Below are 47,703 nucleotides of genomic sequence, written 5' to 3' on the forward strand. Positions count from 1 at the left end.
CGCCCACCCCCCGGCCCCCTCCCGCGAGCGGGAGGGGGAGAAGCAGCCAGGCTCAGCCATCCAGCTGCGCCAGCCGGTCCGCCTCGTCCTGCGACACCAGCGCGCCGATCAGCTCGGCCATGTCGCCCGCGACGATTTCCGGCAGCCGGTGCAGCGTCAGGTTGATGCGGTGATCGGTCACGCGGCCTTGCGGGAAATTATACGTCCGGATCCGCTCCGATCGATCGCCCGACCCGACCATCGATTTGCGCGCGCCCGCGCGCTCGGCATGCAGCCGGTCGCGCTCCGCCTCGTAGAGCCGCGTCCGCAGCACGCGCAAAGCCTTGGCCTTGTTCTTGTGCTGCGACTTCTCGTCCTGCTGGATCACCGTCAGCCCGGTCGGGATGTGCACGATCCGCACGGCAGAGTCGGTCGTGTTGACCGACTGGCCGCCCGGCCCCGACGAGCGATAGACGTCGATGCGCAGGTCCTTGTCGTCGATCTTGACGTCGACCTCCTCCGCCTCGGGCAGCACCGCGACGGTCGCCGCCGAGGTGTGGATCCGGCCGCCCGCCTCGGTCGCGGGCACGCGCTGGACGCGGTGGACGCCGCTTTCGAACTTCAGCTTCGCGAACACGCCCTGCCCCGTGACGCTGGCGACGACTTCCTTGAAGCCGCCCGCGTCCGACGACGATCCGGAGATCAGCTCGACCCGCCAGCCCTGCGATTCGGCATAACGCTGGTACATCCGGAACAGGTCGCCCGCGAACAGCGCCGCCTCGTCCCCACCTGTCCCCGCGCGCACCTCGAGCATCGCCGAGCGCTCGTCCGCGGAATCGCGCGGCAGCAGCGCGAGCGCGAGCTTGCGGTCCGCGGTCTCGAGCAGCGTGCGATTCTCGTGCAATTCCTCCGACGCCATCGCGCGCAGTTCGTCATCTGCATCCTCGGCCATGAAGGCGAGGCTCTCGGCCTCCTGCCGCAGCCGCCGCACTTCGGTCGCCGCCTGCGCGACGGGTTCGAGCTCGGCATATTCCTTCGACACCGCGACGAAACGATCCGACGGCAGGTCGCCGGTCGACATCAGCGCCTGCAACTCGTCCCGCCGCGCCTCGATCGCGCGAATCCGGTCCGGGGAGATCTGGGTCATGCGGACGCTCCCTCTTGCGTCATCCCCGCGAACGCTGGGATCCAGGGTGATCGGGCGCAGCCTTCATGGCGCTGGATCCCGGCCTGCGCCGGGATGACGGGGAGGCTCAACGCAGCGCCTCCGCCAGATCGGCGAACGCGACCTCGGTCTGCGTGCCGGTCGCGAGCGCTTTCACCGCGCCGACGCCCTTGGCGAGCTCGTCATCGCCGAGAATGATCGCAAACCGCGCGCCGAGCGCATCCGCCTTCGCCATCCGCGCCTTCATCTTGCCCTTATACGCCATCTCGACCGCCACGCCCGCACGCCGCAGGTCCGCAACGATGCCGGTCGCGCGCGCTTCGGCCGCGGCACCCATCGGCACGACCACCGCATCGATCCCCGCCGCCGCCGGCTCCTCCAGCAGCATCGCCAGCCGCTCGACCCCCGCCGCCCAGCCGACACCCGCCGTCTCGGGCCCGCCGAGCGACCCGATCAACCCGTCATAGCGCCCGCCGGCCAGCACGGTGCCCTGCGACCCCAGCCGATCGGTCACGAACTCGAACGCGGTGTGCCGGTAATAATCGAGCCCGCGGACCAGCCGTGCATTGCGCTCCCACGCGACACCCGCGGCATCGAGCCCGGCGGTCACCGCGTCGAAGAACGCGCGCGCCTCGGGCGTCAGATACGCGTCGATGTCGGGGGCGCTGTCCGCGATCGGGCGGTCCTTCGGATCCTTCGAATCGAGGATCCGCATCGGATTCTTCTCGAGCCGCGTCAGGCTGTCCTCGGACAGCTCGCCGCGATGCGCCTCGAAATGCGCGACCAGCGCCGCACGCCATGCCTCGCGCGTGTCGGCATCGCCCAAAGTGTTCAGCTGCAACGTCACGCCGTCGGCAATGCCGAGCTCGCGCAGCAGCTGGTCCGCCAGCACCAGCAGTTCGACGTCCGCCGCGGGCTCCGCCGCACCGATCACCTCGGCGTCGATCTGGTGGAACTGCCGGAACCGCCCCTTTTGCGGGCGTTCGTAGCGGAACACCGGGCCGCTCGTCGTGATCTTGAGCGGCGCGAACTGCTGCCACCCCTCGGTCAGATAGGCACGCGCGATCCCGGCGGTGAATTCGGGCCGCAGCGTCAGCGAATCCCCGCCGCGATCCTCGAACGTATACATCTCCTTCGACACGACGTCGGTCGTCTCGCCGAGCGAGCGCGCGAACACCGCGGTGGATTCGAACACCGGGATGTCGATCCGCTGAAAGCAATACAACGCACGCACGCGTTCGAAGGTGCTGAGAACATGCGCGAAACGGCGCTGCTCGTCGCCGAAGATGTCCTGAGTGCCGCGGATGCGACGCGGGGTTTCTGTTCTGGCCATGATGCGCGCGTATCTAGGCGACGTGCCCGCGAAGCGCTAGCGCCGTCACATGAGCAACGACGTCCGCTATTGGGGGCTCGGCCGGCGCATCGCCCCGCCGCGCTTCGTGCTGTTCGCATGCGTTTTCGCGATCGGCCTCGTCGCGCTGATCCCCCGACTGGGTCTGGGGCGCGGCACGATGGCAGCCTTCGATATCGCCGCAGTCCTGTTCCTTGCCACCGTCGCGACCTTGTTCGGCAACGCCACCGCGGAGCGGATGCGGCGCTATGCGGACGAAAACGACGCCAACCGCGCGGTGCTGCTCGCGTTCAGCGGGACGATCCTGATCGTCGTGCTCGTCGCGGTGGCGAAGGAATTGCAGGGCAAGACCGATCTCGTCGCGATCCTGATCTCGGTCGCGACCCTGGTGCTCGCCTGGCTGTTCTCGAACATGGTCTACACGCTGCATTATGCGCATCTGTTCTACAGCGACGCCGCGGATGGCAGCGATGCGGGCGGGCTGGATTTCCCCTCCTGCGCCGAGCCCGATTACTGGGACTTCGCCTATTTCGCCTTCACGCTCGGCATGACCTTCCAGACCTCCGACGTCGAGATCACGTCGCGGCGCGTGCGCAAGGTCGCGCTCGGCCAGTGCATGGCGGCGTTCGTCTTCAACATCGGCGTGCTCGCCTTCACCATCAACGTGCTCGGCAGCAGCTGACGCGGGTCCGTCGCTGTTTCGTCATCCTGACGAACGTCAGGACCCAGAGCCAGACACGCCACCGCCCGTAACCCTGGGTCCTGACGTTCGTCAGGATGACGGGAAGAGGTCATGGTGACCGGGTGAACTATACCTCCCGGCAAAGGGCTGGACGACTGCCCTTTCTGCCGCTTACACCTTGACCATCGTCTCTCTGCCGAAGGCCTTTTCCTTGATCCGCAAGCTTCTCGTCGCATCCCTGCTCGCGTCTGCACTTCCCGCGGTCGCTCAAGTCCCCGCCGGCAACACCGCACCACAGCCGGTGCCGTTCGTCGACACGATCCCCGCCGCGCAGGACACGCCCTATCCCGGCACGATCCTGCTCGACATCGACGCGACCGATACCGAGCGCGGCATCTTCCGCGTGAAGGAGACGATCCCCGTCGCGAAGTCGGGCAAGATGGCGCTGCTCTTCCCGAAATGGCTGCCCGGCAACCATGCGCCACGCGGCGAGATCGAGAAGCTCGCCGGGCTGGTGATCCGCGCGAACGGCCGGATCCTTCCCTGGACGCGCGATCCGGTCGACGTCTACGCCTTCCACATCGACGTCCCCGCGGGCACCAGACAGCTCGACGCGACCTTCCAGTTCATCTCCGCGACCAAGGCGGACCAGGGCCGTGTCGTCATGACCCCGACGATGATCAGCCTCCAGCCGAACTCGGTCAGCCTCTACCCCGCCGGTTATTATACGCGTCAGATCCCGGTGAAGATGACGGTCACCTATCCGACCGGCTGGACCGCCGCGGGTGCGGTCCCCGCCAAGGTCTCGGGCGCGACCTATGCCTATGACCGGACCAATTACGAGATCCTCGTCGATTCGCCGATCCTCGCGGGCAAATACGGCAAGGTCTGGCCTTTGAGCCCGAAGGTCGACCTCAACGTCTTCGCCGACACCCCCGACCAGCTCGCCGCCAAGCCCGAACAGATCGATGCGCATAAGCGGCTCGTCGACCAGGCCGCGCGCACCTTCGGCGCCGAGCATTATGATCATTACGAGTTCCTGCTTTCGATCACCGACCAGCTCGGCGGGATCGGGCTCGAACATCATCGCAGCTCGGAAAACGGCGTCCGCCCCGGCTATTTCACCGAATGGGAGACGGGCGCGTCGGCCCGTAACCTGCTGCCGCACGAATTCACGCACAGCTGGGACGGCAAGTTCCGCCGCGGCGCCGATCTGTGGACGCCCGATTTCCGCACGCCGATGCGCAACTCGCTGCTCTGGGTCTATGAGGGCCAGACGCAGTTCTGGGGCTATGTGCTCCAGGCGCGCTCGGGTCTGGTCAGCAAGCAGGACACGCTCGACGGCTATGCCTCGATTCTGGGCACCTACGACACCGCGCAGGGTCGCCAGTGGCGCCCGCTGATCGACACCACCAACGATCCGGTCATCTCGTCGCGTCGTCCCAAGGGCTGGACCAGCTGGCAGCGCTCGGAGGATTACTACAACGAAGGGCTGATGGTCTGGATGGAGGTCGACGCGATGCTCCGCCAGAAGTCGGGCGGCACCAAGTCGATCGACGATTTCGCGCGAGCCTTCTTCGGCATCCGTAACGGCGATTACGGCGAGGTCACCTACACGTTCGACGATGTGGCCAAGACACTGAACGGGATCCTGCCCTATGACTGGGCCGGCTTCTTCACCACGCGCCTGACCGAGACGGGCAAGCCCGCGCCGATCAACGGCTTTGCGATGAACGGCTACAAGCTGGTCTATGGCCCCGTGCAGAGCCCGTATCTGAAGCAGGCGGAGAAGACCCGCGGCACCGATGTCAGCTATTCGCTGGGGCTGGTGATGAACAAGGACGGCGTCGTGACTGCCTCGATCTGGGACAGCCCTGCGTTCCGCGCCGGGATCGACGTCGGTACAGAAATCGAGGCGGTCAACGGCGAATCCTACTCGTCGGACCGCATGAAAGCGGCAATTCTGGCGGCCCAGGGCACCAAGCTGCCGATCCGTCTGACTGTAAAAAACAACGAGCGATTCCGCGACGTCTCGCTCGATTACCATGACGGCCCGCGCTATCCGCGGCTCGAGAAGGTCGGTACAGGTGACGGCGGACTGGACAAGTTGCTGATGCCGCGCTGACAGTTTTGATATTTTTCCGGTGCCGGCCGCCTCCCCAAGGGGAAGCGGCCGGCACCGCCATTTCTGAAAGGACCGCCATGCGTATCGACCTCATCCCGACGGGTAAGAATCCGCCCGAAGACCTGAACGTCATCATCGAAGTCCCGACCGGCGGCGAGCCCGTGAAGTACGAGTTCGACAAGGCATCGGGCGCGCTGTTCGTCGACCGCATCCTGCACACGCCGATGCGCTACCCCGCCAATTACGGCTTCGTGCCGCACACGCTCAGCCCCGATGGCGACCCGCTCGACGCGCTCGTGATCGCGCGCTCGCCGTTCATCCCCGGCTGCGTCGTCCGCGCGCGCCCGATCGCGGTGCTCAACCTCGAGGACGAGGCCGGCGGCGACGAGAAGCTCGTCTGCGTCCCCGTCAACGACGTGTTCCCCTATTATTCGAACGTCGGCGGCCGTGCCGACGTGCCCGAGATCGTGTTCGAGCAGATCGAGCATTTCTTCACCCACTATAAGGACCTTGAGAAGAAGAAGTGGGTCCGCGTCGGCAAGTGGGGCGATGCCGAGGAAGCCAAGCGCATCACGATTGAGGCGATCGAGCGCTACGAAGAGGCCAAGAAGCAGGGCGACGAGCCGATGAACGCGGACGACGCCGCAGGCCGCTGATTACAAACGACCGAAGTCGAAGCGGCGCGCACCCGGCGCGCCCTTCGATTGCGCTCAGGGCGAACGGGGCCGCAAAACACCAAACCCCGTTCGTGCTGAGCGAAGTCGAAGCACCTGCCCCGCCCTCACCCAGCCGCCCCGCCCTTACGGCGCCGGCCGCTCCGCCTGTGCTTCCGCCAGGTACAGCGAGAACAACCCCGCCGGATCGGTCCATTCGCGGATCGGCGTCCACCCGCCCGACCGCAGCAGGATCCGCGCATCGCGCGACCCGTATTTGTGGCTGTTCTCGGTGTGGATCGTCTCGCCCGCGGCGATATCGAACGGCCGCCCCTCGATCGTGAACGCGGCGTCGCGCTGCGCCTCGAGATGCATCTCGATCCGCGCGCGGTCGTCGTTCCACACCGCCTTGTGCCGGAACGCCTCGACCGGCACGTCGGCGTCGAGCTCGCGGTTGATCCGTTCGAGCAGGTTCATGTTGAACGCCGCGGTCACGCCCTGCGCATCGTCATAGGCGGGGACCAGCACCGCCGGATCCTTGATCCGGTCCATCCCGATCAGCAGCATCGCGCCGATCCCGAGCGACGCGCGCATCGCCTTCAACAGGTCGACCGCCATCAGCGGGATCATGTTGCCGATCGTCGACCCCGGAAAGAAACCGAGCTTGGACGTGTCCGCGATCGTCTTCGGCAATGCCAGCGGCCGCATGAAATCCGCCTCGAACGGCAGGACCAGCAGCTCGGGGAACTGCGCCGCGAGCACCCGCGACGATTCGCGCAGGAAATCACCCGAGATATCAATCGGCACATAGACCGACGGCGCCACCGCGCTCAGCAGGATCGGCGTCTTGGTCGACGACCCCGACCCGAATTCGACCACCGCACGTCCCGCGCCGGCAATCTCGGCGACCTCGGGGCAGGCGGTCTCGAGAATCGAGCGCTCGGTCCGCGTCGGATAATATTCGGGCAGGTCGGTGATCGCCTCGAACAACTCCGACCCGCGCCGGTCGTAGAACCAGCGCGCCGGAATCGCGCGCGGCCGCCGTTCCAGCCCGGCGAGCACGTCCGCCCGGAAGGCGGGGTCGGCCAGGCTCTGCTCGCCGTCTTCGATTTCACGCTTCAACATCAGATATCCTTGGCAAGCCGGACGCCGGTGAACTGCCAGCGCTGGTGCGGGTAGAAGAAATTGCGGTAGCTCGCGCGCGCATGGCCGCGCGGCGTCGCGCAGCTCCCGCCGCGCAGCACGAACTGCCCGCTCATGAACTTGCCATTATACTCGCCGACCGCACCCTCGACCGCGCGGAAGCCGGGATAGGGGCGATAGGCGCTCCCCGTCCATTCCCAGACGTCGCCGAAAAAGGCCGGGTCGCCGGCGCGTGCCGGTCGCGGCTCGACCGGGCCCGCCGCATCCATCTGGTTGCCGCCATCGCCGGCATAGTCCGCCGCGACGGCCTCCCATTCGGCCTCGGTCGGCAGCCGCACGCCTGCCCAGCTGGCATAGGCGTCCGCCTCGTAGAAGCTGACATGCGTCACCGGCGCGGCGGGATCGATCGCGCGCCGCCCGTCGAGCCCGAACCGCGTCCAGCCCCCGTCGCGTTCTTCCCAGTACATCGGCGCGACGACGCCCTCCGCCTTCACCCAGGCCCAGCCATCGGCGAGCCAGTGGCGCGGCTCGCGGTATCCGCCATCGGCAATGAACGCCGCCCATTCGCCATTGGTCACCGTCCGGTCGGCGATCGCGTGGCGCGCGAGCAGCGTGTCGTGCCGCGGCGTCTCGCAATCGAACGCGAAGCCGTCACCGTCATGCCCCATCCGCGCGATCCCGGCGTCGCGCTCGATCCAGCCGATCGCGCCCGGCATCTCGACCGGCACCTTGCGCGGCGCGGCCCAGACCGCGGGCTCGAGGGGATTTTCCGAAAACAAATGGAGGATGTCGGTCACCAGCAATTCCTGGTGCTGCTCCTCGTGATGACAGCCCAGCGCCACCAGCTCGCGCGCCGCCTCGGGCAGGTCGGGCAGCGCCGCGATCAGCGCCGCATCGACATGCGCGCGGTACGCCCGCACCTCGTCGAGCGTCGGCCGCGTGATCATCCCGCGCCGGTCGCGGGCATGCCGCCGGCCTTCCGCCTCGTAATAGCTGTTGAACAGGAACGGGAAGCGTTCGTCGTGCAGCCGGTAGCCCGCGACATGATCGCGCAACACGAACGTCTCGAAGAACCAGCTGGTATGCGCCAGATGCCATTTGGTCGGCGACGCGTCGGGCATCGACTGCACCGTCGCATCCGCATCCGACAGCGGCGCAGCCAGCGCAATCGACAGGTCGCGCACGGCAGCGAACCGCGCACCGAGCGCGTCCGTGTCAGGCAGGGTCGCGGGATTATGGGTGGGGACGGGGTTCGGCATCGACTGTCCTCGTGCGGGCGATGCACGCGGCATGGCCCCTTATAAAAGGATGCAGCGATACGGAGCGCTATCCGCGCGTTGCCCCCGGTCGCCAAAGAACGTCGCTCGCCCCGTTTTGGTTCACCGCACGCGCGGCGACGAACAGGAAATCCGACAAGCGGTTAACATACGCTAATGCCAGCGGATTGATCGGGTCGTCGACCGCGACCACCGCGCGCTCGGCGCGCCGCGTGATCGCGCGCGCCAGATGCAGCGCCGCAGCGCCCGGCGATCCGCCCGGCAGGATGAAGCTGGTGAGCGGCGCCATCTGCGCGGTCATCGCGTCGATCTCGCCTTCGAGCCGCTCGACCTGCGAACCGATGATCCGCAGCGTCATTTCGGAAGGCGCGAAATCCTCGCCCGGCGTCGCGATGTCCGCGCCGAGATCGAACAGGTCGTTCTGGATCCGCTCGAGCGCTCGGCCAAGCGGATGATCGCCCAGCGCCACCGCGGCCACGCCGATCGCGCTGTTCGCCTCGTCGACATCGCCGATCGCCTGCATCCGCGGGCACGCCTTGGACACGCGCGACCCGTCGACCAGCCCCGTGGTCCCCGCGTCGCCGGTCCGCGTGTAAATTTTGTTCAGCTTCACCATGACGTTACGCCCTTCGGGCTCAGGTCCGGCCCGCGGCGAACAGGATCAGCACGACGATCAGGATCGCGATCGCCTGGAAGAAGATGCGCTGCTGCATCATCCGGTTCGATTTCAGCGACGCGGCGCTCGGCCCCCCGTCCTTCACCTGCGCCGACTGGTCCTGCAGGAACGTCACCACCCCGCGCACCAGAGCAACGAGCGTCGCGATCATCGCCGCGATTAGGAGGATGACGAGGAAGGTGTTCATGACGACAATCTAGGCATGCGCGCCCCGCCCCGCAATGGCCGTTCCGACGGTCGCCGGACAAGCCTCGAAACGGGCGGAATTCTACGCTGACAGCCCCGATCTTCCCGGCTAGCATCGTGACAAATGGGGGAATGAGTATGCGTAACGGACGGATCGGCGCCAGCCTGGCGATGCTGGCTATGTTGAGTGCGTGCGGCGGAGACTCCGGCGCGGTGTCGGGATCGACCGGCGGTACGCCCGGGGTGTCCACCCCGACCACCGGCACGACCACCCCGACGACCGTTGCCGGATGCAGCCTGCGCGAGCGCCAGGACTGGGTCGCAGGCCAGCTGCGCGAATGGTATCTGTTCCCCGAGACGCTGCCCGCCAGCCTCGACCCGACACCCTATACGACCGTCGACGCCTATATCGACGCGCTGACCGCGACCGCGCGCGGCCAGCGCCGCGACCGCTATTTCACCTATCTGACGTCGATCAAGGAGGAGGACGCCTATTATGAGGCGGGTTCCAATGCCGGCTTCGGCTTCCGTCTCGGCATCGATGGCAGCGGGCGGCGCGCTTATGTCATCGAATCCTTCGAAGGCGGCGCCGCGCTGGCGGCGCAGGTCGATCGCGGTGCGGAAATCGTCGCGATCGGGACCAACGCCAACACGCTGCGGACCGTCAGCGCGATCTTCGCCGCAGAGGGCAGCGCGGGCGTCTCGACCGCGCTCGGCCCGGACACGGTCGGCACCAGGCGCGTGCTGCAGATCCGCGATGCGCAGGGCACGCGCGACATCACGCTGACCAAGACCGATTTTGCGCTGCTCCCGGTCTCGAGCCGCTACGGCGCGAAGGTCATCGCCGATGGCGGGCGCAACTATGGCTATATCAACCTCCGGACGTTCATCTCGACCGCCGACCCCGCGCTGCGCGCCGCCTTTGCCAGCTTCCGCGCGCAGAACGTCACCGATATCGTCATCGACCTGCGCTATAATGGCGGCGGGCTGATCTCGATCGCAGAGCTGATGACCGACCTGCTCGGTCGCAACCGCGCGACGTCCGAAGTGTCGAGCTACACCACCTTCCGCACCGAAAAATCCGCCAACAACACGACGCGCTTCTTCGCGCCGCAGCCCGAATCGATCGCGCCGACGCGCGTCGCGTTCATCGGCACGGGCGGGACCGCCTCGGCGAGCGAACTCGTCATCAACGCGATGATCCCCTATCTGCACAGCGCTGCCGGGCTGATCGGTACGAACACCTATGGCAAGCCCGTCGGCCAGATCGGGCTCGACCGCGCCGCCTGCGACGACCGTCTGCGCGTGGTCGCGCTGTCGACGCAGAACGCCGCACGCCAGGGTGCCTATTATGACGGGCTCGCCGGCACGGTCGAGGCAAGCTGCCGGGCCGAGGACGATATCCGCTATCCGCTCGGCGACCCGCGCGAAGCCTCGACGCGCCAGGCGATCGACTTCCTCGCCGGCCGCAGCTGCCTGCCGGTCACCGCGACCGCGGCCACCGCGTCGGCCCGTACCAGCACGCCCGCGCCGACGACCGATCTCCCCACGCGCGCGCTGCTCATCCCCGACCACCCCACCACCCCGCAACGCGAAGTCCCCGGCCTCTATTGACCCGCCCGGCGCGACGGGGCCGGGTCACCCGCTCGGGAGCGGGTTCGACGCCGGCTTCGCGGGCGTTGGCGATGACGTCGCGCGACGCCTTTTTGCGGCTGCGCTTGGCCTTGATGCCCCAGAGCAGCCCGGCGATCACGAAGAGCGCGAGCACCGCGATGATCGCGAAATGGATCGTCGTCAGCGTGGTGATGCCGTCGGGGAGCAGGCTGTCGCCCGAGGCGGACGTCGCGGAAGTTTCGTTCATTTGCCTATAGTAGCGGGGTGGGTCGGGGGGGGCGAGACTTAATGCGTGGTTCTCGGCGCTATCGCTGGCGTTGCGGTTGGGGATGCGCCCCACCCCAACCCCTCCCCTGAAGGGGAGGGGCTTTTTGCTTTGGGTCAGCGGGTGAGTTCGCGCCAGCCTATGTCGCGGCGGTAGAAGCCTTCTTCGAAATCGATCGCCTCGACCGCGCGGTAGGCGTTGGCTTGCGCCGAGGCGAGGTCGTCGCCGGTGGCGGTGACCGCGAGGACGCGGCCGCCCGCGGCGACGAGGCCGCCATCCTCGAGCCGGGTGCCGGCGTGGAAGACGGTGCCGCCTGCCGCGCGTGCCGAATCGAGGCCGATGATCGCGCCGCCGGCTTTTGGCGTGCCGGGATAGCCCTTAGCCGCCATCACCACGGTCAGCGCGGTGGCGGGGCTGAAGCGGGCGGGGGGGAGGTCGGCGAGGCGACCTTCTGCAACTGCGAGCATCGTCGCGATCAGGTCGCCCTCGAACCGCATCATCAGCACCTGCGTCTCGGGATCGCCGAAGCGCGCGTTATATTCGATCAGCTTGGGGCCCTGCGCGGTGAGCATGAGGCCGGCATAGAGGACGCCGCTGAACGGGATCCCGTCCGCCGCCATCGCCGCGACCGTGGGCGCGACGATCTCGTCGAGCGCGCGCTGTTCGAGCGCGGCGGTAAGGACGGGGGCGGGGCTGTACGCGCCCATGCCGCCGGTATTGGGGCCGGTATCGCCCTCGCCGACGCGCTTGTGATCCTGCGCCGAGCCGAACGGCATCAGCGTGGTGCCGTCGGTGAGGACGAAGAGGCTCGCCTCCTCGCCTTCGAGGAATTCCTCGATCACCGCCTCCGCCTCGCCGTCCGCGAACAGCGCGTCGAGCGCGGCATCGGCCTCGGCGCGGGTGAAGGCGATGACGACGCCCTTGCCCGCGGCGAGCCCGTCGGCCTTGATGACCACGGGCAGCGAGAAAATGCGGGTGAGCGCGACGTCGGCGTCGGCACGGCTCGCGACGCGGACATAGCCCGCGGTCGGGATGCCTGCGCGCGCGCACAGATCCTTGGTGAAGCCCTTCGACCCTTCGAGCTGGGCGGCGGCCCTGGACGGACCGAAGACGGGGATGGCGGCGGCGCGCAGCGTATCGGCGAGGCCGTCGACGAGCGGCGCCTCGGGGCCGATCACGACGAGGCCGATGGCCTTTTCGCGGACGAAGGCGACGACCGATGCGTGATCCGTCGCATCGAGACGCACGAGCGTCGCAAGGCTGGCAATGCCGGGGTTGCCCGGCGCGGCATAGAGCGTATCGAGGCCTGGAGAAAAGCTGGCCGATTGCACCAGCTTCCACGCGAGCGCATGTTCGCGGCCCCCCGAGCCCAACAGCAGGACGTTCATGCCCGATCCCTTTTCCGATGACGTCGTGTCCAGCGACATGCTGGCGAGCGATATGGGGCGGCTGGTAGCCGAGCCGGTCGCCGGCGACAACGCACTCGCCATGTCGGTCGGCGAACTCGCGTTCAAGCTGAAGCGGATGGTCGAGGGCGAATTCGGCCATGTCCGCCTGCGCGGCGAGATTTCGGGATGGAAGCGCGTCGCGTCGGGGCATTGCTACATGGCGCTGAAGGACGATCAGGCGGTGATCGACGGCGTGATCTGGAAGGGGAGCGCGGCGCGGCTCGCCTTCGTGCCGCAGGACGGGGTCGAGGTGATCGCGACGGGCAAGCTGACGACCTATCCCGGGCGGTCGAAATACCAGATCGTGATCGACCGGATGGAGCTGGCGGGCGCGGGCGCGCTGATGGCGCTGCTCGAGAAACTGAAGGCGAAGCTCGGCGGCGAGGGGCTGTTCGACGCGGCGGCCAAGAAGCCGCTGCCGTTCATGCCGCAGGTGATCGGCGTCGTCACGTCGGGGACGGGCGCGGTGATCCGCGACATTCTCCACCGGCTCGAGGATCGCTGTCCGACGCATGTCATCGTCTGGCCGGTCAAGGTGCAGGGCGAGGGGTCGGCCGCCGAGATCGCCGCGGCGGTGCGCGGGTTCGATGCGATCACGCCCGGCGGACCGGTGCCGCGCCCCGATCTGGTGATCGTCGCGCGTGGTGGCGGGTCGGTCGAGGATCTGTGGTCGTTCAACGAGGAGGTCGTGGTGCGCGCGGTCGCCGCCTGTTCGATCCCGATCATCTCCGCGGTGGGCCATGAGACCGACACGACGCTGTGCGACTATGCCGCCGACCTGCGCGCGCCGACGCCGACCGCGGCGGCCGAGATCGCGGTGCCGGTGCTCGCCGACCTGAGGCTGACGATCGACAGCCACCGCAACCGGACCGAGCGGTGTGCGCGGCGCTATGTCGAGCGCGGGCGCGAGCGGCTCGACGCGCTGGCGCGGCATCTGCCCAGGCACGACCAGCTGCTCGGCCCGCAGCGGCAGCGCGCGGACGATGCCGGGCAGCGGCTCGACCGCGGGCTCGAGCGGCGGCTGACGCTGGCGCGCGGGAGCCTCGACCGGTCGGGCGCGGCGCTGCGGCCGGCGACGCTCGAGCGCAAGCTGGAGGGCGCGCGGGCGCGGCTCGACGCGACGTGGCGGCTGGTCCAGTCGCTCAACCCCGATGCGATCCTCGACCGTGGCTATGCGCGGGTGACGTCTCGGGCTCCGGGGGGCACGACGCTCGCGTCGGCGGCGGCGGCGCGTGCAGCGGGCGCGCTGACGCTGCATTTCCGCGACGGGATGGTCGATGCCACCGTCGAAGGCGGTGACAGCGAGGTCGCCGCCAGGCCGAAGCCGGCGAGCCGGCCGACGCCGCCTGCCGCCCCGTCTCCTTCGGCCACGCCGCCGCGCCAGCCGACCCTGTTCTGATCCTTCCCCCTGTGACGACGAGAGAAACCCGATGCTGATGTCCAATTCCGACCGCGCCGCCAAGCTGCATTACATGGCGAACGGGTTTCGCGTGCTGAGCCCGGGGGATCATGTCGTGTGCGCGGTCACCGGCCACCGCATCCTGCTCGAGGATCTGCGCTACTGGAGCGTCGAGCGGCAGGAGGCCTATGCGACCGCGGCGGGCGCCGCCGAGGCGATGAAACCGCGGTGATCCGCCCGCTGCTGCTGCCGTTGGCGCTGCCATTGGCGCTGCTGGCGTCGGGCGGCGTCGCGCAGACCGTGCCTTCGCCTGTCGCGGCCGTTCCCGCGGCGACGGGGTTCGTCTGGACCGGGACGCTGAGCCAGGGCGGGCTGATCCTGGGCACTGCGCCTGTGGGGACGCGCACGCTGACGCTCGACGGGCGGGCGGTGACGGTCACGCCCGATCGCCGCTTCGTCGCGGGGTTCGACCGTGATGCGGGGACGCAGGCGATGCTCGTCGCGACGCTGGCGGACGGGCGCGTCGTGCAGCAGCCGCTGGGAATCGCGGCGCGCGGCTGGGACATTTCGCGGCTGTCGAGCCTGCCCAAATATCCGGTACCCGCACCCGAATTCGCGCGCGTGCGCCCCGGTGAGCTGGCGCAGATCGTCGCGGCGCGGCGGATCGCGGCGGTGTCGGACGGCTGGCGGCAGGCGTTCGTCTGGCCGGTGACGGGGCGGATCTCGACGCTGTTCGGGTCGCAGCGCGTCTATGCCAATGGCGAGGCGGGCTCCTATCATTCGGGGATCGACATCGCGCGGCCGACGGGGACGACCGTGGTCGCGCCCGCGGACGGCGTGGTGATCCTGGCGGCGGATCACCCCTTCACGCTGGAGGGCAATCTGCTGATGATCGACCACGGCATGGGGCTGAACAGCGCGTTCCTGCATCTGTCGCGGATCGACGTGAAGCCGGGCGACCGGGTGACGCAGGGCCAGCCGGTCGGCGCGGTGGGCAATAGCGGGCGCGCGACCGGCCCGCATCTCCACTGGAGCCTGCGCTGGGGGGATGCGAAGCTCGATCCGCTGCTGGTGGCGGGGGTGATGAAGTAAGAGCGCGCGACGTCTAGTTGAGGCGGCGGACCTTGACCGCGGGCTGACCGCCGACGCTCATCCGGAAACTGCCGAGTGCGGCGCGCTTGATGACGACCGCATCCTTCGCGCGGGGGCGCCGGGCGATCACATTGTCGTCGGTCTGGATCCAGCGCGCGCCGTCGGCGAGCTGGAAGCGCCAATGGCCGGAGTCGTCGACCGACGCACCCGCGAGAACCGCCTCGATCTGCGGCAGGTCCTCGGCCTTGCCGAGCAGGCCGGTCTCGGGGAGCGCGATGCCGAACACCGCGCGTCGCGTCTCGCGCACCTGCTGCTGATCGATGATGACGATCGTCCGGTTCGCTTCAGCCTGTTCGAGCGCGGCGACCGAGCGGTCGAAACAGGCGAGCCGCGCGGCGGCCTCCGGCAGCGTGCGGCACTGGGTGAGCGCGACCAGCACGGGCGCGCGTGCGCCGCGGGGCGACCCCGCGGTCGCAGCGGACGGCAGGCCCGCGATCAACAGGGCGGTGGTCAGCAGGCCGGCGATCAGCAGGCCGGGGGCCGCGCGTCGTGTCGATATGTGCATGTCCGTGTCATCCTCGTATCGGCTTCGGCAATCCGGGGCCGATCCGCGGCGGGGGCGCGCAGGGCCCGCCATCCCCGGAATATCCCCTTTGATTCCTTCGGAAAACCCGCCGCAGGGCGCCGGATTCACGATGTTGCCTTTTTGTAACAATGGTACGTCAATGCGATGATCCGTTACTATTTTACAATTTTATTTTGGACAAAAGCGCTGCCGTTTGCGTAACCGGCCCCCAGTCAGTGCGCCGGAGCGCGCCGCAACACATCGCGTCAGTCATCACGGATCGACGGCGCGAAAGGGGAATGAATACATGCGGAATCATATGTTTCGGGATTGCCTGCTCGCGTCCACGATGATCGCGGGCGCCGTCGTGGCGCTTCCGGCAGCGGCCCAGACTGCACCGGCAGCCGAGCCGGCTCCCGCACCGCAGAGCACCACCAGCGACGACGGCGCGGCAGCGACGACCCCGGCAGTCTCAAACACGCCGAGCGAGGATCCCGCTGCAGCCGGGACCGCCGCGGGTACCGACATCGTCGTCACCGGATCGCGTATCTCGAACCCCAACCTGACCTCTGCCAGCCCGATCACCGTGGTCAACGCGGCGGACATCAAGCTGCGCGGCGCGACGCGGATCGAGGACGTGCTCAACAGCCTGCCGGCGTCGTTCGCGACGCAGACCTCGTCGGTGTCGAACGGTTCGACCGGTACGGCGACGATCAACCTGCGCAACCTGGGTGAATCGCGCACGCTGGTGCTGGTCAACGGCCGCCGCCTGATGCCGGGCAACCCCTCGTCGAGCAGCACCGCGAGTGCGGCCGCCGACGTCAACATGATCCCCGCCTCGCTGATCAAGCGCGTCGACGTGCTGACCGGCGGCGCCGGTTCGGTCTATGGGTCGGACGCGATCGCGGGCGTCGTCAACTTCGTGCTCGACACCGATTACGAAGGCTTCAGCGTCGACGTGTCGGGCGGCATCAACAACCACAACAACCGCAGCGAGCGGTTCCAGGCGCTGTCGGCGGCAAGCGGCTATCCCGCGCCGAGCGGCCAGGCGTTCGACGGCACGCAGTTCGACATCAACTTCAAGGTCGGCGCGGCCACCAGCGACGGCCGCGGCCATGTCGTCGGCTATGGCGGCTATCGCAAGATCGGCGCGATCCTGCAGGGGTCGCGCGACTATAGCTCGTGCGGGCTGAACGCGCCGTCGGGCAATGTCGGCAACGATTATGTCTGCGGCGGATCGGCCACCGCATTCCCGGCGAACTTCACGCTCGGCGATGCGACCGAGGGCGGGCCGCCGACCGGCTATACGCTGAACGCAGCAGGCCAGCTCGTCGCGGGGCGGACGCTCTACAACGCCAACCCGCTGAACTATTACCAGCGTCCGGACACGCGCTACACCGCGGGCTTCCTCGCCAAGTATGAAGTCAGCGACGCGTTCAAGCCCTATGCCGACTTCATGTTCATGGACGATCGCTCGGTCGCGCAGATCGCGCCGTCAGGTGATTTCAACAACACGACGGTCCTGAACTGCAACAACCCGCTGCTGTCGGCGGCGCAGGTCTCGACCTTCTGCCGTGCGTCCAACCTGGTGACCGACGCCAATGGCGCGGTGGTCAACCTGACCAACCCGGACGGCTCGCAGTATCAGCAGGCGAAAGTCCGCATCGGCCGTCGCAACGTCGAGGGCGGCGGGCGCCAGGCGGATCTTCGCCATACCCAGTATCGCTTCGTCGCGGGCGCGACCGGCGATATCGACAAGGGCATCTCGTACGAGGCCTATGGCCAGTTCGGCAGCACCGTGTTCAGCCAGGTGTATCGCAACGAATTCTCGATCTCGCGCACCACGCGCGCGCTCGACGCGATCACCGACACGCGTCCCGGCTCGGCGACGCTCGGCCAGGCGGTCTGCCGCTCGGTCGTCGACGGCACCGATCCGAACTGCGTCCCGCTCAACATCTTCGGCGCGGCCGGGATCACGCCCGAGGCGCTGAACTATGTCCAGACCCCGGGCTTCCAGTCGGGCGAGAACAAGGAAACCGTCCTCAACGCGAACTTCACCTTCAAGGGCGCCGAATATGGCGTGCAGTCGCCGTTCGCGAGCGAGGGCATCGCGCTGAACGTCGGTGGCGAGTACCGCAAGGAATCGCTGAGCCTCGAAGTCGACAACGCGTTCCTGAGCGGCGATCTGGCCGGCCAGGGCGGCGCGACGCTGCCGATCCGCGGCAGCTACACCGTCAAGGAAGTGTTCGGCGAAATCCAGGTGCCGCTGGTCAGCGACCGCCCGTTCGTCAACGAGCTGACGGTGAATGGCGGCTATCGCTATTCGAGCTACAGCACCGCGGGTTCGGCGCATTCGTACAAGGGTGAGCTGGTCTGGGCGCCGGTCTCCGACGTCCGCTTCCGCGGCGGCTACAACCGTGCGGTCCGCGCACCGAACACGCAGGAGCTGTTCGCACAGCAGTCGGTCCAGCTCGACGGTGCGACCGATCCCTGCGCCGGCGCCGCGGTCAACGGTCTGGTCAACGGCAACACGGCCGCGCAGTGCGCGCTGACCGGCGTTCCAGCGAACCGGTTCGGCCTGATCGCCGCCAACCCGTCCGAGCAGTATAACGGCCTGCTCGGCGGCAACCCGAACCTGCGCCCCGAAAAGGCCGACACGTTCACCGCGGGCGTGATCCTGCGGCCGTCGTTCCTGCCGGGCTTCAACCTGTCGGTCGACGGCTTCCGCATCAAGCTGAAGGACCGGATCGGCGTCGTCGGCGCGGACACGATCATCGCGCAGTGCCTCCAGACCGCCGACGACCAGTTCTGCAGTGCGATCAACCGCGATGCCAACGGCACGCTGTGGCAGGGCAATGCGGGCTTCATCGTCGACACCAACGTCAACGCAGGGTCGCTGACCACGCAGGGGATCGAGACCTCGGCGGGCTATACCTACCGCTCGGACAGCATCGGCACGATCGGGCTGTCGTTCAACGGCACCTATGTCGACAAGTTCACGTCGGACAAGGTCGGCACCAAGTTCGATTGCGCGGGCCTGTACGGCGCCCAGTGCGGCTATCCGATGTCCAAGTGGCGTCACCAGGCGCGTCTGTCGCTGACCACGCTGGGCGGCATCGGCCTGTCGGGCAACTGGCGCCATCTGTCGGCGACCAAGTTCGAGCGGACCAGCGGCGATGCGGACCTGGCCGGGCCGTTCTTCGCCAATGACGGCCGCGTGAAGGCGCAGGACTATTTCGATCTCGCCGCGACCATCCGGGTCGCGGACAAGGTCACCTACCGCCTCGGCGTCAACAACGTGCTCGACAAGACGCCGCCGATCCTCAGCGCGACGGCCTCGCCGATCGGCTCGTTCGGCAACGGCAACACCTATCCGGGCATCTATGATGCGCTCGGCCGGTACCTGTTCGTCGGCCTGACGATCGACATGTAAGCGATCCTTTCGGACGCGATATCGGGGGGCGGCGGATCACGGATCCGCCGCCCCTTTTTTTTGGTTCGGGCGGCCGGTCCGGAGTGACGCTGAAGCCCGAGCCGTGGCCTCGCCAAGCTGCTGTCGCGGGTGCGACGTGAAAATGCCTTTGCCTAATTATTATGCGTAGCGAGGATCTGCTGTCGGAAAAAGCAACAGATTGTAAGAAAAAGCACCAGTGATTGTGTCTTTTTCGCTACACGAGATTGCCAAAGCATTCGGCCGCCCGGATGCATTCTTTACAGGATGCGACAGCACCTCCATCCCATCGCCATGTCCTTCGGGGTCGTGCTTCGGCGCGATGAAAGGGGCGGAAAATTGCCCGGCGTACCGCGATGCGGGCGACCGGGTTCAAGCGAGGGATCATGATGACCAGCATTTCGTTGACCAAGAAGGCGCTCCTGCTCGCGGCTGCGACGCCGTTCGCGTTCGCCATGGCGGCGCCGGCGTTCGCGCAGCAGGCGACCCCGCCCGAGCAGAACGGTGTCCCGTCGAGCGACGTCGCCGCGCAGAACCAGCCCGCCGCCGGCGACGAGATCGTCGTTACCGGATCGATCATCCGCGGTACCGATACCGGCATTTCGCCCGTCACCACGCTGACCACCGAAAATCTGGATTCGCGCGGCATCAACACGGTGCAGGCCGGTATCCAGGCGCTGTCGTCGAACAACGGCCCGGCGCTGACCAACTCGTTCACCGCCAACGGCGCATTCGCCGCGGGCGCGTCTTCGGTGTCGCTGCGTGGCCTGTCGACCAACTCGACGCTCGTGCTGTTCGACGGTCTGCGCGCCGCCTATTATCCGCTGTCGGATGACGGATCGCGCAACTTCGTCGATCTGAACACCATCCCCGACGACATCGTCGAGCGCATCGACGTGCTGCGCGACGGCGCATCGTCGAGCTACGGTGCCGATGCGATTGCAGGCGTGGTCAACGTGATCACCAAGCGCAAGTTCAACGGCATCAGCGGTCGCGCCGAGGCCGGCATCTCCGAGAACGGCAACAACGCCAACCAGCGGCTGACGCTGACCGCGGGTACCGGCGACCTCGACGAGAAGGGCTACAACGCCTACGTCAGCGGCTTCTATTTCCGCAACGAGGGCGTGTATCAGCGCGACCTGCCGGCGCCCTTCAATTCGGACAACCTGACCGGGATCTGTTCGAACCGCACCGGCACCACGCAGTGCGGCCCGAACAACACGTCGAACGGCCTTGACGCGAGCGGCGCCCTCAACGGCTTCGCGATCGGTACGGGCAATTTCTACGTCCGTCCGGCCAACGCCGCGAACACGGTCGCATCGGGCCGGTACCAGCTGCTGAACCCGGCAGCGGGCTGCCTCAACGGCACCCCCTACAACCCGACCGCGGCGCAGCTCGGCACGCCGGCGAACGTGACGACGCCGACCACGGTCTGCCAGGTCGACAACACCAACAAGTACGACATGGTGACGCCGAACATCGAGCGTTTCGGCGGCTCGGCCCGTTTCAGCGCAAAGGTCGGTGCCGACTCCGAGGCATATCTGCTGGTCAATTTCGCCCAGTCGGCGAGCAACTATACCGGTCGTCCGTCGGTCATCCGCGGTAACGCACCGGCCGGCATCCTCTCGCCGCAGTTCTCGACCTCGCAGGCGCAGACCGCCGCGCTGGCCGCTGGCTCGGGCGTCCTGGCATTGCCGGTCTATGTCTGCGCCGCGCGCGTGAATTGCGGTCCGACGAACGGCACGCTGAACCCGAACAACCCGTTCGCGGCACAGGGCCAGGTCGCACGTCTCGTCGGCGCGCTGCCCGACACCGTCACGCAGAACGAGACCCGCAGCCGCGTGTACCGTGCCGCATTCGGCCTCAAGGGCACGGTCCTCAACGGCTTCGACTATGACTTCAACGCAACGGCGATGCACACCGACCTGCGGGTGAAGACCAACGGGTATGTCTATATCCAGAACCTGCTCAACGTCATTGCCGACGGCAGCTACAACTTCGTCAACCCGGGCCTCAACACCCAGGCGGTGCGCGATTATCTGACGCCCGAGAACATCACCGACACGACGTCGGATCTCTATCAGGCGCAGCTGACCGTCCAGAAGTCGCTTGCCACGCTGCCCGGCGGCGACCTGCGCGTCGCGGTCGGTGGCTCGATCTTCTACGAAGCGGTCGACGCGCCCAGCGCGAACGACGACTATAACGGCGCGACGCAGCGGTACTTCACGCTGAACGCCTTCGGTACCAAGGGTAACCGCACGGTGAGCTCGGCCTTTGCCGAAATCAACGCACCGGTGCTCGACGTGCTGACGCTCAACGGTTCGGGTCGCTACGATCACTATTCGACCGGGCAGAGCAACTTCTCGCCGAAGGTCGGCGCGATCTTCACGCCGCTCCAGCAGGTCACGGTGCGGGGTACCTATTCGCGAGGCTTCCGTATTCCGAGCTTCGGCGAGGCGAATGCACTGCCGACGACGGGCTATGTGACGCAGCAGATCTCGGCGATCCCCGATGCGTTCCTTGCCCAATATGGCGCAGGCTGTTCGCAGGCGAACCCGACGGCGTGCCCGGCCTATCTGACGTCCTACTCGATCGGACAGACGACGCTGGCATCGCCGGAGCTGAAGCCTGAAAAGTCGCGCAGCTTCACCGGCGGGCTCAAGTTCGACCCGATCCGCAGCGTGTCGCTGACCGTCGACTACTACAACATCAAGAAGACCGGTGCGATCACGACGCCGGACAATTCGGCCGCGATCGCAGCCTATTATGCCGGTGCCGCACCGGTTGCCGGGTTCGAGGTCATCGCCGACGCACCCGACGTCAACAACCCGAACGCGCGTCCGAAGATCGCCTTCGTCCGCTCGCAGTTGATCAATGCCGACACGATCAAGTCGTCGGGCATCGATTTCGGGATCAACGGCGCGTATGACTTCGGTCCGGTCAAGTGGACGTCGAACCTGAATGCGAGCTACATCATCGAGCTCAGCACGACGATCGACGGCGAGAAGCAGCGCTATGAGGGCACGCTCGGCAACTTCAACCTGACCGCAGGGTCGGGGACGTTCGAGTGGAAGGGCAACTGGCTCAACACGTTCGACTTCGGCGACTTCGCGGTCAGCACCACGGTCAACTACACGTCGGGCTATGACCTGTCGGCGACCGATCAGGGCGACGAATACAAGGATTGCGGCCAGGCTGCCGTGTACAATGACTGCCACGTGAAGAGCTACATCACGGTCGATGCGAACGTGAACTTCAAGGTCACCGACAAGTTCAGCTTCTACGTCAACGCGCTGAACCTCTTCGATCGCCTGCCGCCGGTCGATACCGTCACCTATGGCGCGTATCTGTACAATGCGATCCAGGGTGGCGACGGCATCTTCGGTCGTCAGTATCGTGCAGGCGCGAAGTTCAACTTCTAAGCCGATACCCACGCGACATATCGGGGCGGGTCCTTCGGGACCCGCCCTTTTTTTGTGCCTGCGGTTCGGGGGCTCACCCGACCGCGAGCACCAGTTTCCCGTCGCCCTCGTCGATATGGACGGTGGCGCCGTCCTTGACCTCGCCGCGCAGGATCATGTCGGCGAGCGGGTCCTGGAGGTAGCGCTGGACCGCGCGTTTGAGGGGCCTTGCGCCGTAGACGGGGTCGTAGCCGACGCGGCCGAGCCAGGCGCGGGCGGCTTCGGTGAGGTCGAGCGTGATCTTGCGGTCGGCGAGCAGCCTGTCGACGCGCGACACCTGGATGTCGACGATCGGCGCCATGTGCGCCTGGCCCAGACGGTGGAACAGGATCACCTCGTCCAGGCGGTTGAGGAATTCCGGGCGGAAGTGCGACCGGACGATCTCCATCACCTGCGGTTCGACCGACGAGACGTCGTCGCCCTCGGCCATGTTGGCGAGATACTGGCTGCCGAGATTGCTCGTCAGGATGATCAGCGTGTTGCTGAAATCCACCGTGCGGCCCTGGCCGTCGGTCAGGCGGCCGTCGTCGAGCACCTGGAGGAGCACGTTGAACACGTCGCCATGCGCCTTCTCGACCTCGTCGAACAGGATCACCTGATAGGGACGCCGGCGGACCGCCTCGGTAAGCACGCCGCCCTCCTCATAGCCGACATAGCCGGGAGGCGCGCCGATCAGCCGCGCGACCGCGTGCTTTTCCATGAACTCGCTCATGTCGATGCGGACCATCGCCGAGGGATCGTCGAACAGGAATTCGGCGAGCGCCTTGGTCAGCTCGGTCTTGCCGACGCCGGTTGGCCCGAGGAACAGGAAGCTGCCGAGCGGCCGGTTGGGATCCTGCAGCCCGGCGCGCGCACGGCGGACCGCGGTCGAGACGGCCTTGACCGCATGGGCCTGGCCGATGACGCGCTTGCCGATCGTCGCCTCCATCGCGAGCAATTTGTCGCGCTCGCCCTGGAGCATCCGTTCGACCGGGATGCCGGTCCAGCGGCTGACGACGCCGGCGATGTCGTCGGCATTGACCTCCTCGCGCAGCATCGCGCCCTTGGTCGCGCCCGCGGCCTCGTCGAGCTGGCGCTGCAGCCCAGGGATCGTGCCGTAGGAGAGCTCGCCCGCGCGTGCGAGATCGCCCGAGCGCTGCGCCTGCTCCAGCTCGAGCCGCGCGGCGTCGAGCTGTTCCTTCAGCCGCGCCTCGGCGTTGATCTTGTCCTTCTCGCCCTTCCAGCGCGTCGTCAGCTTGGCGGACTGTTCCTCGAGATTGACGAGGTCGCCCTCGAGCGTGTCGAGCCGGTCGATCGACGCCTCGTCGGTCTCGCGCTTCAACGCCTCGCGCTCGATCTTGAGCTGGATGATCCGGCGGTCGAGAGTCTCGATCTCCTCGGGCTTGGATTCGACCTCCATGCGGATCCGGCTCGCGGCCTCGTCCATCAGGTCGATCGCCTTGTCGGGGAGGAAGCGGTCGGTGATGTAGCGGTTCGACAGCGTCGAGGCGGCGACGATCGCGCCGTCGGTGATGCGGACGCCGTGGTGGAGCTCGTATTTCTCCTTGAGGCCACGCAGGATCGAGATCGTGTCCTCGACCGTGGGTTCGCCGACCATGACGGGCTGGAACCGGCGCTGGAGCGCGGGGTCCTTCTCGACATATTTGCGATATTCGTCGAGCGTGGTCGCGCCGACGCAGTGGAGTTCGCCGCGGGCGAGCGCGGGTTTCAGGAGGTTGCCTGCGTCCATTGCGCCTTCGGATTTGCCCGCGCCGATCAGCTGGTGCATCTCGTCGATGAACAGGATGACGTCGCCCTCGGCGGCCTTCACCTCGTCGAGCACGCCCTTCAGCCGCTCCTCGAACTCGCCGCGATATTTCGCGCCCGCGATCAGCGAGCCCATGTCGAGCGACATCAGGCGGCGGTCCTTGAGCGTATCGGGGACGTCGCCATTGGCGATGCGCAGCGCCAGGCCTTCGGCGATCGCGGTCTTGCCGACGCCGGGTTCGCCGATCAGCGCGGGGTTGTTCTTGGTGCGGCGCGCGAGGATCTGGATCGTGCGGCGGATCTCCTCGTCGCGGCCGATGACGGGGTCGAGCTTGCCGTCGCGCGCCGCCTGCGTCAGGTCGCGCGCGAATTTCTTGAGCGCGTCATAGCGATCCTCGGCGCCCGCGGTGTCCGCGGTGCGGCCCTGGCGGACGCTGTTGATCGCGGTGTTGAGCGCCTCGGGGGTGACGCCGCCGGTCTTCAGCGCCTTGCCCGCGGCGGTGTTGAGCGACAGCGCGAGCGCGACGAGCAGCCGCTCGACGGTGACGAAGCTGTCGCCCGCTTTCGTCGCGATCTGCTCGGCCTGGTCGAGCACACGGACCGCGTCATTGTCGATGCCCGGCGTGGTCTGCGCGCCCGAGCCCGACACCGCGGGGATCCTGGCGAGCGCGAGATCGGTCTCGGCCGTCGCGCGCTTCGCGTCGCCGCCCGCGGCCGCGATCAGCCCCGCGGCCATGCCCTGTTCGTCCTCGAGCAACGCCTTCAGCAGATGCTCGGGCGCGATCCGCTGATGGTTCATGCGGATCGCGACGGTCTGCGCGGACTGGAGGAAGCCTTTCGCGCGGTCGGTGAATTTGTCGATGTTCATGGGCGTATCCCTGTGGTCTTTGGCCAGAGATGGTGTTGTATTTAGGCAACACAAGAGGGCGGCGTTGCATCATGCTAGGGACAAGCGCGGCGGGCCGGAATAGCGTTTATTGTCGGTGTCGAAGCAGCGTCGTCATCGCTATAAGCCCCCGCCCATGCTATATAGGTGGGGTGTCAACAGCCATTCCCCATATCTACGCCATCGGCATCGAGCCGGCCGACATCGACTTCATGGGTCACGTCAACAACGCGAACTATCTGAAGTGGGTACAGGCCGCGGTGATCGATCACTGGCAGCGGCTCGCCCCGGCCGAGGCGGTGGCGGGGCATTTGTGGGTCGCGCTGAAACACGAAATTACCTACCGCAAGCCGGCGTTTCTGGACGACGACGTGATCGCGACGGTGCTGCTCGAAAAGGTGCAGGGCGCGCGGGCGTTTTACGAGACGATCATCAAGCGTGGCGAGGATGTGCTCGCCGAGGTGAAGTCGAGCTGGTGTTGCCTGGATGCGGAGACGCTTCGGCCTTCGCGACTGGCGAGTAACGTGGTGGAGCGGTTCTTTCCGAAGGATTGAGGGGGCGTTTGCCTTGGCCGTTCTCCCGCGGAGGCGGGAGTCCAGGGTTATGAAGCGCTGCGCTGCTTGACCCTGGGCCCCCGCTTTCGCGGGGGAACGGGTTTTTTGACCGGGACGTGCGTCCCGTGCCGTCATTTCCGCGGAGGCGGGAAGCCAGACTGGCTGGCCTTTGTGGGTATCGCCGTGGTTTGCCGGTCTGGATCCCTGCCTTCGCGGGGATGACGGGTTTTGGGGGCTGTGGGCTGGATGCCGCTGCCTGTCCTGGGTCGCCGGATTGGGGCGAGTGGTCAGCCAAGTACACTACCTCCCCGGCGGAGGCCGGGGTCCAGGTGGGAAGGCCCTCGTGACTCCGCGTTGTCCTTCGTTATTTCGGTCCCCCAACTGGGCCCCGGCCTTCGCCGGGGGGGTACTTAGGCGAGGGGCGTGCTCACACCACCTCATACGGCACCGCGCCGCGGCGGTTGGGGTCGACGCGGATTTCGCTGGCAGCCGGCGGAAAGGCGCGCTGGTCGCAGTCGGGGCGCAGGCAGATGCGGCAGGATGCGCCGATCGGGGTGGCGATGCCGCCGGTGCCGAGCGCGTCGGCGTAGATGAATTCGGACGCGTTCGCTTCCTCGCAGCCCAGCGCCACCGCATAGCGGCGCGCAGGCCGGGTATAGGTTTCGGACGGTTTCACCAGCCCCTTGGCCATCGAGACGTAGCGGATGCCGTCGCTGGTCTCGAGCAATTGCGTCAGGATGCGGTCGGGGATCGCGACCGCTTCGTGGACGATCCACAAGGGGCAGGCGCCGCCGAAGCGCGCGAACTGGAGGCGGGTGGCGGAGTGGCGCTTGGTGATGTTGCCCGCCATGTCGACGCGGCAGAAGAAGAACGGGATGCCGAGCGCGCCGGGACGCTGCAAGGTCGAGAGCCGGTGGCAGGTCTGTTCGAAGCTGGTGCCGAAGATCCGCCGCAACCGGTCGATATCGTGGCGGACGCTGCGCGCCTCTGCGCGGAAGCGGGTATAGGGCATGACGATCGCGCCCGCGGCGTAATTGGTGAGCCCCGCGGTCAGCAGCGCACGCGCGGTCTCCGACGCCATGTCGGAGGCGGCGACGATGTCGGCGATCAGATCGGCGAATTCGCCGCGCGCGACCTGATGCGCGAGCGAGAAGAGCGTGGTCTCGCCGGGTTGCGATCCGTCGAGCCGCAGCGTCGCGCCGTCATAGTCGCGTAACGGCGCGGCGAGCGCGCCCGAGATTGTCACCGAGACGCCGCGCGCCGCAAGCCGCGCCTCGAGCGCTGTGATCCGGTCGCTGCCGAGCGTCTCGCCGATTTCCTCCGCGCGACGATCGAGCGTGTCGACATAATTGCCCGCGGCGTGAAACCAGTCGCGGACATCCTCCCAGGGGAGCAGCCCGGGTGCGCCTGACCCCGCCACCAGCCGGTCGTCGAGCGCGCGCAACTGCTCCTGCGCGCGGCGATAGGCGTCGTGCATCGCGACGAGGCGTTGCGCGAGCAGGGGCTGATGCTTCACCGCGCGGCGGATCGCGCTTTCGTCGAGCGTGGGGGCGGCGACGCTGGTGTCGGTGACGGCCTCGAGCGTCGCGACGAGCAGCGCGATGTCGTCGGCGGCGTCGATGCTGCCCCAGTCGGCGGGGAATTCGCGCGCCAATGTGACGAGCACCGCCTCGCTGACCGGGCGGTCGCCATTTTCGATCTGCGAGAGATAGCTGACCGAGATGCCGATCCGGACCGCCATCGCTGCCTGGCTGATCCCGAGCGTGCCGCGAAGGTCGCGCAGCCGGTGTCCGACGAAGAGGCGGCGTGGGGGATTGGTCATGCTGAGGGTGTAGTTTGCAAACATGGGTGGCACAAGTTTGCAACATTGCATTTGCGCAATGGCTCACGCTCTGTGAAAGCCCCCAGCAGGACGGAGAGACGATGTCATCGACGATCGAAGAGCTTGAACGACGCCGCGAAGCCGCAAGAGTGGGCGGGGGTATCAAGCGGATCGGAGCGCAGCACGCCAAGGGAAAGCTCACCGCAAGGGAGCGCCTTGACGTGCTGCTGGACGAGGGATCGTTCGAGGAGCTCGACATGTATGTCGAGCATAACTGCGTCGATTTCGGCATGCAGGACCAGGTGATCCCCGGCGACGGCGTGGTCACGGGCTCTGGCACGATCAACGGCCGCCTCGTCTTCGTGTTCAGCCAGGATTTCACGGTATTCGGCGGGTCGCTCAGCGAACGCCACGCGCAGAAGATCTGCAAGGTGATGGACAGCGCGATGAAGGTCGGCGCGCCGATCATCGGGCTGAACGACAGCGGCGGCGCGCGCATCCAGGAGGGTGTCGCGAGCCTTGGCGGCTATGCCGAGGTGTTCCAGCGCAACGTGCTGGCGAGCGGCGTCGTGCCGCAGTTGTCGCTGATCATGGGGCCTTGCGCGGGCGGCGCAGTCTACAGCCCGGCGATGACCGACTTCATCTTCATGGTGAAGGATTCGAGCTACATGTTCGTGACCGGGCCCGACGTGGTCAAGACGGTGACGAACGAGGTGGTGACGCAGGAGGCGCTGGGCGGCGCGGTAACGCACACGACCAAGACGTCGGTCGCGGACAATGCGTTCGAGAACGACATCGAGGCGCTGCTCGCGGCGCGCGACTTCTTCGATTTCCTGCCCGAATCGAACCGTGCGGGCGTGCCCGAGCGCCCGACCGCGGACGCGTGGGACCGGGTCGAGGAGAGCCTCGACACGCTGATCCCGGCGTCGGCGAACCAGCCCTATGACATGCATGAGCTGATCCGGAAGGTCGTCGACGAGGGCGATTTCTTCGAGACGCAGCCGGCGCATGCGGCCAACATCATCACCGGCTTCGGGCGGATCGAGGGGCGCACCGTCGGTTTCGTCGCGAACCAGCCGATGGTGCTCGCGGGCGTGCTCGACATCAACAGCTCGAAAAAGGCGGCGCGGTTCGTGCGCTTCTGCGACGCGTTCGAGATACCGATCGTGACGTTCGTCGACGTCCCCGGCTTCCTGCCCGGCACCGCGCAGGAGCATAACGGCATCATCAAGCACGGCGCGAAACTGCTGTTCGCCTATGGCGAGGCGACCGTGCCGAAGATCACCGTGATCACGCGCAAGGCGTATGGCGGCGCGTATGACGTGATGGCGTCGAAGCATCTGCGCGGCGACCTCAACTATGCATGGCCGACCGCGGAGATCGCGGTGATGGGCGCGAAGGGCGCGGTCGAGATCATCTTCCGCGGCAAGACGCCCGAGGAGATCGCCGCGCGCACCGCAGAGTACGAGGCGCGCTTCGCCAACCCGTTCGTCGCGGCGAGCAAGGGCTTCATCGACGAGGTGATCCAGCCGCATTCGACACGGCGGCGGATCGCGCTGGGGCTGCGCAAGCTGCGCGGCAAGCAACTCGAAAATCCGTGGAAGAAGCATGACAACATCCCGCTCTGAGGGGGCGGCTTGTTGGGTCATGCCAAGCACATTATCATGTCATGCGAAGGAGTCGTGACATGCAGACCGAACGCGTGACGTTTCTGACCACCCCCGATCACAAGGCGGCTCTCGACGCGTTTGCGGCGAGCAACGGCATGTCCGTGGGGCATGTCGTTCGCGAGGCGACCTCGCGCTATGTCGTGGAGGGCGACATGACCGAGGACGACCGCTTCAAGCTGTTGATCCACGAACTCGACGAGGCGCTCCCGGCGATGCACGCCGCGCTCGATGCGGCGATCGAGGGGCAGCAGCGTCTGCGCGCCGATATCGACGCCAGGCTGCGCGACGCCGGCCTGCTCGACGCGGAGCGTGTCGCATGAGCATGATCGGCGACGCGATGCGGACGATCGAATCCGTCATCCTGCTCCGCAGCAAGGTGGAACGGTTGAATGAGGAACTTGCCGCGACCAACGGGCAGGTGCGACGTGTGGTCGACTCGGTCATCCAGATCAACGGGCGCCTGATCCGTCTGGAAACGTTCGAGGAAATGCGGTCCGGGATACGACCGACCCCGAGGATCGAGCAATGATCGCGCTTCTGCTTCTCCAAGCCGCGGCTGCGACAAGCACAGCAACGCCCGCGTGGAAGCTCGCCGACCGGACCAATGCGGCGGGGGTGCGGAGCATCTCCACCTCGGTCACGGGCAATGACGGGCTGTCGCGGTTCGTCGTGAAGTGCGACGTCGGCACCGAGTCGATCGTGTCGATCCAGTTCATCCAGCCGCAGTCGCTCGGGCAGGGCGCGGACAAGCCGGTCGCGGTGCGCTTCGATGGCGGGCCGGCCTTCACCTATAACTGGCAGTTTCCGGGGACGGGGACGTACATCACCGATCCCGTGGCGATCACCCGGCTGACGACGTTCCTGGTCAAATCGAAGACGCTGCGGGTCGAGGCGACCAATGGCGCAGGCTTTGCGGTGCAGGCCAATTTCGCCGCGCCGGCGAGCGATGCGATGGTGCGGCAGGTGCTGGGGGTGTGCGGCTACACGCTGGGCGTCGTGCCACCGCCGCCGCCTGCGCCGCCCGCGGCGGAGGATGCGCAATGACTCTCGGCCGCCTCAACCATGTCGGGGTCGCGACGCCGTCGATCGCGAAGTCGGTCGAGACGTACCGGTTGCTGCTCGGCGCGACTGCGATCGGGGAGCCGTTCGACCTGCCTGCGCAGGGCGTGAAGGTGTGCTTCATCGATGCGCCCAACACGCAGATCGAGCTGATCGAACCTTATGACGACAGCTCGCCGATCGCGGGGTTTTTGCGCAAGAACCCGGCGGGCGGGCAGCATCACGTCTGTTTCGAGGTGCCCGATATCGCGGCCGCGGTCGCGGATCTGAAGGCCAAGGGGGCGACGGTGCTCGGCGAACCGCGGATCGGTGCGCATGGCACGCCGATCGTGTTCGTCCACCCGAAGGACTTTGGCGGCATGCTCGTCGAGTTGATGGAAACGCCGGGGGAGGATCATTGACCCCGCATCCTTCGTCCGTTGGTGCTGGGCGTGGTCGGAGTGCGTGGGACTCAGGCCCTTCGACTTCGCTCAGGGCGAACGGACCGGGTGGGGCTGGCGGATTCGAGCGTAATCGATGGGGGAGACTGGCATGACCGCCTATGAGCATATCCTGAGCGAGCGGCGTGGCGACGTGCTGGTGCTGACGCTCAACCGGCCCGACCGGCTGAATGCGGCGCCGCCGGCGATGTTCGAGGAGCTGCGTGCGGCGCTCGGCGATCTGGACGGTGCGCGGGCGGTGCTGATCGCGGGCGCGGGGCGGGCGTTCTGTTCGGGCGCGGATGTCGGTGGCGGGGCGCTGGGGTCGGACGATCCGGGTGCGGCGACCTATCAGGCGCTGACGGGGAGCTATAATCCGGCCATGGCGGCGATCGCCGATCTGGGCGTGCCGGTGGTCAGCGCGGTGCGCGGACCGGCGGCGGGGATCGGGTGCAGCCTGGCGCTTGCTGCGGATTTCTGTGTCGCCAGCGAAAGCGCGTATTTCCTCCAGGCGTTCGTCAATATCGGGCTGGTGCCCGATGGCGGCGCGTCGTGGATGCTGCCGCGGCTGATCGGGCGTGCGCGCGCGACCGAGATGATGATGCTCGGCGAGCGCGTGCCCGCGGCCAAGGCGCTCGACTGGGGGATGGTGCACAAGGTCGTCGCGGACGATGCGCTCGACGCGGAGGCGTTCGCGCTGGCGGAGCGGCTGGCGGCGATGCCGACGGTGGCGCTGGGGCTGATGCGGCGTGCGATCACGGCTGCGTATGCGAGTGATTATGCGGGCGCGATGGAGGCCGAGGCGGTCAACCAGCGGGCCGCGCGCGGGTCCGCGGATTCGATGGAGGGCGGGATCGCGTTCCTGACGAAGCGCAAGCCGGTGTTCACGGGGACGTGACGACCGTTTGTCGCGCCACCCCGGCGGAGGCCGGGGCCCAGTTGGGTAGCGGCGGATTGGCCGGTGCTGCGCTTCGTTACTGCGACCTTTCCACCTGGGCCCCGGCCTTCGCCGGGGGGGTGTTTTGGGCATGACTGGCGCGACGAGTTCGACCCGTTCAGACGGGCTGGCCGGTGTTCACGGGGACACGGCGCCCATCGATCGCGCCACCCCGGCGGAGGCCGGGGCCCAGTTGGGTAGCGGCGGATTGGCTGGTGCTGCGCTCAATTATTTCGACCTTTCCAACTGGGCCCCGGCCTTCGCCGGGGTGGTGTTTCAAGCATGACTGATACGCACAAACCAAATCCGACGCTTGCCGAGTGGGAGGCTGCTGCTGCCAAGGAGGTGAAGGGCGCCGACCTGACCTGGGCGACGCCCGAGGGGATCGACGTCAAGCCGCTCTACACCGCGGCGGACGTGACCGCCGACCCCGGCCTCCCCGGGTTCGCGCCGTTCACGCGCGGGGTGCGGGCGTCGATGTATGCGGGGCGGCCGTGGACGATCCGGCAATATGCGGGGTTCTCGACCGCGGAGGCGTCGAACGCGTTCTACAGGCGGAATCTTGCCGCGGGGCAGAAGGGGCTTTCGGTCGCGTTCGATCTCGCCACGCACCGCGGGTACGACAGCGACCATCCGCGCGTGACGGGCGATGTCGGCAAGGCCGGCGTCGCGATCGACAGCGTCGAGGACATGAAGATCCTGTTCGACGGGATTCCGCTCGACAAGATGTCGGTCAGCATGACGATGAACGGCGCGGTGATCCCGATCCTCGCCTTCTTCATCGTCGCGGGCGAGGAGCAGGGCGTGCCGCGGCACCTGCTCGACGGGACCATCCAGAACGACATCCTCAAGGAGTTCATGGTCCGCAACACCTACATCTACCCGCCCGAGCCGAGCATGCGGATTATCTCGGACATCTTCGGCTATACCAGCCGCGAGATGCCCAAGTTCAACAGCATCTCGATCAGCGGCTATCACATGCAGGAGGCCGGGGCGACGCAGCTCCACGAGCTCGCCTTCACGATCGCCGACGGCATGGAATATGTGAAATACGGCGTCGCGAGCGGGCTCGACATCGACAAGTTCGCCGGGCGGCTGTCGTTCTTTTTCGCGATCGGCATGAACTTCTTCATGGAGATCGCCAAGCTGCGCGCCGCGCGCGTGCTGTGGCACCGCGCGATGACGGAGCTGGGCGCGCAGGACGAGCGGTCGAAGATGCTGCGCACGCATTGCCAGACGAGCGGCGTCTCGCTGACCGAGCAGGACCCGTACAACAACGTCATGCGCACGACGATCGAGGCGATGGCGGCGATGCTGGGGGGCACGCAGTCGCTCCACACCAACGCGCTCGACGAGGCGATCGCGCTGCCGACCGACTTTTCCGCACGAATCGCGCGCAACACGCAGATCGTGCTGCAGGAAGAGACGGGGATGACAAAGGTCGTCGATCCGCTGGGCGGCAGCTACTATGTCGAGAGCCTGACGCAGAGCCTGGTCGACGGCGCGTGGACGCTGATCGAGCGGATTCAGGCCGAGGGCGGGATGGCCAAGGCCGTCGCGGCGGGCTGGCCCAAGGCGATGATCGAGGAAGCCGCGGCGGGGCGCCAGGCGCGCGTCGATCGCGGCGAGGACGTGATCGTCGGGGTGAACAAGTACAGACTCGCCGAGCAGGACGCGATGGAGATCCTCGACGTCGACAATGTCGCGGTGCGCGCAGGGCAGGTCGAGCGGATCGCGCGGGTGAAGGCGACGCGGGACGAGGATGCGTGCCGGGCGGCGCTGGATGCACTGCGCGAGGGCGCTAAGGGCTCGGAGAACCTGCTCGCGCTCGCGGTCGAGTGTGCGCGGGCGCGGGCGACCTTGGGCGAGATCTCGTCGGCGATGGAGGATGTGTTCGGGCGCTACGGGACGCAGCCGACGCCGGTGTCGGGCGTCTATGGCGGCGCCTATGAGGATGATGCGCGCTGGACGCGGCTGACCGACGGGGTCGCAGCGACCGAGCGGCGGCTGGGCCGCAAGCCCCGCATGCTGGTCGCCAAGATGGGGCAGGACGGGCATGACCGCGGCGCCAACCTCGTCTCGTCGATGTTCGGCGATCTGGGGTTCGAGATCGTGCCGGGGGCGCTGTTCCAGACCCCGGCAGAGGTCGCCGCGCTGGCGCTGGCCAAGGACGTCGACGTGGTCGGCGCGTCGAGCCTGGCAGCGGGGCACAAGACGCTGATCCCCGAGCTGATCGGCCACCTGCGCGAGGCGGGACGCGCGGATATCAAGGTGATCGCGGGTGGCGTTATTCCCGCACAGGACTATCAGGCGCTGCGTGATGCCGGGGTCCAGGCGATCTTCGGACCCGGCACCAACCTGATCCAGGCCGCCGAGGACGTGTTGAAGCTCCTCGGCCATAATATGGGCCCGCAAGAGGAAGCCGCAGAATGACCGATACGATGATCCGCACGAGCCCCTCCGGTGACGGCTATGGCGCGCCTGCGAGCCCCTCCCCTTCAGGGGAGGGGTTGGGATGGGGTTCCGCCGCGAGCGCGACGTCGGATATGCGGACGGGCCCCACCCCCAGCCCCTCCCCTGAAGGGGAGGGGGGCACGGTGCGTATGGACTGGACGCGCGCGGAGATCGCGGCGTTGTTCGACCTGCCGTTCGACGCACTCATGTACCGGGCGCAGACCGTGCACCGGGCGCATCATGCGGTGAGCGAGGTGCAGCTGTGCACATTGCTGTCGATCAAGACCGGCGGGTGCCCCGAGGATTGCGGCTATTGTTCGCAGTCGGCGAGCGCGGACACGCAGCTGAAGGCGGAAAAGCTGATGGACGTCGATGCCGTGCTCGCCGACGCCGCGCACGCCAAGGCGGCGGGATCGCAGCGTTTCTGCATGGGCGCGGCCTGGCGCAACCCTAAAGCCCGCGACATGCCGAAGGTCGTGGCGATGGTCGAAGGCGTCCGCGCGATGGGGCTGGAGACGTGCATGACGCTCGGGATGCTCGACGCGGAGCAGGCGAAGCAGCTCGCCGATGCGGGGCTCGATTACTACAACCACAATATCGACACCTCGCCGGAGAATTACGGCAACGTCATCACCACGCGGACCTTCGAGGATCGACTGGAGACGCTGGCGAACGTGCGCGATGCGGGCATCTCGGTGTGCTGCGGCGGGATCGTCGGGATGGGCGAGACGCGCAGCGACCGCGTCGGCTTCGTCCATGCCCTCGCCACGCTGCCGCGGCATCCCGAGAGCGTGCCGGTGAACGCGCTGGTGCCGGTCAAGGGGACGGTGCTCGGCAACATGCTCGCGGACACGCCGCTCGCGAAGATCGACGATATCGAGTTCGTGCGGACCGTCGCGGTCGCGCGGATCACGATGCCGCTGAGCATGGTGCGGCTGTCGGCGGGGCGCGAGAGCATGTCCGAGGCGACCCAGGCGCTGTGTTTCATGGCGGGGGCAAATTCGATCTTCACCGGCGACACGCTGCTGACGACGGGCAATGCGGGCGACAGCGCGGATGCGGCGTTGCTGGCCAAGCTCGGCATGACGCCGATGGTCGGGCCGGAGCCGATGCGCGAGGCCAAGACATGCTGCTGATCGCACTTTTGATGGCCGCCGCGCCGATGCAGACACAGGCGCAGATGACCCGGTCCGCGGGCAGCAGCTATGCGCAGGCGGACGCGGCGATGACCGCGCAGTGGAAGCGAACCTATGCCTATATGAAGCGGCGCGATGCGCAGGACACGTCGCGTGGCGGTGGCTTCGGGTTTGCGGGATCGCTGCTCGAAAGCCAGCGCGCGTGGCTGAAGTTCCGCGATACGCAGTGCGTGATCGAGGGCGGGCAATATGCCGGCGGATCGGCGCAGGCGATGACGATCGCCGGCTGCCGCACCGGCCTGACCAAGGCACGGACCGCGCAGCTCAAATCGATGATGTGGTACCAGTAACGACACGTCCGCACCCGGCGCCAAGCCGGGGAGACGGCACAGTTTAGGGCGAGAGATGTTTAAGAAAATCCTGGTCGCCAATCGCGGCGAGATCGCATGCCGCGTGATGCGCACCGCCAAGGCGATGGGGATCAAGACCGTCGCGGTCTATTCCGACGCCGATGTGCGCAGCCCGCACGTGCTGATGGCGGACGAGAGCGTAAGGCTGGGGCCCGCGCCCGCGGCGGAGAGCTATCTCAAGGCCGAACTGATCCTGCTGGCGGCCAAGGAGACGGGCGCGGACTGTATCCATCCGGGCTATGGCTTCCTGTCCGAGCGCGAGAGCTTCGCGCGGGCGTGTGCCGAGGCGGGGATCGCGTTCGTCGGGCCGCCGCCGGCTGCGATCGCGGCGATGGGCGACAAGATCGAATCGAAGAAGCTCGCCAAGGCGGCGGGCGTCAACGTCGTGCCGGGCTATCTGGGCGAGATCGCGGACACCGACGAGGCGGTGCGGATTGCGGGCGACATCGGCTATCCGGTGATGATGAAGGCGTCGGCGGGCGGCGGCGGCAAGGGCATGCGGCTGGCCTATAGCGAGCAGGACGTCCGTGAGGGGTTCGAGGCGACCAAGCGCGAGGGGCTGGCATCGTTCGGCGACGACCGCGTGTTCATCGAGAAGTTCATCGAAAGCCCGCGGCATATCGAGATCCAGCTGATCGGCGACCAGCATGGCAACATCGTCTATCTGAACGAGCGCGAATGCTCGATCCAGCGGCGCCACCAGAAGGTCGTCGAGGAGGCGCCGTCGCCGTTCGTGACGCCCAAGATGCGCAAGGCGATGGGCGAGCAGGCGGTCGCGCTGGCGCGGGCGGTGGGCTATTATTCGGCCGGGACGGTCGAGCTGATCGTGTCGGGCGCGGATACGAGCGGCGAGGGATTCTACTTCCTCGAGATGAACACGCGGCTCCAGGTCGAGCATCCGGTGACCGAGGAGATTACCGGGCTCGATCTGGTCGAGCTGATGATCCGGGTGGCGGCGGGCGAGCCGCTGGGGTTCGCACAGGACGACGTGAAGCTGAACGGCTGGTCGATCGAGAACCGGGTCTATGCGGAGGATCCGTATCGCGGGTTCCTGCCGAGCATCGGGCGGCTGGTGCGGTATAATCCGCCTGAGACGTCTCCCCTCCCGCTTGCGGGAGGGGGGGCAGAAGAACCCCGCGTCCGTGTCGACGACGGCGTGCGCGAGGGGGGCAAGGTCAGCATGTTCTATGACCCGATGATCGCCAAGCTGATCACCTGGGCGCCAACGCGCGAGGGGGCGGTCGCGGCGCAGATCGCGGCGCTCGACGCGTTCGAGCTGGAGGGGCCGGGGAACAACATCGATTTCCTGTCGGCGATCATGCAGCAACCGCGCTTCCAGTCGGGCGCGCTGACGACCGGGTTCATCGCCGAGGAATATCCCGACGGGTTCCACGGCGCGCCCGCGGATGCGACGTTGCTGACGACGCTCGCCGCGGTTGCCGCCTTTGCCGCGACGGCAGAAGCCGACCGCGCGCGGCGGATCGACGGGCAGCTCGGGCGGCGGCTGCGTCCGCCCGCGGACTGGGTGGTGACGATCGGCGGGACCGATCACGACGTGCGCGTGTCGACCGACGGGATTTCAGTCGATGGCGTCGAGCTCGACTTGTCGCTCGAATATACGCCGGGGGACCGGATGGTGATGGTCGAGGGCGACGAGCATCTCACGATCCGGATCGCGAAGGCGCGCGCGGGTTTCAGGCTGACGACGCGCGGCGCGAGCCATGTCGCGCGCGTGCTGCCCGCACGGGTCGCGCCCTATGCCGCGCACCTGATCGAGAAGGTCGCGCCCGACCTGTCGAAATTCCTGATCTGCCCGATGCCGGGGCTGCTGGTGCGGCTCGACGTCGCGGCGGGGGACCGGGTTGAGGCGGGGCAGGCGCTCGCGGTGGTCGAGGCGATGAAGATGGAAAATATCCTGCGCGCGGAGAAGACCGGCGTGGTGAAGTCGGTATCGGCGGCGGCGGGGGACAGCCTGGCGGTGGATCAGGTGATTTTGGAGCTGGAATAGGCGTTTCGGCCCTTGTGTCCCCGCGGAGGCGGGGACCCAGACTGGGCTCCCGCCTTCGCGGGAAAACAAACTGGGCTCCCGCCTTCGCGGGAGAACAAGGGGTCCACCACCCCGGCGTAGGCCGGGGTCCAGTTGGGGGACGTGGCTGGGCTGATGCTGCGCGTCGTTACTTCAGCCTTCCCAACTGGGCCCCGGCCTTCGCCGGGGTGGTGTGTAGGGAGGGCGGGCCATCGCGGCGGGCTCTCCCGTTTTTGGCTGTGACGCTGTAGAGCCGGGCGGATGATCGTTTTGCGCTATTTCGCCGCGGTGCTGCTGCTCGTGTCCGCTGTGCCTGCCCTGGCGCAGGACGAGGCGAGGGTGGCGACCGTGGCGGCGGGGCTGACGCGGGCGTCGGCGGAGTTGCAGGCGGTCGACGATGCGGCGGTCGAGGCGCGTGACGATGCGGCGCGGCAGGCGTTGCGGACGCGGGCGGAGGCGGTGCAGGCGACCGCAGCGGAGGCGGTGCGCGTGCTGACGCCCGAAATGGCGCTGGTCCAGGCGCGGGTGACCGAGCTGGGCGCGGCGACGCCGGGGGTGGTCGAGGCGCCCGAGATCCGCCAGCAGCGCCGGTTGCTCGCGCAGAGCCAGTCGGCGATCGATTCGGCGATCAAGCGCGCGCGGCTGATCGGGGTCGAGGCCAAGCAGCAGATCGACGATATAGGTGCGGCCGAGGCGGAGGAGCTGGGCCAGCAATTGTCCGAGCGCAGCGCGTCGCCACTGTCGCCGACGCTGTGGACCGCGATCGTCGATCACCTGCCGCGCGACACCGCGCGGCTGAACCGGTTCGCGGCGACCGGCGCGCGCCAGTTCGTGCAGCGGTTCGACATGCAGGCGGCGATGATCGCGCTGACCGGGCTGCTCGCCGCACTGGTGCTGCTCGTGCCGGTGCGCGGTGCGCTCCACCGGCTGGGGCGCGGCTATGCGACCGATCATGCGCCGGGGGGGCGGATCCGGCGGTCCGCCTATGCGCTGTGGCTGGTGGTGATCGGCACGATGTTGCCCGGATTCGCCGCGCTGGCGTTCGTTCAGTCGCTGCGCTGGTCCGCCTTGCTGTCGCCCGCGTTCGACCAGATCGCGACGCGTTTTGTCGGATTGTCGTTCTTTGCGGCCTTCCTGTCGGCGTTGGGCGGCGCGTTGCTGTTGCGCGCGCAGCCGAGCTGGCGGCTGTTGCCGATCGGCGACAGCGCGGCGCAGACGCTGCGCCCCTTCACCTGGGCAGCGGCGGGGTTGGTGTTCTTCGGCCAGCTGCTGATCACCGCCAACGCGCTGGTCGGCGCGAGTGCGGCGGCGTCGACCGCGGCGAACGCGCTGATCGCGCTGCTCCACCTGGCGCTGATCGCCGGCGTGCTGGTCGCGCTCGGGCGACTGAGGGCGGCGGCCCAGCCCGATCCCGAGAAGCCCGCCCGCAACAGCCTGCTCGCGATCGTCGCGCTGGTCGTGTGGCTGGCGGTGCTGGTCGCGTTCGTCGCGACGCTGACCGGATACGTCAATTTCGCGCTGAAGACCGCGCAGTGGATGGTGTGGGGGGCGATCGTCGGCGCGACGCTGTACCTGATGATGACCTTCACCGACGACGCCTGCCGCGCCGCGCTGTCGAGCAGCAACCGGATCGGGCGCAGCGCGAACAGCGGCTTCGGGGTCGGCAACCGGACGGTCGACCAGATCGGCGTCCTGCTGTCGGCGGTGCTGCGGCTGATGCTGATCATGCTGGCGTTCGGCGCGGTGATGGCGCCGTTCGGGGCGGGCGTGACGTCGGTGTTCGAGCTGTTCGGGACGCTTGCGGGCGGGATTACGGTCGGCGAGATCACGATATCGCCTGGCGCGGTGCTGCGGTCGATCGCGGTGCTGTTCGTTGCGCTGGCGATCATGCGCGGGCTGCAGCACTGGCTGGTCAACAGCTACCTGCCGACGACCGCGATGGACGCGGGCGCGCAGAATTCGGTGACGATGGTCGCGCGCTATGCGGGGATCATCGCCGCGGTGCTGTGGGCGCTCGCCGCGCTCGGGATCGGGATGGAGAAGCTGGCGGTGGTGCTCGGTGCGCTGTCGGTGGGCATCGGCTTCGGCCTGCAGGCGATCACGCAGAATTTCGTGTCGGGGCTGATCCTGCTCGCCGAGCGGCCGGTCAAGATCGGCGACTGGGTGCGGATCGGCAACCAGGAGGGCGACGTCAAGCGGATCAACGTGCGGTCGACCGAGATCCAGGTCGCCGACCGATCGACGCTGATCGTCCCCAATTCGGAGCTGATCACCAAGACGATCCAGAACATGACGCTGGCCGCGCCGATCGGGCGGATCCAGCTGCAGTTCTCGGTCCCGATCGAGAGCGATCTCGACGCGGTGCGGACGATGCTATTCACCGCCTTTGCCGACCAGAGCGAGGTGCTCGACGATCCCGAGGTGAAGGTGTTCATCGATTCGGTCGATGGCGGCCGCGCGAAGCTCAACTGCTTCGCCTATGTCGCGAGCCCGCGCGATGCCTATCCGGTGCGCAGCGCGCTGCTGTTCACGCTGTTGCGCCAGTTCCGCGAGGCGGGGATCGACCTGGGTGCGACGACGACGCGGATGGAGCTGATCGGGACGCCGCCCGCCGTCGGGGCCGCCGGAATCATGGCCGGACCGACCGACGCGGCGCGGTGAAGCGGCATAATCCTGCGACAATTGGCGCCTAGGTGCCGGGGTCAGGTCGATGGGATATCAGGGTTATGCGTACACTGGGTTTGATGCTGGCGGTGAGCCTGCCGGCGATGGCGGCGGCGCAACAGGCGCCTGCGCCGGTGCCGGCGACAGAGGGCGCGCAGACGGACGGTGCCGCAGCCGAGCCGGAGGATAGCGTCGAGGGCGAGGAGATCGTCGTCACCGGATCGCGCAAGCTGCCCGGATCGGTGGTCGGCGACATTCCGCCCGATCAGACGCTGGGGCAGGCGGACATCCGTTCCTACGGCGTCAGCTCGGTGTCCGACCTGCTCGCCGAACTCAGCCCGCAGACGACGAGCGGGCGCGGCAGCGGGGGCGCGCCGGTGGTGCTGCTCAACGGGCGGCGCATCTCGAGCTTTTCGGAAATCCGCGACATCCCGACCGAGGCGATCCAGCGCGTCGAGATCCTGCCCGAGGAGGTCGCGCTGAAATATGGCTATCGCGCGGACCAGAAGGTCGTGAACTTCGTGCTGCGCCGCCGCTTTCGCGCGGTGACCGCGGAGGCGATCGACCGGATGCCGACCGAGGGGGGGACGAACACGCCGCAGGCCAAGCTCGACCTGCTGACGATCGCGCGTGACCGGCGGGTGAACCTCCACGCCGAATATACGACGAGCTCGGCGCTGACCGAGGCCGAGCGCGACATCGTGCCGATCGCGGGGGGCAACGGCAGCGGGGCGGTGGGAGCGGGCGGCACGGTCGTCGATCCGACGCCGTTCCGCACGCTGCAGGGCCAGACGAGCACCTTCACCGCGAACAGCGTCTATGCGCGCAACATCTTCGGCAATGTCGGCGCGACGATCAACGGACGGCTCGAATCGACCGACAGCCGCAGCCTGAACGGCCTGCCCGTCGCCGCGCTGACGCTGGCGGACGGGAGCGTGATCAACCGCGCGCTCGACGATCCGGGCTTCCTGCCGCTGGCGCAGCGCGCGTCGTCGATCGCGGCGCATCTGGGCACGACGCTGAACGGGGATGTCGGCACGTGGCGTTGGACGGTGACGGGTAATTACGATCGCAGCGATACGCAGACCTTCACCGATACGGGCGTCGATGCGGGCGCGTTCAATGCGCGGCTGGCGGCGGGCGATCCGACCGCGGTGCCGCTGGGCGCGCTGACCGCGGCGGATATCGGCGCGGCGGCGGGCAACCGCGCCTATGCGACGCAGAGCATCGGCGGGATCGACGCGGTCGCCAATGGCCGGCTGTTCGCGCTGCCCGCGGGCGACGTGTCGACGACGCTCAAGCTGGGCGCGGAGACCGCCGATTTCGACAGCCGGTCGGATCGCGGCGGGTTCGCGCAGCGCGGTCAGGTGGCGCGCGACACGGTCAACGGCCAGGTCAATGTCGACCTGCCGATCGCGAGCCGGTCGAAGGACGTGCTGCCGTTCCTCGGCACGCTGTCGGCGAACTTCAACCTGGCGCAGGATCATTTGTCGGATTTCGGCACGCTGACGACGCTCGGCTATGGCGCGAACTGGGCGCCGATCCCGGCGGTGCGGCTGATCGCGTCGGTGACCGACACCGACCAGGCGCCGACCGCGCAGCAGCTGGGCAATCCGTCGATCACGACGCCCAATGTCCGCGTGTTCGATTATGTCCAGGGCACGACCGCGACGGTGACGACGATCAGCGGCGGCAATCCCGGGCTGAGCGCGGACAATAACCGCGTGACCAAGCTGGGGCTGACGGTGAAGCCCTGGGCGGGGCGCGAGGTGACGCTGACCGCCAATTATGTCGACAGCCGGACCGACAATCCGATCGCCGCCTTCCCGGCCGCGACCGCGGCGGCGCCCGAGACGCTCAATTTCGGCGGGCTGGCGACCGCAAACGTGCGGCTGTTCGCGGATCTGGGGCAGCGGCTCGAATGGGTGAAGGCGCGGCCGTGGCTGCGCGGGATGCGCGTCACGCTGTCGGTCGACAATGTGTTCAACACGCGGCAGCGGGTGACGGATGCGAGCGGGGCGGTGCCGAATACCTATCAGCCGGATTATCTCGATCCGTTGGGGCGGACGGTGCGGTTGAGCGTGCGGAAGTTGTTTTTCTGAGGCTCGCGTCATCCTGACGGAAGTCAGGATCCAGAGCCCAACAGCGCCGCCCTCCGTGGCTCTGGATCCTGACTTTCGTCAGGATGACGGGGTGGGGGCGGTTCAGCGTTCGGGTTACAGGCCGATCTTGCTGGCCAGCCAGCGGGCGGCGGCTTCGGGGGTCTGTTTGTCGGTGTCGCGGTCGACCTGGTAGTTGGCGGTGCGCATCGCCTCGACCGGGATGCGGCCGACGAGCGGGCGGAGCGCGGCGGCGAAGCGGGCGTCGTTCGCGCGGGCGGGGGCGACCATCAGGATCGCGTCATAGCCCGGGATCGCGTGGCGCGGGTCGGTGAGCACGGTCAGCTTGTCCGCGGCGATCCGGCCGTCCGAGGAAAAGGCGGAGATGACGTCCGCCTTCCCGCTCTGCAGCGCGCGGTACATGAAGGTCGGGCTGTACGGCGTGGTGCGTGCGAAGCGGAGCGGATAGGCGCGTTTCACTGCCGCCCATTCGGGGCGTTCGAGGAATTCGAGGTCGCTGCCGAGCGTCAGGCCGGGCGCGGCCTTCACCAGATCGTCGAGGCTCGCGATGCGCTGGCGGCGCGCAGGCTCCGCCTTCATCGCAAAGGCATAGGCGTTCTCGAACCCGAGCGTGCCGACCAGGCCGACGCCGTGCGTGCTCTTCGTCCAAGCGCCGATATCGGCGACCATCTTGGTGCGCTCGGGCACGTCGCTGCGCTTCATCTCGTTGGCCCAGATCGTGCCGGCATAGTCGACATAGACGTCGATATCGCCGCCGGCGAGCGCACCGAAGACGAGCGCTGAGCCGAGCCCGTCGCGATAGGTGACGGTGTAGCCCGCGCGCGTCAGCCGGTCGCCGATGAGCCGCGCGAGGATATATTGCTCGGAGAAATTCTTCGCGCCGACGACGACCGTCCGGTCGCCGCCGCCGCCGCGGGGCCAGAGCGGCGCGGTGGCGAGCGCGGTCCCTGCGACCAGCAGCGCGGCGCTCGCGATCCACAGCCAGCGACGGCGTGCGCGGATGCCCTGTTCGATCCCGCCGATCAGCGCGTCGACCGCGAGCGCGAGCGCCGCTGCGCTGACGCAGCCGGCGAGGACCAGCGCCCAGTTCTGCGTCTGGAGCCCGGCGAAGATCAGGTCGCCCAGACTCGGCTGGCCGACCGTGGTCGACAGCGTCGCCGCGCCGATCGTCCAGACCGCGGCGGTGCGGATGCCGGCGACGACGACGGGGGCGGCGAGCGGGGCCTCGACGAGGCGGAGCTTCTGCGCGGGCGTCATGCCGACCGCGTCGGCGGCCTGCGACACCGCAGGATCGAGCCCCTGCAGCCCCGCGACCGCGTTGCGCAGGATCGGCAGCAGCGCATAGAGCGTGAGCGCGATCAGCGAGGGGAGGAAGCCCAGCGCCGGGATCCCGCCGCCGACCAGCGCGGACAGGCTGAGCAGCAGCGGATAGAAGAGCGCGAGCAGCGCGAGGCTGGGGACCGTCTGGACGAGGCTGGCGAAGCCCAGCGCGACGCGCGCAACCGTGGCGTTGCGCGCGGACCAGATGGCGAGCGGCAGGCTGATCGCGATGCCGAGCAGGAGTGCCGCCGCCGACAGCAGCACGTGGCTGGCGAGCAATGGCGGCACGCGGGTCAGCGCGTCCAGAAGCGCGCTCATGCGACGAGCGCCCGGAGGCGGTCGGCCTGCGCGCGCGGGACCTGGACCAGAGCCTGCGCGTCGTCGCCGCCCTCACCCGCGACGAGCGCGGCGGGGGTCGCATCGGCGACGATCCGCCCGGCCTTCATGACGAGCACGCGGTCGGCGAGCAGCAACGCCTCCGCCATGTCGTGCGTGACGAGGATGGTGGTGAGGCCCAGCCGGTCGTGCAGCTCGCGGATGCGCGTGCCGAGCGCGTCGCGGGTGACGGGATCAAGCGCGCCGAACGCCTCGTCGAGGAGCAGCAGCCTTGCCCCCGGTGCGAGCGCGCGGGCGATGCCGACGCGCTGGCGCTGGCCGCCCGACAGCGCGTCGGGCAGGCGTCCGGCGATGTCGCGCGGCAGGTCGACGAGATCGAGCAGCGCGCCGACATCGGCCTCGTCGCCGCGGCCGGCGATGCGCAACCCGATCGCGATGTTCTCGGCGATCGTCATGTGCGGGAACAGGCCGATATTCTGGAAGACATAGCCGACCCGGCGGCGCAGCGCGGGCGCGGGGCCGTGCATGACGTCGGTGCCGTCGAGCAGGACGCGGCCGTCGCTGGGCTCGACGAGGCGGTTGATCGTCTTGAGGAGGGTCGACTTGCCCGATCCGGAGGTGCCGACGAGCGCGACGAAGCTGCCGCCCGCGATCTCGAGCGAGACCGCATCGACCGCGATCGTCGCGCCGTAAGCCTTGGTGACGCGTTCGAAAGCGAGCGCTGGAGATTGATCTGGCATCTGGGCGCAGGATGCGGGAAACATACCGCAAAATCAAACGGAGAGGATCGGCCATGAGCCAGCAGAGCATATTCATCACCGGCGGCGGATCGGGGATCGGCCGCGCGACCGCTTTGCTGTTCGCGCGCAAGGGCTGGCGGATCGGGCTGGCCGACGTCAGCGCCGCGGGGCTGGCCGAGACCGCGGCGCTGCTGCCCGAGGGGGCGTCGACCTATGTGATGGACGTGCGCGACCGCGAGGCGTGGGTGGCGTCGCTCGATGCGTTCACCGCCGTGACGGGCGGGCGGCTCGACGTGCTGTTCAACAATGCCGGGATCGGCTCTGGCGGGCCGCTCGCGACGACCGACTTCGCCGAGATCGACCGGGTGGTCGGGGTCAACCTGGTCGGCGTGCTGAACGGCGCGAAGATCGGCCATGGCTATCTGAAGCGAACGCCGGGATCGTGCCTGCTCAACACCGCGTCGGCGTCGGCGATCTATGGCTCGTCGGGGCTGGCGCCCTATTCGGCGACCAAGTTCGGGGTGCGCGCGATCACCGAGGCGCTCGACGGCGAATGGGCGGGCGACGGGATCAAGGTGCGCGCGATCGTGCCGAGCTTCATCGACACGCCGCTGCTGAACACGACCGCGGGGGGATCGAACCGGTCGATCCGCGAGACGGTGACGGGCGCGGGGCTCGAGCTGACCGGGGTCGAGGCGGTCGCCGACGCGGCCTGGGCGGCGGTGCACGGCAACGCGGTCCACACCTATGTCGGCAAGACGGCGCACCGCATGGCGTTCGCCGCGCGCTGGATGCCGGGGTCGCTGCGCAAGCGGATGCGGCGGAGTGTGAAGCGGTAGGGGGGCGCCTCCGTCATCCCGGGCTTGATCCGGGACCCAGTGTCACGGGCGTTGCCGTTTGGGGCTCTGGATCCTGACTTTCGTCAGGATGACGGGGTTGGTGCCGTCAGGAGTCGCCGACGATGGCGTCGATCGCTTCGGCCATTTCGATGTCGCGGGGGGAGAGGCCGCCGGCGTCGTGGGTGGTCAGCAGGATCTCGACGCGGTTCCAGACATTCTTCCATTCGGGATGATGGTTGGCGCGCTCGGCGATCAGCGCGACCTGGGTCATGAAGCCGAATGCCTCGACGAAATCGGCGAACACGATCGTCCGAGTGATCGCGTCGCGGCCATCGTCATAATCCCACTCGTCGAGCCCATCGAGCGCCTCGGCCCGCTCGGTCTCGTTCAGTGCCTCGATCATTCGCGTACCCTTGCAGCTATGGATCGCCAACGCGTATGGCTGGAGCCATGAGCGGGCAAGCGACAATCCATGGTGATACGCAGGGGCTCGCGCCCGATGCGGCTGCGATCGAGGCGATCGGGCGCGCGACGATCGCGCGGCTGCCCGCCGAATTCCGCGTGCATCTGGGCGACGTCGTCTTCGCTATCGAGGAATTCGCCGACGAGGAGACGCTGGCAGAGCTCGGCATCGAGCATCCGCTCGACCTGTCGGGGGTGTATCAGGGGCGGCCGCTGGGCGAAAAATCGTCGATGGATAGTGGCGCGATGCCCGACCGTATCACCTTGTACAGGCGGGCGATCCTCGAGGAATGGATCGAGACGGGGGTGCGGCTCGACGATCTGGTCGCGCATGTCACGATCCACGAGATCGGGCATCATTTCGGGCTGAGCGACGACGACATGCATGCGCTGGAAGACGCCGCGGCGTGAGCCTGGCGTTTCGCCGTGTCGCCTGCGATCGCGGCGGACGGCGGCTGTTCGACGACGTGTCGTTCGCGCTGGCGGCGGGCGACGCAGCGGTCGTCGCGGGGCCGAACGGCGTCGGCAAATCGAGCCTGATCCGGATCGCCGCGGGGTTGCTGCCGCCCGCCGCGGGTGCGGTGGCGGCGACCGGGCGCATCGCGCTGCTCGCCGAGGCGGCGGCGCTGGATGCGGAGCGCACGGTAAGCGAGGGGCTCGCGTTCTGGGCGGCGCTCGACGGGGCGGACGCGGCGGCGGTCGCGGGCTCGCTCGACGCTGTCGGGCTGGCGGCGCTCGCGGGGGTGCCGGTGCGGATGCTGTCGACCGGGCAGCGGCGGCGGGTGGCAATGGCGCGCGTGGTCGCGTCGGGCGCGCCGATCTGGCTGCTCGACGAACCGGGCAACGGGCTCGATGCGGCGTCGCTCGGGCGGCTCGAGGCGCTGATCGCGCGGCACCGGGACGCGGGCGGGATCGTGCTGGCCGCGACGCATCTGCCGCTGGCGATTCCGGGGGCGCAGACGATCGTCCTGTCTGGTGAGGAGGCGGCGTGATGCTGGCGCTGACCTTGCGCGACGTGCGGCGCGGCTATGCGGGGGGCGGGGCGGCGCTGGTCGTCGCGTTCTTCCTGCTGGTCGCGGTGCTGTTTCCGTTCGCGATCGGGCCCGATGCGGCGGTGCTCGCGCGGGTCGGGGGCGGGGTGATCTGGGCGGCGACGCTGCTCGCGGCCTTGCTGCCGGTCGAGCGGCTGGTGGGGCCGGATCTGGAGAGCGGGGTGCTCGACCAGTTGCGCGTGCGCGGGGTGTCGCTGGCGCTGGTCGCGGCGGCGAAGATCGTCGCGCATTGGGTGGCGTTCGCGCCGCCGCTGATGCTGGCGGCGATGATTGCGGCGGGGTTGCTCGACCTGTCGGGGGCGACGTTGCTGCGGGTCGAGATCGGGCTGGCGATCGGGACGCCGGGGCTTGCCGCGCTGGCGGTCGCGACGGGGGCGCTGGTCGCGGGGTTGCGCGGCGGGAGCGCGGTGGCGGGGCTGGTGATGCTGCCGCTCGCGGTGCCGTTGCTGATCTTTGGCGCGGGGGCGCTCGATCCGGTCGGCGGGGCGGGGGCGTTCAAGCTGCTCGGCGCGGTGAGCC

40 protein-coding genes are annotated in these 47,703 nt (G+C 68.0%); 26 read left to right on the top strand and 14 right to left on the bottom strand.

Annotation, left to right across the window (positions count from 1 at the left end):
• Nucleotides 1-52: 52 nt before the first annotated feature.
• Complete coding sequence (gene prfA / locus GV027_RS12870) at nucleotides 53-1,126, bottom strand: peptide chain release factor 1 (protein WP_159512106.1); 1,074 nt, start codon at nucleotides 1,124-1,126, stop codon at nucleotides 53-55.
• 106 nt (nucleotides 1,127-1,232) lie between these two features.
• On the bottom strand, nucleotides 1,233-2,477 hold the full coding sequence (hisS, locus tag GV027_RS12875) for a histidine--tRNA ligase (protein ID WP_159512107.1): 1,245 nt from the start codon (nucleotides 2,475-2,477) through the stop codon (nucleotides 1,233-1,235).
• A gap of 49 nt (nucleotides 2,478-2,526) precedes the next feature.
• On the opposite strand from hisS, the gene GV027_RS12880 reads away from it, so the two are divergent.
• The 3 genes from GV027_RS12880 to ppa all read left to right on the top strand — a co-directional run bounded on the left by GV027_RS12880 (nucleotide 2,527) and on the right by ppa (nucleotide 5,958).
• Complete coding sequence (locus GV027_RS12880; RefSeq protein WP_031393173.1) at nucleotides 2,527-3,177, top strand: DUF1345 domain-containing protein; 651 nt, start codon at nucleotides 2,527-2,529, stop codon at nucleotides 3,175-3,177.
• A 211-nt stretch (nucleotides 3,178-3,388) separates the two neighbouring features.
• The gene (locus GV027_RS12885) at nucleotides 3,389-5,302 is read left to right on the top strand and encodes a M61 family metallopeptidase (protein ID WP_159512108.1); all 1,914 of its coding nucleotides are present in this window, start codon (nucleotides 3,389-3,391) and stop codon (nucleotides 5,300-5,302) included.
• 77 nt (nucleotides 5,303-5,379) lie between these two features.
• Nucleotides 5,380-5,958 carry an inorganic diphosphatase gene (ppa, locus tag GV027_RS12890; protein WP_031393175.1) on the top strand — a complete coding sequence of 193 codons (579 nt, stop codon included), beginning with the start codon at nucleotides 5,380-5,382 and terminating at the stop codon, nucleotides 5,956-5,958.
• A gap of 144 nt (nucleotides 5,959-6,102) precedes the next feature.
• On the opposite strand, the gene egtD is transcribed toward ppa, so the two are convergent.
• The 4 genes from egtD to GV027_RS12910 all read right to left on the bottom strand — a co-directional run bounded on the left by egtD (nucleotide 6,103) and on the right by GV027_RS12910 (nucleotide 9,238).
• Nucleotides 6,103-7,080 carry an L-histidine N(alpha)-methyltransferase gene (gene egtD, locus GV027_RS12895; RefSeq protein ID WP_159512109.1) on the bottom strand — a complete coding sequence of 326 codons (978 nt, stop codon included), beginning with the start codon at nucleotides 7,078-7,080 and terminating at the stop codon, nucleotides 6,103-6,105.
• Nucleotides 7,080-8,357, bottom strand: coding sequence for an ergothioneine biosynthesis protein EgtB (gene egtB / locus GV027_RS12900; protein ID WP_159512110.1), 1,278 nt, complete (start codon nucleotides 8,355-8,357; stop codon nucleotides 7,080-7,082). The genes egtD and egtB overlap by 1 nt, the downstream gene beginning before the upstream one ends.
• 67 nt (nucleotides 8,358-8,424) lie before the next feature.
• The gene (locus tag GV027_RS12905) at nucleotides 8,425-8,991 is read right to left on the bottom strand and encodes a cob(I)yrinic acid a,c-diamide adenosyltransferase (RefSeq protein WP_031395689.1); all 567 of its coding nucleotides are present in this window, start codon (nucleotides 8,989-8,991) and stop codon (nucleotides 8,425-8,427) included.
• Nucleotides 8,992-9,010: 19 nt separating this feature from the next.
• Nucleotides 9,011-9,238, bottom strand: a complete 228-nt coding sequence (locus tag GV027_RS12910) for a twin transmembrane helix small protein (protein ID WP_031395690.1) — start codon at nucleotides 9,236-9,238, stop codon at nucleotides 9,011-9,013.
• A gap of 137 nt (nucleotides 9,239-9,375) precedes the next feature.
• Between GV027_RS12910 and GV027_RS12915 the strand changes: the two genes are divergently transcribed.
• On the top strand, nucleotides 9,376-10,851 hold the full coding sequence (locus GV027_RS12915) for a S41 family peptidase (RefSeq protein WP_236559207.1): 1,476 nt from the start codon (nucleotides 9,376-9,378) through the stop codon (nucleotides 10,849-10,851).
• Here the strand turns inward: GV027_RS12915 and GV027_RS12920 are convergent.
• On the bottom strand, nucleotides 10,799-11,098 hold the full coding sequence (locus GV027_RS12920; RefSeq protein ID WP_159512111.1) for a hypothetical protein: 300 nt from the start codon (nucleotides 11,096-11,098) through the stop codon (nucleotides 10,799-10,801). The two genes, GV027_RS12915 and GV027_RS12920, sit on opposite strands and share 53 nt — an antisense overlap.
• A gap of 134 nt (nucleotides 11,099-11,232) precedes the next feature.
• Nucleotides 11,233-12,504, bottom strand: a complete 1,272-nt coding sequence (purD, locus tag GV027_RS12925; protein ID WP_159512112.1) for a phosphoribosylamine--glycine ligase — start codon at nucleotides 12,502-12,504, stop codon at nucleotides 11,233-11,235.
• Between purD and xseA the strand changes: the two genes are divergently transcribed.
• From xseA to GV027_RS12940, 3 genes are read left to right on the top strand one after another with little or no spacing between them, the layout of a single operon-like run.
• Nucleotides 12,503-13,963: an exodeoxyribonuclease VII large subunit gene (gene xseA / locus GV027_RS12930; protein ID WP_443029535.1), complete on the top strand. Its 1,461-nt coding sequence runs from the start codon at nucleotides 12,503-12,505 to the stop codon at nucleotides 13,961-13,963. The genes purD and xseA overlap by 2 nt on opposite strands.
• 31 nt (nucleotides 13,964-13,994) lie before the next feature.
• Nucleotides 13,995-14,195, top strand: coding sequence for a DUF2093 domain-containing protein (locus tag GV027_RS12935; RefSeq protein ID WP_031441717.1), 201 nt, complete (start codon nucleotides 13,995-13,997; stop codon nucleotides 14,193-14,195).
• Nucleotides 14,192-15,055 (top strand): M23 family metallopeptidase, encoded by an 864-nt coding sequence (locus tag GV027_RS12940; RefSeq protein ID WP_443029536.1) that lies wholly within the window; start codon nucleotides 14,192-14,194, stop codon nucleotides 15,053-15,055. Before GV027_RS12935 ends, GV027_RS12940 begins: the two co-directional genes overlap by 4 nt.
• A 13-nt stretch (nucleotides 15,056-15,068) precedes the next feature.
• Here the strand turns inward: GV027_RS12940 and GV027_RS12945 are convergent, their stop codons facing one another.
• Entirely contained in the window at nucleotides 15,069-15,620 is a 552-nt protein-coding gene (locus tag GV027_RS12945) for a hypothetical protein (RefSeq protein WP_236559208.1), read from the bottom strand.
• 307 nt (nucleotides 15,621-15,927) lie between these two features.
• Here GV027_RS12945 and GV027_RS12950 point away from each other — a divergent pair, with 307 nt between their 5' ends.
• Nucleotides 15,928-19,053: a TonB-dependent receptor domain-containing protein gene (locus GV027_RS12950; RefSeq protein ID WP_159512113.1), complete on the top strand. Its 3,126-nt coding sequence runs from the start codon at nucleotides 15,928-15,930 to the stop codon at nucleotides 19,051-19,053.
• Nucleotides 19,054-19,457: 404 nt separating this feature from the next.
• Entirely contained in the window at nucleotides 19,458-22,493 is a 3,036-nt protein-coding gene (locus GV027_RS12955) for a TonB-dependent receptor domain-containing protein (RefSeq protein WP_159512114.1), read from the top strand.
• A gap of 73 nt (nucleotides 22,494-22,566) precedes the next feature.
• Here GV027_RS12955 and clpB read toward each other — a convergent pair whose 3' ends face one another.
• Entirely contained in the window at nucleotides 22,567-25,146 is a 2,580-nt protein-coding gene (gene clpB, locus GV027_RS12960) for an ATP-dependent chaperone ClpB (RefSeq protein ID WP_159512115.1), read from the bottom strand.
• Between the two features lie 170 nt (nucleotides 25,147-25,316).
• Between clpB and GV027_RS12965 the strand changes: the two genes are divergently transcribed.
• Nucleotides 25,317-25,718, top strand: a complete 402-nt coding sequence (locus GV027_RS12965; RefSeq protein ID WP_031441838.1) for an acyl-CoA thioesterase — start codon at nucleotides 25,317-25,319, stop codon at nucleotides 25,716-25,718.
• A gap of 427 nt (nucleotides 25,719-26,145) precedes the next feature.
• On the opposite strand, the gene GV027_RS12970 is transcribed toward GV027_RS12965, so the two are convergent.
• Nucleotides 26,146-27,540, bottom strand: coding sequence for a helix-turn-helix domain-containing protein (locus GV027_RS12970; protein WP_159512116.1), 1,395 nt, complete (start codon nucleotides 27,538-27,540; stop codon nucleotides 26,146-26,148).
• 101 nt (nucleotides 27,541-27,641) lie between these two features.
• On the opposite strand from GV027_RS12970, the gene GV027_RS12975 reads away from it, so the two are divergent.
• The 12 genes from GV027_RS12975 to GV027_RS13035 all read left to right on the top strand — a co-directional run bounded on the left by GV027_RS12975 (nucleotide 27,642) and on the right by GV027_RS13035 (nucleotide 42,417).
• Entirely contained in the window at nucleotides 27,642-29,168 is a 1,527-nt protein-coding gene (locus GV027_RS12975) for an acyl-CoA carboxylase subunit beta (RefSeq protein WP_159512117.1), read from the top strand.
• Nucleotides 29,169-29,227: 59 nt separating this feature from the next.
• Nucleotides 29,228-29,530 (top strand): hypothetical protein, encoded by a 303-nt coding sequence (locus tag GV027_RS12980; RefSeq protein WP_056673713.1) that lies wholly within the window; start codon nucleotides 29,228-29,230, stop codon nucleotides 29,528-29,530.
• Nucleotides 29,527-29,739, top strand: coding sequence for a hypothetical protein (locus tag GV027_RS12985; protein WP_037530777.1), 213 nt, complete (start codon nucleotides 29,527-29,529; stop codon nucleotides 29,737-29,739). The genes GV027_RS12980 and GV027_RS12985 overlap by 4 nt, the downstream gene beginning before the upstream one ends.
• The gene (locus GV027_RS12990) at nucleotides 29,736-30,254 is read left to right on the top strand and encodes a hypothetical protein (RefSeq protein WP_159512118.1); all 519 of its coding nucleotides are present in this window, start codon (nucleotides 29,736-29,738) and stop codon (nucleotides 30,252-30,254) included. The genes GV027_RS12985 and GV027_RS12990 overlap by 4 nt, the downstream gene beginning before the upstream one ends.
• Nucleotides 30,251-30,670 carry a methylmalonyl-CoA epimerase gene (gene mce, locus GV027_RS12995; protein ID WP_159512119.1) on the top strand — a complete coding sequence of 140 codons (420 nt, stop codon included), beginning with the start codon at nucleotides 30,251-30,253 and terminating at the stop codon, nucleotides 30,668-30,670. Before GV027_RS12990 ends, mce begins: the two co-directional genes overlap by 4 nt.
• A gap of 130 nt (nucleotides 30,671-30,800) precedes the next feature.
• The gene (locus GV027_RS13000; protein WP_159512120.1) at nucleotides 30,801-31,586 is read left to right on the top strand and encodes an enoyl-CoA hydratase-related protein; all 786 of its coding nucleotides are present in this window, start codon (nucleotides 30,801-30,803) and stop codon (nucleotides 31,584-31,586) included.
• Nucleotides 31,587-31,907: 321 nt separating this feature from the next.
• A complete protein-coding gene (scpA, locus tag GV027_RS13010; RefSeq protein ID WP_159512122.1) occupies nucleotides 31,908-34,058 on the top strand; it encodes a methylmalonyl-CoA mutase in 2,151 nt (716 codons plus the stop codon).
• A 113-nt stretch (nucleotides 34,059-34,171) separates the two neighbouring features.
• Entirely contained in the window at nucleotides 34,172-35,215 is a 1,044-nt protein-coding gene (gene bioB / locus GV027_RS13015) for a biotin synthase BioB (RefSeq protein WP_159512904.1), read from the top strand.
• Complete coding sequence (locus tag GV027_RS13020; RefSeq protein ID WP_159512123.1) at nucleotides 35,206-35,565, top strand: lysozyme inhibitor LprI family protein; 360 nt, start codon at nucleotides 35,206-35,208, stop codon at nucleotides 35,563-35,565. The genes bioB and GV027_RS13020 overlap by 10 nt, the downstream gene beginning before the upstream one ends.
• Nucleotides 35,566-35,620: 55 nt before the next feature.
• Entirely contained in the window at nucleotides 35,621-37,633 is a 2,013-nt protein-coding gene (locus tag GV027_RS13025; protein WP_159512124.1) for an acetyl-CoA carboxylase biotin carboxylase subunit, read from the top strand.
• Between the two features lie 279 nt (nucleotides 37,634-37,912).
• Nucleotides 37,913-40,312, top strand: coding sequence for a DUF3772 domain-containing protein (locus GV027_RS13030; RefSeq protein WP_159512125.1), 2,400 nt, complete (start codon nucleotides 37,913-37,915; stop codon nucleotides 40,310-40,312).
• A 65-nt stretch (nucleotides 40,313-40,377) separates the two neighbouring features.
• Nucleotides 40,378-42,417, top strand: a complete 2,040-nt coding sequence (locus GV027_RS13035) for a TonB-dependent receptor plug domain-containing protein (protein WP_159512126.1) — start codon at nucleotides 40,378-40,380, stop codon at nucleotides 42,415-42,417.
• Nucleotides 42,418-42,531: 114 nt separating this feature from the next.
• On the opposite strand, the gene GV027_RS13040 is transcribed toward GV027_RS13035, so the two are convergent.
• Both GV027_RS13040 and GV027_RS13045 read right to left on the bottom strand, forming a co-directional pair.
• Complete coding sequence (locus tag GV027_RS13040) at nucleotides 42,532-44,073, bottom strand: ABC transporter permease/substrate-binding protein (RefSeq protein WP_159512127.1); 1,542 nt, start codon at nucleotides 44,071-44,073, stop codon at nucleotides 42,532-42,534.
• Complete coding sequence (locus tag GV027_RS13045; protein WP_159512128.1) at nucleotides 44,070-44,831, bottom strand: ATP-binding cassette domain-containing protein; 762 nt, start codon at nucleotides 44,829-44,831, stop codon at nucleotides 44,070-44,072. Before GV027_RS13045 ends, GV027_RS13040 begins: the two co-directional genes overlap by 4 nt.
• 53 nt (nucleotides 44,832-44,884) lie before the next feature.
• Between GV027_RS13045 and GV027_RS13050 the strand changes: the two genes are divergently transcribed.
• Nucleotides 44,885-45,670 carry an SDR family oxidoreductase gene (locus tag GV027_RS13050; protein WP_159512129.1) on the top strand — a complete coding sequence of 262 codons (786 nt, stop codon included), beginning with the start codon at nucleotides 44,885-44,887 and terminating at the stop codon, nucleotides 45,668-45,670.
• Between the two features lie 106 nt (nucleotides 45,671-45,776).
• On the opposite strand, the gene GV027_RS13055 is transcribed toward GV027_RS13050, so the two are convergent.
• Nucleotides 45,777-46,073 (bottom strand): 4a-hydroxytetrahydrobiopterin dehydratase, encoded by a 297-nt coding sequence (locus tag GV027_RS13055; RefSeq protein WP_031394518.1) that lies wholly within the window; start codon nucleotides 46,071-46,073, stop codon nucleotides 45,777-45,779.
• A gap of 47 nt (nucleotides 46,074-46,120) precedes the next feature.
• On the opposite strand from GV027_RS13055, the gene GV027_RS13060 reads away from it, so the two are divergent.
• The 3 genes from GV027_RS13060 to GV027_RS13070 form a co-directional block, all read left to right on the top strand.
• A complete protein-coding gene (locus GV027_RS13060; protein WP_234387565.1) occupies nucleotides 46,121-46,543 on the top strand; it encodes a metallopeptidase family protein in 423 nt (140 codons plus the stop codon).
• Complete coding sequence (gene ccmA / locus GV027_RS13065; protein WP_201302694.1) at nucleotides 46,540-47,124, top strand: heme ABC exporter ATP-binding protein CcmA; 585 nt, start codon at nucleotides 46,540-46,542, stop codon at nucleotides 47,122-47,124. Before GV027_RS13060 ends, ccmA begins: the two co-directional genes overlap by 4 nt.
• Nucleotides 47,124-47,703: heme exporter protein CcmB (locus GV027_RS13070; RefSeq protein ID WP_159512131.1), on the top strand; the 580-nt coding region annotated here is incomplete at its 3' end. The genes ccmA and GV027_RS13070, both read left to right, overlap by 1 nt.

The sequence above is a fragment of the Sphingomonas sp. T1 genome (assembly GCF_902506585.1).
In the GTDB taxonomy this organism is placed as follows: Bacteria; Pseudomonadota; Alphaproteobacteria; order Sphingomonadales; family Sphingomonadaceae; genus Sphingomonas; species Sphingomonas aerolata.

What these genes read in the sequence shown, in the direction of transcription:
- GV027_RS12985 (WP_037530777.1), top strand. Translation starts at nt 29,527, where the DNA reads ATGAGCATGATCGGCGACGCGATGCGGACGATCGAATCCGTCATCCTG.
- GV027_RS12990 (WP_159512118.1), top strand. Translation starts at nt 29,736, where the DNA reads ATGATCGCGCTTCTGCTTCTCCAAGCCGCGGCTGCGACAAGCACAGCA.
- xseA (WP_443029535.1), top strand. Translation starts at nt 12,503, where the DNA reads ATGCCCGATCCCTTTTCCGATGACGTCGTGTCCAGCGACATGCTGGCG.
- prfA (WP_159512106.1), bottom strand. Translation starts at nt 1,126, where the DNA reads ATGACCCAGATCTCCCCGGACCGGATTCGCGCGATCGAGGCGCGGCGG.
- GV027_RS13025 (WP_159512124.1), top strand. Translation starts at nt 35,621, where the DNA reads ATGTTTAAGAAAATCCTGGTCGCCAATCGCGGCGAGATCGCATGCCGC.
- GV027_RS13050 (WP_159512129.1), top strand. Translation starts at nt 44,885, where the DNA reads ATGAGCCAGCAGAGCATATTCATCACCGGCGGCGGATCGGGGATCGGC.
- GV027_RS13055 (WP_031394518.1), bottom strand. Translation starts at nt 46,073, where the DNA reads ATGATCGAGGCACTGAACGAGACCGAGCGGGCCGAGGCGCTCGATGGG.
- GV027_RS12945 (WP_236559208.1), bottom strand. Translation starts at nt 15,620, where the DNA reads ATGCACATATCGACACGACGCGCGGCCCCCGGCCTGCTGATCGCCGGC.
- GV027_RS12920 (WP_159512111.1), bottom strand. Translation starts at nt 11,098, where the DNA reads ATGAACGAAACTTCCGCGACGTCCGCCTCGGGCGACAGCCTGCTCCCC.
- GV027_RS12935 (WP_031441717.1), top strand. Translation starts at nt 13,995, where the DNA reads ATGCTGATGTCCAATTCCGACCGCGCCGCCAAGCTGCATTACATGGCG.
- purD (WP_159512112.1), bottom strand. Translation starts at nt 12,504, where the DNA reads ATGAACGTCCTGCTGTTGGGCTCGGGGGGCCGCGAACATGCGCTCGCG.
- ppa (WP_031393175.1), top strand. Translation starts at nt 5,380, where the DNA reads ATGCGTATCGACCTCATCCCGACGGGTAAGAATCCGCCCGAAGACCTG.
- GV027_RS12970 (WP_159512116.1), bottom strand. Translation starts at nt 27,540, where the DNA reads ATGACCAATCCCCCACGCCGCCTCTTCGTCGGACACCGGCTGCGCGAC.
- GV027_RS12980 (WP_056673713.1), top strand. Translation starts at nt 29,228, where the DNA reads ATGCAGACCGAACGCGTGACGTTTCTGACCACCCCCGATCACAAGGCG.
- mce (WP_159512119.1), top strand. Translation starts at nt 30,251, where the DNA reads ATGACTCTCGGCCGCCTCAACCATGTCGGGGTCGCGACGCCGTCGATC.
- clpB (WP_159512115.1), bottom strand. Translation starts at nt 25,146, where the DNA reads ATGAACATCGACAAATTCACCGACCGCGCGAAAGGCTTCCTCCAGTCC.
- egtD (WP_159512109.1), bottom strand. Translation starts at nt 7,080, where the DNA reads ATGTTGAAGCGTGAAATCGAAGACGGCGAGCAGAGCCTGGCCGACCCC.
- GV027_RS12975 (WP_159512117.1), top strand. Translation starts at nt 27,642, where the DNA reads ATGTCATCGACGATCGAAGAGCTTGAACGACGCCGCGAAGCCGCAAGA.
- GV027_RS13020 (WP_159512123.1), top strand. Translation starts at nt 35,206, where the DNA reads ATGCTGCTGATCGCACTTTTGATGGCCGCCGCGCCGATGCAGACACAG.
- GV027_RS12950 (WP_159512113.1), top strand. Translation starts at nt 15,928, where the DNA reads ATGCGGAATCATATGTTTCGGGATTGCCTGCTCGCGTCCACGATGATC.
- GV027_RS13040 (WP_159512127.1), bottom strand. Translation starts at nt 44,073, where the DNA reads ATGAGCGCGCTTCTGGACGCGCTGACCCGCGTGCCGCCATTGCTCGCC.
- GV027_RS12955 (WP_159512114.1), top strand. Translation starts at nt 19,458, where the DNA reads ATGATGACCAGCATTTCGTTGACCAAGAAGGCGCTCCTGCTCGCGGCT.
- hisS (WP_159512107.1), bottom strand. Translation starts at nt 2,477, where the DNA reads ATGGCCAGAACAGAAACCCCGCGTCGCATCCGCGGCACTCAGGACATC.
- GV027_RS13060 (WP_234387565.1), top strand. Translation starts at nt 46,121, where the DNA reads ATGAGCGGGCAAGCGACAATCCATGGTGATACGCAGGGGCTCGCGCCC.
- GV027_RS12905 (WP_031395689.1), bottom strand. Translation starts at nt 8,991, where the DNA reads ATGGTGAAGCTGAACAAAATTTACACGCGGACCGGCGACGCGGGGACC.
- egtB (WP_159512110.1), bottom strand. Translation starts at nt 8,357, where the DNA reads ATGCCGAACCCCGTCCCCACCCATAATCCCGCGACCCTGCCTGACACG.
- bioB (WP_159512904.1), top strand. Translation starts at nt 34,172, where the DNA reads ATGCGGACGGGCCCCACCCCCAGCCCCTCCCCTGAAGGGGAGGGGGGC.
- GV027_RS12910 (WP_031395690.1), bottom strand. Translation starts at nt 9,238, where the DNA reads ATGAACACCTTCCTCGTCATCCTCCTAATCGCGGCGATGATCGCGACG.
- scpA (WP_159512122.1), top strand. Translation starts at nt 31,908, where the DNA reads ATGACTGATACGCACAAACCAAATCCGACGCTTGCCGAGTGGGAGGCT.
- GV027_RS13000 (WP_159512120.1), top strand. Translation starts at nt 30,801, where the DNA reads ATGACCGCCTATGAGCATATCCTGAGCGAGCGGCGTGGCGACGTGCTG.
- GV027_RS13030 (WP_159512125.1), top strand. Translation starts at nt 37,913, where the DNA reads ATGATCGTTTTGCGCTATTTCGCCGCGGTGCTGCTGCTCGTGTCCGCT.
- GV027_RS12915 (WP_236559207.1), top strand. Translation starts at nt 9,376, where the DNA reads ATGCGTAACGGACGGATCGGCGCCAGCCTGGCGATGCTGGCTATGTTG.
- GV027_RS13035 (WP_159512126.1), top strand. Translation starts at nt 40,378, where the DNA reads ATGCGTACACTGGGTTTGATGCTGGCGGTGAGCCTGCCGGCGATGGCG.
- GV027_RS12880 (WP_031393173.1), top strand. Translation starts at nt 2,527, where the DNA reads ATGAGCAACGACGTCCGCTATTGGGGGCTCGGCCGGCGCATCGCCCCG.
- GV027_RS13045 (WP_159512128.1), bottom strand. Translation starts at nt 44,831, where the DNA reads ATGCCAGATCAATCTCCAGCGCTCGCTTTCGAACGCGTCACCAAGGCT.